Annotated in this window: 56 protein-coding genes and 2 pseudogenes (2 of these 58 running past the window's edge); 36 read left to right on the top strand and 22 right to left on the bottom strand. The window is 65.9% G+C overall.

The window, feature by feature from the left end; translation table 11 throughout:
* Positions 1–141, top strand: the final stretch of a protein-coding gene (gene hxlB, locus GLO27_RS17010; protein ID WP_167255874.1) for a 6-phospho-3-hexuloisomerase. 438 nt of this gene lie to the left of the window's left edge; only the last 141 of its 579 coding nucleotides appear in the window; its start codon lies off the left edge, out of view; it ends in the stop codon at positions 139–141.
* 28 nt (positions 142–169) lie between these two features.
* Positions 170–793, top strand: a complete 624-nt coding sequence (gene hxlA, locus GLO27_RS17005) for a 3-hexulose-6-phosphate synthase (protein WP_167256230.1) — start codon at positions 170–172, stop codon at positions 791–793.
* Between the two features lie 270 nt (positions 794–1,063).
* Here hxlA and GLO27_RS17000 read toward each other — a convergent pair whose 3' ends face one another.
* The 6 genes from GLO27_RS17000 to GLO27_RS16975 form a co-directional block, all read right to left on the bottom strand.
* The gene (locus tag GLO27_RS17000) at positions 1,064–2,107 is read right to left on the bottom strand and encodes an NAD(P)-dependent alcohol dehydrogenase (RefSeq protein WP_167255872.1); all 1,044 of its coding nucleotides are present in this window, start codon (positions 2,105–2,107) and stop codon (positions 1,064–1,066) included.
* A gap of 124 nt (positions 2,108–2,231) precedes the next feature.
* Positions 2,232–2,888, bottom strand: a complete 657-nt coding sequence (locus GLO27_RS16995; RefSeq protein WP_167255870.1) for a TetR family transcriptional regulator — start codon at positions 2,886–2,888, stop codon at positions 2,232–2,234.
* Between the two features lie 617 nt (positions 2,889–3,505).
* Positions 3,506–4,585, bottom strand: coding sequence for an FAD-dependent oxidoreductase (locus GLO27_RS16990; protein ID WP_167255868.1), 1,080 nt, complete (start codon positions 4,583–4,585; stop codon positions 3,506–3,508).
* Positions 4,586–4,776: 191 nt separating this feature from the next.
* Positions 4,777–5,079: an antibiotic biosynthesis monooxygenase gene (locus GLO27_RS16985; RefSeq protein WP_167255866.1), complete on the bottom strand. Its 303-nt coding sequence runs from the start codon at positions 5,077–5,079 to the stop codon at positions 4,777–4,779.
* Positions 5,076–5,645: a type 1 glutamine amidotransferase domain-containing protein gene (locus tag GLO27_RS16980; protein WP_167255864.1), complete on the bottom strand. Its 570-nt coding sequence runs from the start codon at positions 5,643–5,645 to the stop codon at positions 5,076–5,078. Before GLO27_RS16980 ends, GLO27_RS16985 begins: the two co-directional genes overlap by 4 nt.
* Before the next feature lies 1 nt (position 5,646).
* The gene (locus GLO27_RS16975; RefSeq protein WP_167255862.1) at positions 5,647–6,813 is read right to left on the bottom strand and encodes a glutathione-independent formaldehyde dehydrogenase; all 1,167 of its coding nucleotides are present in this window, start codon (positions 6,811–6,813) and stop codon (positions 5,647–5,649) included.
* A gap of 418 nt (positions 6,814–7,231) precedes the next feature.
* Between GLO27_RS16975 and GLO27_RS16970 the strand changes: the two genes are divergently transcribed.
* Together GLO27_RS16970 and GLO27_RS16965 are read left to right on the top strand one after the other, a co-directional pair.
* Positions 7,232–7,555: a hypothetical protein gene (locus tag GLO27_RS16970; protein ID WP_108320579.1), complete on the top strand. Its 324-nt coding sequence runs from the start codon at positions 7,232–7,234 to the stop codon at positions 7,553–7,555.
* Between the two features lie 762 nt (positions 7,556–8,317).
* Positions 8,318–9,076: a glucose 1-dehydrogenase gene (locus tag GLO27_RS16965; protein ID WP_167255860.1), complete on the top strand. Its 759-nt coding sequence runs from the start codon at positions 8,318–8,320 to the stop codon at positions 9,074–9,076.
* Between the two features lie 85 nt (positions 9,077–9,161).
* Here GLO27_RS16965 and GLO27_RS16960 read toward each other — a convergent pair whose 3' ends face one another.
* On the bottom strand, positions 9,162–9,857 hold the full coding sequence (locus GLO27_RS16960; RefSeq protein ID WP_292777791.1) for an SDR family oxidoreductase: 696 nt from the start codon (positions 9,855–9,857) through the stop codon (positions 9,162–9,164).
* Between the two features lie 7 nt (positions 9,858–9,864).
* Between GLO27_RS16960 and GLO27_RS16955 the strand changes: the two are divergent.
* A pseudogene (locus tag GLO27_RS16955) lies at positions 9,865–10,019 on the top strand (transposase); the annotation flags it as partial.
* A gap of 86 nt (positions 10,020–10,105) precedes the next feature.
* Positions 10,106–10,663: a hypothetical protein gene (locus GLO27_RS16950; protein ID WP_167255856.1), complete on the top strand. Its 558-nt coding sequence runs from the start codon at positions 10,106–10,108 to the stop codon at positions 10,661–10,663.
* A 58-nt stretch (positions 10,664–10,721) separates the two neighbouring features.
* Here GLO27_RS16950 and GLO27_RS16945 read toward each other — a convergent pair whose 3' ends face one another.
* Positions 10,722–11,348: a response regulator transcription factor gene (locus GLO27_RS16945; RefSeq protein ID WP_167255854.1), complete on the bottom strand. Its 627-nt coding sequence runs from the start codon at positions 11,346–11,348 to the stop codon at positions 10,722–10,724.
* Complete coding sequence (locus GLO27_RS16940) at positions 11,345–12,529, bottom strand: sensor histidine kinase (protein WP_167255852.1); 1,185 nt, start codon at positions 12,527–12,529, stop codon at positions 11,345–11,347. The genes GLO27_RS16945 and GLO27_RS16940 overlap by 4 nt, the downstream gene beginning before the upstream one ends.
* 162 nt (positions 12,530–12,691) lie before the next feature.
* On the opposite strand from GLO27_RS16940, the gene GLO27_RS16935 reads away from it, so the two are divergent.
* The 3 genes from GLO27_RS16935 to GLO27_RS16925 are packed head-to-tail and all read left to right on the top strand — an operon-like array spanning position 12,692 to position 14,899.
* A complete protein-coding gene (locus GLO27_RS16935; RefSeq protein WP_167255850.1) occupies positions 12,692–13,762 on the top strand; it encodes an FtsX-like permease family protein in 1,071 nt (356 codons plus the stop codon).
* Positions 13,759–14,451 carry an ABC transporter ATP-binding protein gene (locus tag GLO27_RS16930; protein WP_167255848.1) on the top strand — a complete coding sequence of 231 codons (693 nt, stop codon included), beginning with the start codon at positions 13,759–13,761 and terminating at the stop codon, positions 14,449–14,451. Before GLO27_RS16935 ends, GLO27_RS16930 begins: the two co-directional genes overlap by 4 nt.
* Positions 14,452–14,479: 28 nt before the next feature.
* Positions 14,480–14,899 (top strand): DUF2269 family protein, encoded by a 420-nt coding sequence (locus GLO27_RS16925; protein ID WP_167255846.1) that lies wholly within the window; start codon positions 14,480–14,482, stop codon positions 14,897–14,899.
* Positions 14,900–15,478: 579 nt separating this feature from the next.
* On the opposite strand, the gene mobF is transcribed toward GLO27_RS16925, so the two are convergent.
* From mobF to GLO27_RS16900, 5 genes are all read right to left on the bottom strand, one after another.
* A complete protein-coding gene (gene mobF / locus GLO27_RS16920; protein ID WP_167255844.1) occupies positions 15,479–19,036 on the bottom strand; it encodes a MobF family relaxase in 3,558 nt (1,185 codons plus the stop codon).
* Positions 19,037–19,233: 197 nt separating this feature from the next.
* Positions 19,234–20,250 carry an alpha/beta fold hydrolase gene (locus GLO27_RS16915; RefSeq protein WP_243844850.1) on the bottom strand — a complete coding sequence of 339 codons (1,017 nt, stop codon included), beginning with the start codon at positions 20,248–20,250 and terminating at the stop codon, positions 19,234–19,236.
* A gap of 122 nt (positions 20,251–20,372) precedes the next feature.
* Positions 20,373–21,398, bottom strand: coding sequence for a DUF6545 domain-containing protein (locus GLO27_RS16910; RefSeq protein WP_208323811.1), 1,026 nt, complete (start codon positions 21,396–21,398; stop codon positions 20,373–20,375).
* Entirely contained in the window at positions 21,395–21,859 is a 465-nt protein-coding gene (locus GLO27_RS16905) for a hypothetical protein (RefSeq protein WP_167255842.1), read from the bottom strand. Before GLO27_RS16905 ends, GLO27_RS16910 begins: the two co-directional genes overlap by 4 nt.
* 59 nt (positions 21,860–21,918) lie before the next feature.
* Entirely contained in the window at positions 21,919–22,350 is a 432-nt protein-coding gene (locus tag GLO27_RS16900) for a hypothetical protein (protein ID WP_167255840.1), read from the bottom strand.
* A gap of 337 nt (positions 22,351–22,687) precedes the next feature.
* Between GLO27_RS16900 and GLO27_RS16895 the strand changes: the two genes are divergently transcribed.
* The 18 genes and pseudogenes from GLO27_RS16895 to GLO27_RS16810 all read left to right on the top strand — a co-directional run bounded on the left by GLO27_RS16895 (position 22,688) and on the right by GLO27_RS16810 (position 38,958).
* Complete coding sequence (locus GLO27_RS16895) at positions 22,688–23,773, top strand: ArdC-like ssDNA-binding domain-containing protein (protein ID WP_167255838.1); 1,086 nt, start codon at positions 22,688–22,690, stop codon at positions 23,771–23,773.
* Entirely contained in the window at positions 23,770–24,723 is a 954-nt protein-coding gene (locus tag GLO27_RS16890; RefSeq protein WP_167255836.1) for a bifunctional DNA primase/polymerase, read from the top strand. Before GLO27_RS16895 ends, GLO27_RS16890 begins: the two co-directional genes overlap by 4 nt.
* Positions 24,724–24,752: 29 nt before the next feature.
* The gene (locus GLO27_RS16885) at positions 24,753–25,319 is read left to right on the top strand and encodes a helix-turn-helix domain-containing protein (RefSeq protein ID WP_243844849.1); all 567 of its coding nucleotides are present in this window, start codon (positions 24,753–24,755) and stop codon (positions 25,317–25,319) included.
* Complete coding sequence (locus tag GLO27_RS16880) at positions 25,316–25,684, top strand: hypothetical protein (RefSeq protein ID WP_167255832.1); 369 nt, start codon at positions 25,316–25,318, stop codon at positions 25,682–25,684. Before GLO27_RS16885 ends, GLO27_RS16880 begins: the two co-directional genes overlap by 4 nt.
* A 96-nt stretch (positions 25,685–25,780) precedes the next feature.
* The gene (locus tag GLO27_RS16875; protein WP_167255830.1) at positions 25,781–26,638 is read left to right on the top strand and encodes a hypothetical protein; all 858 of its coding nucleotides are present in this window, start codon (positions 25,781–25,783) and stop codon (positions 26,636–26,638) included.
* Positions 26,635–27,642, top strand: coding sequence for a ParB N-terminal domain-containing protein (locus GLO27_RS16870; protein WP_167255828.1), 1,008 nt, complete (start codon positions 26,635–26,637; stop codon positions 27,640–27,642). Before GLO27_RS16875 ends, GLO27_RS16870 begins: the two co-directional genes overlap by 4 nt.
* A 30-nt stretch (positions 27,643–27,672) precedes the next feature.
* Complete coding sequence (locus tag GLO27_RS16865; protein WP_167255826.1) at positions 27,673–28,356, top strand: hypothetical protein; 684 nt, start codon at positions 27,673–27,675, stop codon at positions 28,354–28,356.
* Between the two features lie 12 nt (positions 28,357–28,368).
* A pseudogene (locus tag GLO27_RS16860) lies at positions 28,369–29,520 on the top strand (M23 family metallopeptidase); the annotation flags it as partial.
* A gap of 29 nt (positions 29,521–29,549) precedes the next feature.
* Positions 29,550–29,816, top strand: coding sequence for a DUF6112 family protein (locus GLO27_RS16855; RefSeq protein WP_167255822.1), 267 nt, complete (start codon positions 29,550–29,552; stop codon positions 29,814–29,816).
* Between the two features lie 113 nt (positions 29,817–29,929).
* Positions 29,930–30,241 carry a DUF6112 family protein gene (locus GLO27_RS16850; protein ID WP_167255821.1) on the top strand — a complete coding sequence of 104 codons (312 nt, stop codon included), beginning with the start codon at positions 29,930–29,932 and terminating at the stop codon, positions 30,239–30,241.
* A 34-nt stretch (positions 30,242–30,275) separates the two neighbouring features.
* On the top strand, positions 30,276–31,631 hold the full coding sequence (locus GLO27_RS16845; RefSeq protein ID WP_167255819.1) for a conjugal transfer protein TrbL: 1,356 nt from the start codon (positions 30,276–30,278) through the stop codon (positions 31,629–31,631).
* A 6-nt stretch (positions 31,632–31,637) separates the two neighbouring features.
* Positions 31,638–33,104: an SCO6880 family protein gene (locus GLO27_RS16840; RefSeq protein ID WP_167255817.1), complete on the top strand. Its 1,467-nt coding sequence runs from the start codon at positions 31,638–31,640 to the stop codon at positions 33,102–33,104.
* Positions 33,105–33,235: 131 nt separating this feature from the next.
* A complete protein-coding gene (locus GLO27_RS16835) occupies positions 33,236–34,009 on the top strand; it encodes a hypothetical protein (protein WP_167255815.1) in 774 nt (257 codons plus the stop codon).
* Positions 34,006–35,490 (top strand): ATP-binding protein, encoded by a 1,485-nt coding sequence (locus GLO27_RS16830; protein ID WP_167255813.1) that lies wholly within the window; start codon positions 34,006–34,008, stop codon positions 35,488–35,490. Before GLO27_RS16835 ends, GLO27_RS16830 begins: the two co-directional genes overlap by 4 nt.
* A gap of 35 nt (positions 35,491–35,525) precedes the next feature.
* Positions 35,526–36,059, top strand: a complete 534-nt coding sequence (locus GLO27_RS16825; RefSeq protein WP_167255811.1) for a hypothetical protein — start codon at positions 35,526–35,528, stop codon at positions 36,057–36,059.
* Positions 36,056–37,915 (top strand): type IV secretory system conjugative DNA transfer family protein, encoded by a 1,860-nt coding sequence (locus tag GLO27_RS16820; protein WP_167255809.1) that lies wholly within the window; start codon positions 36,056–36,058, stop codon positions 37,913–37,915. The genes GLO27_RS16825 and GLO27_RS16820 overlap by 4 nt, the downstream gene beginning before the upstream one ends.
* 2 nt (positions 37,916–37,917) lie before the next feature.
* Entirely contained in the window at positions 37,918–38,373 is a 456-nt protein-coding gene (locus tag GLO27_RS16815; RefSeq protein ID WP_045263447.1) for a single-stranded DNA-binding protein, read from the top strand.
* Between the two features lie 18 nt (positions 38,374–38,391).
* Positions 38,392–38,958 (top strand): hypothetical protein, encoded by a 567-nt coding sequence (locus GLO27_RS16810; protein WP_167255807.1) that lies wholly within the window; start codon positions 38,392–38,394, stop codon positions 38,956–38,958.
* Between the two features lie 14 nt (positions 38,959–38,972).
* On the opposite strand, the gene GLO27_RS16805 is transcribed toward GLO27_RS16810, so the two are convergent.
* The gene (locus tag GLO27_RS16805; protein ID WP_167255805.1) at positions 38,973–39,329 is read right to left on the bottom strand and encodes a sulfate permease; all 357 of its coding nucleotides are present in this window, start codon (positions 39,327–39,329) and stop codon (positions 38,973–38,975) included.
* A gap of 193 nt (positions 39,330–39,522) precedes the next feature.
* On the opposite strand from GLO27_RS16805, the gene GLO27_RS16800 reads away from it, so the two are divergent.
* Entirely contained in the window at positions 39,523–40,506 is a 984-nt protein-coding gene (locus tag GLO27_RS16800; protein ID WP_167255803.1) for a DNA-processing protein DprA, read from the top strand.
* A gap of 3 nt (positions 40,507–40,509) precedes the next feature.
* Here the strand turns inward: GLO27_RS16800 and GLO27_RS16795 are convergent, their stop codons facing one another.
* From GLO27_RS16795 to nrdH, 6 genes are all read right to left on the bottom strand, one after another.
* On the bottom strand, positions 40,510–40,716 hold the full coding sequence (locus tag GLO27_RS16795; protein WP_167255801.1) for a helix-turn-helix domain-containing protein: 207 nt from the start codon (positions 40,714–40,716) through the stop codon (positions 40,510–40,512).
* A gap of 58 nt (positions 40,717–40,774) precedes the next feature.
* Positions 40,775–42,046, bottom strand: coding sequence for a site-specific integrase (locus tag GLO27_RS16790; protein WP_167255799.1), 1,272 nt, complete (start codon positions 42,044–42,046; stop codon positions 40,775–40,777).
* A 363-nt stretch (positions 42,047–42,409) separates the two neighbouring features.
* Complete coding sequence (gene nrdF, locus GLO27_RS16785; RefSeq protein ID WP_017828866.1) at positions 42,410–43,387, bottom strand: class 1b ribonucleoside-diphosphate reductase subunit beta; 978 nt, start codon at positions 43,385–43,387, stop codon at positions 42,410–42,412.
* Between the two features lie 54 nt (positions 43,388–43,441).
* A complete protein-coding gene (nrdE, locus tag GLO27_RS16780) occupies positions 43,442–45,586 on the bottom strand; it encodes a class 1b ribonucleoside-diphosphate reductase subunit alpha (RefSeq protein ID WP_021199955.1) in 2,145 nt (714 codons plus the stop codon).
* Positions 45,583–46,017 carry a class Ib ribonucleoside-diphosphate reductase assembly flavoprotein NrdI gene (gene nrdI / locus GLO27_RS16775; protein ID WP_167255797.1) on the bottom strand — a complete coding sequence of 145 codons (435 nt, stop codon included), beginning with the start codon at positions 46,015–46,017 and terminating at the stop codon, positions 45,583–45,585. Before nrdI ends, nrdE begins: the two co-directional genes overlap by 4 nt.
* A gap of 6 nt (positions 46,018–46,023) precedes the next feature.
* A complete protein-coding gene (gene nrdH / locus GLO27_RS16770; protein WP_017828869.1) occupies positions 46,024–46,257 on the bottom strand; it encodes a glutaredoxin-like protein NrdH in 234 nt (77 codons plus the stop codon).
* Between the two features lie 391 nt (positions 46,258–46,648).
* On the opposite strand from nrdH, the gene GLO27_RS16765 reads away from it, so the two are divergent.
* From GLO27_RS16765 to GLO27_RS16740, 6 genes are all read left to right on the top strand, one after another.
* A complete protein-coding gene (locus GLO27_RS16765; RefSeq protein WP_347878409.1) occupies positions 46,649–47,857 on the top strand; it encodes an MFS transporter in 1,209 nt (402 codons plus the stop codon).
* Entirely contained in the window at positions 47,854–48,774 is a 921-nt protein-coding gene (locus tag GLO27_RS16760; RefSeq protein WP_167255793.1) for a sugar kinase, read from the top strand. The genes GLO27_RS16765 and GLO27_RS16760 overlap by 4 nt, the downstream gene beginning before the upstream one ends.
* A gap of 53 nt (positions 48,775–48,827) precedes the next feature.
* Entirely contained in the window at positions 48,828–49,586 is a 759-nt protein-coding gene (locus GLO27_RS16755; protein WP_167255791.1) for an alpha/beta hydrolase, read from the top strand.
* Positions 49,583–50,740 carry an acyl-CoA dehydrogenase family protein gene (locus tag GLO27_RS16750; RefSeq protein ID WP_167255789.1) on the top strand — a complete coding sequence of 386 codons (1,158 nt, stop codon included), beginning with the start codon at positions 49,583–49,585 and terminating at the stop codon, positions 50,738–50,740. The genes GLO27_RS16755 and GLO27_RS16750 overlap by 4 nt, the downstream gene beginning before the upstream one ends.
* Positions 50,741–50,823: 83 nt before the next feature.
* Complete coding sequence (locus GLO27_RS16745; RefSeq protein WP_021199961.1) at positions 50,824–51,291, top strand: Lrp/AsnC family transcriptional regulator; 468 nt, start codon at positions 50,824–50,826, stop codon at positions 51,289–51,291.
* Positions 51,288–52,682, top strand: coding sequence for an aspartate aminotransferase family protein (locus GLO27_RS16740; protein ID WP_167255787.1), 1,395 nt, complete (start codon positions 51,288–51,290; stop codon positions 52,680–52,682). Before GLO27_RS16745 ends, GLO27_RS16740 begins: the two co-directional genes overlap by 4 nt.
* A 31-nt stretch (positions 52,683–52,713) precedes the next feature.
* Here GLO27_RS16740 and GLO27_RS16735 read toward each other — a convergent pair whose 3' ends face one another.
* Positions 52,714–54,186: a PucR family transcriptional regulator ligand-binding domain-containing protein gene (locus tag GLO27_RS16735; RefSeq protein ID WP_347878408.1), complete on the bottom strand. Its 1,473-nt coding sequence runs from the start codon at positions 54,184–54,186 to the stop codon at positions 52,714–52,716.
* 170 nt (positions 54,187–54,356) lie between these two features.
* Between GLO27_RS16735 and GLO27_RS16730 the strand changes: the two genes are divergently transcribed.
* Positions 54,357–55,841: a CoA-acylating methylmalonate-semialdehyde dehydrogenase gene (locus tag GLO27_RS16730; protein WP_021199964.1), complete on the top strand. Its 1,485-nt coding sequence runs from the start codon at positions 54,357–54,359 to the stop codon at positions 55,839–55,841.
* A 15-nt stretch (positions 55,842–55,856) separates the two neighbouring features.
* On the top strand, positions 55,857–56,255 hold the 5' portion of the coding sequence (locus GLO27_RS16725) for an aspartate aminotransferase family protein (RefSeq protein ID WP_167255783.1). The gene runs 990 nt beyond the window's last position; only the first 399 of its 1,389 coding nucleotides appear in the window; it begins with the start codon at positions 55,857–55,859; its stop codon lies off the right edge, out of view.

Genomic DNA, 56,255 nt, shown 5'->3' with positions numbered 1-56,255 from the left:
GAAGCGGCATCTGAGCAGTATGCCGGCAGTCTCTTCGAGCAATTGGTCGTTGTCCTCGGCGACGCGCTTTTCCACACACTCTGGCGCCGCTCCGGCTTGACCGCTGATGATCTCTGGCCTCGCCACGCAAATCTCGAATGACTCAAACCACTGCACGAAAGGAATCCAAATGAAACTGCAGTTTGCCATGGACACCCTCTCCACCGAGGCCGCCCTCGAACTCGCTGCTGCCGCCGCGCCGCACGTCGACATCCTCGAGCTCGGTACCCCGCTTATCAAGAGTGCTGGCCTTTCGGCGATCACGGCGATCAAGAAGGCCCACCCCGACAAGGTCGTCTTCGCCGACCTCAAGACGATGGATGCCGGCGAGCTCGAGGCTGATATGGCCTTCACTGCGGGTGCCGATCTCGTGACGGTCCTCGGTAGCGCCGGTGACAGCACGATTGCCGGTGCCGTGAAGGCGGCGAAGAAGCACGGTAAGGGCGTTGTCGTCGATCTCATCGGCGTGAGCGACAAGGCGAAGCGTGCGAAAGAGGTCGTTGCACTCGGAGCAGAGTTCGTCGAGATGCACGCGGGCCTCGACGAGCAGGCCGAAGAGGGTTTCGCCTTTGCCACCCTGCTCGAGGACGGCAAAGCTTCGGGCGTGCCGTTCTCAGTCGCAGGCGGCATCAATAGCTCGACGATCGCTTCGGTGCAGGAATCTGGTGCGGAGGTGGCTGTGGCGGGAGGCGCGATCTACGGCGCTCCCGATGTCGGTGCTGCCGCCGCGGAACTCCGTGCAGCCATCGTCTGACGACCTAGGTCTTGCCACCCACACGCACAGAGAGCGAATCAGCCGAAAACCCCGGCCGGAACCCGGTTTCGCACCACCTTTTCGGCAGACGTAATCGCGGCCCGCTCGCAACTCATCGGCTCAAGTTCTCGACAAGTCGAGCGATACAGTGCACGTCCGCGGGAAATCATCAGTTCCGCTTGCGTCAACGATTCCCGATCGTGGTGGCGAGGACGATGCCCCAGCCTGCTGTTCTCTCGTGGGAGGGGCATCGTCCTGGCCGTTCGGCGCTCAGCCCTTCGAGGAGGGTGCTCCCGGGACCAGCACGGCCCGTCCGGGGATCTGACCGGTGGCGAGGCGTTCGAACACTTCGTTGATTTCCGAAAGTGGGTGTCGTTCAATCGCCGATACCAGGCGCCCAGAGCGGGCTAGCGCGAGTACCTCCTCGAGTTCATTCCGGGTACCCCAGTTGCTCGTCATCATCGCTGCTTCGGCGGCGAAGCGGAAGAACGAGAACGGGAAGCTGCCGCCCGCGAGCCCGACGAGCACAAAGACACCGAGCCGGTCCACCGCTCCAGCGCCAAGGGCCATGGTCGTGTCGATTCCGACAAAGTCGAGAACAGCCGCTACCCCGTCCCGGCCGGCGGCAGTGCGAATCTGTTCCGCGGCATCAGCATCTCGGGGGTCGACGGTGACGTCGGCGCCGAGCTCGCGTGCGGTCTGACGCTTCTTCTCGTCGGTGTCGACGACAATCACCTTTGCAGGGGAGAGCAGCTTCAGGAATTGGACTCCGTACTGGCCGAGCCCTCCAGCGCCGATCAAGACCGCGCTAGTGCCGGGCACGAGGTGTGGCAGTGCCTTCTTGACCGCCGAGTAAGGCGTAAGGGCTGCATCGGTGAGAGCGGCTGCTTCTACAGGGTCGAGTCCGTCTGCCGGAAGCAAATGCCGCACGGACGGCACGACCATGTACTCCGCATACCCGCCTGCTGGGCCCATGCCGCCCCACAGGAATGTGTTGCAGAGCTGTTCCTTGCCTCCCAGGCAGAAACGGCAGTGACCGCAGCCCCAGCCGCCGAACACGACGACCGCGTCGCCGACCTCGAACCCGTTGCCTTCTGCGCCGGGACCGAAGGATTCGATCCAGCCTGCATTCTCATGACCCAAGGTGTGGGGGAAAGCGACACCCGGAATCTCGCCGGACTTGACGTGCAGGTCGGAGTGGCAAGCCCCGGATCCGCCGATTCGTATCAGGACCTCCCCAGGCCCAGGTTCTGGAGTCGGGATGTCCTCGATGACGAAATCCGACCTTACTTCGTTCAGTCGTGCTGCTTTCATGATGTGCTTCCTTTTCTGTTCACAGATACGCCATTAGCGGGCCTTGTTGGGGATGGTGGTTTGCGGTCGCCTGGTTGCCCTGCGGTCGCAGGAGGCGACTCGTCGAAGCGCCAGTGTTGTTCGATCAGGGCGTTGAGTTCGCACCTCCCATCGACGTCAGGTTCGCGTGGCGCGGCGGGCTGCCCACCTCGAGGAGACGGCGTGGGGTGGCAATGAGAGGTCCCGACGTGAATTGTGCGAGGGTCCGCACGTAAGCGATCTCCGGATCAGCGCCCGCTGTGACCATGTCCTCGAGGGCGATCCGAATCGAACTCGCCACGGCTGCGGCAGCCGCGCGGGCGGCGACAGAGTCCGCCGCCAACCCGAGCCGGGGCGCCAACACGGGCGCGACCGACAGCTCACCGTCATGTACCCTTCTCATGAACACCGACCACATCTCCGAGTTGCGGAACACGAGCGGAAACAGCTGCAAAGTGCGCTCGGCCGATTCGCCCAGCAAGCTTGCCCGGAACGCCAGGCGCAGCACCTCCGTCAAGGCGATGTCTGGATCCGTTTCGACGATCACCGCGTTGAAACGTCGAATGGACCAGTCGAACACTGGCCCAACCGACTCAGCCTTGACCGGAAAGTACCGATAAAACGTTCGCTGCGAAATGCCGATCTCGCTCGCGATCTCTGTGATCGTCAGGTCGGTGGTGCCGCGGGCGCTGAACAGTGCGCAGCACTGTTCAGATGCGCGAAGGCGCGCGCCCTCTCGCGGCTCGATTTCGCACTCCATCATGGGGGTGATGCTACAGCTGCCTGGCAGAAACTGCCACGGCCTACCTAGGTGCGAAGTCTCCCTCGCTGAAGGTTCCGCTCTGCAGCAGATCTCCAATCACATCCGGCCCTCAGTTCCCGCCGGCATTGCTGCCTTCGTGTCGGGCTGCGCACGCTAAGACCTCACTGCCTCTTCTTCAGCGACGGCCCTACAGGTTCCGCGATCTTCACGATGATGTCTCGCACCGGTGCCTCCGCCGTGCTGAACCCTCCGCGAGGGGCAAGCGTCGGGCTCACCTGGTCGAGTTCTGCGAATGTCACGCCATGCATAGCCGGGACGAGAAGGCTTCGGCGGAGCAAGGCGCTCTATTCATTGCTCCCTGTTCTCCCGTCGGCACGTTGGACCCGATTACCTCCGGTTGGGTGGCCGATCACGTGTGATCGATCTTGAACCCGCCGCGGGCGACACCAGCGGGACCGTGGTTGCAGCTGGTACGCCCGCCCTCGTCGCGGATAAGGGCGTCGGTGCTTCCGCGGGCTGCCTCACCGCCGCACTGCAGGCAGCCACCGACGTGACCCCCAGGTGACGAGTGTGTCGGCCAGAATCGCGGGTCACCCCCCGCGATTGGGAGACACTCTCTAGCTCTGGGCCTCGCCGAGGCGCGCTTCGGGCGTGAGCTCGGCGCGGAGACCGCCGCCGGTCGCAGCCCGGGCAAGAGCGCGACCCAGCGCAGGTGCCTGTTTGAACAGATTGTGACCGGCCACAAAAAGGACAGAGCCTGCCTCCCACACGGCTACGCCGTCCTCACTCCACGGGAGGTCGGTCACCCAGCAGTGAAGGAAGTCGCGCGGCTCTGGGTGGAGACCGGGCAGCGCCCGTATCACGTATTCGCGTGCGCGTTCGTCCAGCGATCGAATCGCCGCCGGGTCGATGAAAGTTCCGTCGTCGCGGACGCCGACGGTCTCGCTGAGTCCGACCGAATAGCTGCTGTTGCCCGGTAGCGGCGTCGCGTAGACGCCGACTTCGCCGAAGACGCCGCTGCTGTCCTGCAGGCACGCGACTCGTTCCGGGGCGGCGGCTTTCACGTCGAAGGTCAACCTGACGTGTGCGGCAAGGCGAACCGGCAGCGACAGGCCGACGCTGCGTGCTAGACGGGCGGTTTCGCGGCCGGCGCACACGATCACCTTGGAGTAAACAGCCCGGTCGGTGATGCTGCGCACCTCGACCGTCCCGTCGGCGCGGGGATCGATGGAGATGACCTCACCGGTGGTGACCGCATCTGCGAGGGCACCCGTGAGTGCCGTGATCGCGGCGCGGGTGCGGATCGCGCCGCCCGACTCGTCGAGCACCGCTGGCCCCGAGTACCCAGCAAGCAGCGGCATCCGCTGGGCGACCTCGGCCGCATCGATCTCGTGCGCTTCCACGCCGCCGACCTGGTCGAGCACCCGCAGCCGCGCCAGTGCGCTGTCTCCGATCGCCAGGACACCGTCTGATGAGACCAGCTCGACGTCGAAGTGTTCGGACCACTCATCCCATACGCCGCGGCTTTCGCGCGCGAAAGCGACGAGTCGCGGGTCGTCGTGGGCATGCCGGAAGATCCGCGACTCGCCTGCGGACTGACCCGTCCCGGGCACACCAGCCTCGTACAAGCGCACCGGTACGCCCTGCTCCCGCAGCGCGTACGCCGTCGACAGACCGACGATCCCGCCCCCGATCACTGCTACCTCGGGTGAACGCGTCGTGGCAACGCCGTCGTCAGTTCCTGTCATCGCGGTTCCCCGATCTGTTGGTGATTAGCGGTAGGACGCAAGGAAAGGGGCCGCTGCCACGACGTCAGCGGGCTGTGCAAGCCCGAAGCCACCGCGCAGCGACCCCCTTCTTTCTGGGCCAGTACTCCCGGTCCGTGGTGTCAGGCGGGGAGTTTGGAGCCCAGGACGTCGAGCTTCTCGATCGTCGGCTCGCTGAACAGTTTGCCCGTCTGCTCGCCGAGAGCGGTCGCAACTGCGCCGGACAGGTGCGCGTCGCGGCCGGCGTCATCGGGGAACACATCGAAGATCCCGAATGAGGACGGGCCGAGACGGATCGCGAACCACGCGGTGGTCGCCTGCTCGTCCTCAACAAGCGCACGGCCGCTGTCAAGGAACTCCTTCACGTCGTCCTCCTTCCCGGGCAACGCCTCGAACCTGACCAGCAATCCCTTGGTGACACTCATGACTTCTCCTCTTTCTCTGTCGTGGTACCGGCGAGTTGGGACACTATCGCTTCGGAGAACGCAGGCAGGTCGTCGGGCGAGCGGCTGGTGATCAGGTTCCCGTCGACCACGACGTCCTGGTCGACAACGTCCGCACCGGCGTTGCGCAGGTCCGTTCGGATGCTCGGGAAGGACGTCAAGGTGCGACCTTCGACCACGCCGGCCTCGATCAACGTCCACGGCCCGTGACAGATCGCGGCAACGGGCTTGCCAGTTTCGACGAACTCGCGGACGAAGGAGACCGCGTCGGGGTCAACCCGGAGTTGGTCGGGGTTCACCGTACCGCCGGGGAGAAGCAGGGCGTCATAGTGGGCCACGGACGCGTCCGAGACCAACCCGTCGACGGTGAAGGTGCCTGCTGCATCCAAATCGTTCTCACGCGCCTGAATCTCACCCTCATGGATCGACAGGACCTCGGTCTTCGCACCGGCCCGTTCCAGTGCATCGCGGGGCTTCTCGAGCTCCACTCGCTCGACCCCGTCGGCGGCGAGGATCGCGACCCTCTTGCGCTTAAGATCTGCTGCCATCTCAGTTTTCCTTCTTTCCGTTTGACATGCCGGGCTTGATGAGGACCTTGGTCCAACCCTTGGACCTGGCGTCGAAGTTCTTGTAGGCATCGGCAGCCTGGTCCAGCGAGATCTCGTGGGAGACGATCCAGGAAGGGGTCGCCTTGCCGGCCGCGATCAAGTCTCGTAGCCGGCGGTTGTACCGCTTGACCGGGGCCTGACCGCTTCCCATGGTCTGCCCCTTGAACCAATGTGTGCCGAAGTCGATGGCCGCCTTGCCCTGCTTGGCCAATTCGCCCTCGGCCCCCGGGTCCTGGGGGACGAACACGCCGACGGTGCCGATCCCTCCGGTGAAGCGGACCGAGTTGATGAGCATGTTCAAGGTGGCGGCGGTGTCCTCGTTGCCCTGCGGATCGTGGGCCTGGTAGCCCACGCATTCGCAACCACGATCAGCTCCGAGCCCCATCGTCTCGTCCAGCACAGCCTGCACGGGGTCGACCTTGGAGTCGTCGATGGCAATCGCACCGATCTGCTCGGCCAGCGCGAGCCGGTCAGGGTGGCGATCGACCACCATCACCTTTGCTGCGCCCTTGATCATCGCGGACAGGGCGGCCATCAATCCGACCGGACCCGCCCCAGCGATCACAACGCTGTCGCCGGGGATCACGCCGGCCATCTCGGTGGCGTGGTAGCCGGTGGGGAAGATGTCAGAGAGCATGACGTAGTCGTTCTCCTTCTCCTCCGCATCCTCGCCCAGGCGCAGCGCGTTGTGGTCACCGAAAGGCACGCGGAGAAGCTCCGCTTGGCCACCGCCATAGGGACCCATGTCGGCGAACCCATAGGCCGCTCCGGCGAATGATGGTTCAGGCTGGGTGGTGAGACAGTAGTTGGTCAGGCCGCGTTCGCAGTTCTTACAGAATCCGCACGAGATGTTGAACGGGAGCACAACCCGGTCTCCGACCCTGACCTTCTCCACGCCACTACCGACTTCGATGACCTCCCCCATGTTCTCGTGACCGAACGTCCGGCCTACTTCGAAGGAAGTCCGCCCCTCGTACATGTGGAGGTCCGAGCCGCAGATGTTCGTCGTCGTCACCCTGACCAGGACATCGGTAGGGCGCTCGATCTTCGCGTCCGGGACGTCCTTCGTGCTGACCTGACGGGGTCCCTCGTACACCACTGCCTTCATGTCCACTCCGATCCGATTGTGTTGCTCGATGTTTCTTTGGCAGGGCCTCGACAACGCTGGCCCTCCGCGAGACAGCAAACGCCCCGCCGAACGACATGTCAAGGGGCTCGCCTTGAGTTGACGTGTAGCGATCGAGCCGGGATAGTGCCCGGGTCCCGCTGCGCGGAACCCTCTCCCCCAGTCTCAGGGCATGGGGTTTTTCGGATCAAAAGAGCCACAGTCGACACCCGACCAGCGCCGTCGATGCCTGGGATGCCGCACTCGCGGATCGCAGCAAGGAGATGCTGAGCCGGCTGCGGGCCGAGGTTGAGCAGATTCAAGCCGAGGCTGACGCCTCGGACGACGAGGCGGACGAGCACACGAAATAGAACATCTGTTCTAAAATCGATAACCTGGCGGTCCGCAAGGAGGATCGGCAGTGGGTACATCGAAGCGATACGCGTCGGCGGTCGATCGCAGGATGGATACGCGCATCCTCGAGCGGATCGCCGCGGAGGCCGGCCCCCTGCAGTCGCTCTCGAGCGCCGAGCTGCGCTTAGACGTAGAACCGGTGACGATCGACCCGCGGCCGAAGCCTGCGAAGGCGTGGGTGCGCTTCGGCGCGACGCCGGCGCTCGTCGACGCGGAGGTCTGCCGGTGGACAGCGGATGCCTGCGCGATCAGGTTCCGCGTGGGCGAGACGGAGATGAAGGCGTGGGTGTGGGCCTCGGCGGTCACGCCGGCCTCTCCTGGAAGGCGCTGAACGTCCCTGTGGACGGTTTCTGCGGCGCCGCCGGCATCCTGGTTGCCTGGCGTCATGGATGACGACGAATGGCCAGGCTTCTCCCTACCTGTGAGCGCTGCCTGGTGCAGCTGCAACCGTCGTGGAACCCGCCGACTCCCCGGGTCTGGCGGTGCCCGAATTGCGGCCTGGTGCGCGTGTTCTAGCCGATCTGGCGCACGAAGAGGATGACTTCATCTGCCGGGATCCTCGACCGCAACTGCTCGATCGCAACGCCGGAGGACGGCGCCTCGAGCTCCACGCGCGTGGACTCGTCGACATCGCGGGGGCGGTGTGCGAGTTCCCGAGCATGTGTTCATTCTCCCGGCACAGCGATGCCCCGGGCCGGGAGAGGTCGGCTCGGGGCATCGTCAGTGTCGGGCCAGTTATCGTGTCGCGCGAACCTCGCAGTCCGATTCGTCCTCTGCAATGAACACACTTTCAACCGTCACGTCCCAGTGCCTGTATCGGCCCGATTCCTCGAGCTCGCGCTCGATCGTGCTCATGAACGAGGTCGTCGCGCTGCCCACGTGGGGCAGGAACGGGCCGTAGTGAACCGCCCTCTCGTCGCCTACCGGGCACTAGGCTCGCGTTCATGGGTACGATCTCATTCGCCTTCTTCGGCATCGACCGCCCCACCTTGGATAGCGACGTCCGCCGGCTCACAGCCGACACCGCGTCGCAGCTCCCGCACTGAACGAGCGACGCCGACCGACGCCGCTCCCCGAGAGAAAGAAGCACACAATGTCAAACTCGCTCGATGGCAAGGTCGCACTCGTCACCGGTGGTGGCGGAGGGATCGGGCGCGAGACCGCGAAGGTCCTCGTCGACCACGGCGCACGGGTCGTCGTCGCCGACCTGTCCGAGGATGCCGGCAACGGGACGCTCGAGTACGTCGACGGCGGAGACGCCGTGGCGTTCGTCCGGGCGGACGTGACCGACCTCGCGTCGATGCAGCACCTGGTCCAGGCCACGGTGGACCGCTACGGCCGACTCGACATCGCGCACAACAACGCCGGCATCGAGATCACCGGCCCCGACCTCGCCGACGTCACGGTGGAGCAGTTCGACAAGGTGATCGCCGTCAACCTCACCGGAGTGTTCATCAGCATGAAGGCCGAGATCCCGCAGATGCTGGCGCAGGGCGGCGGATCCATCATCAACACCGCCTCGTCCCTCGGGCAGGCCGCCATCGCCCACCAGTCCGCCTACGTCACGTCGAAGCACGGCGTCATCGGCCTCACCCGAGCCGCCGCGGTGGAGTACTCCGACAAAGGCATCCGCGTGAACGCAGTGCTGCCCGGGGTGATCCAGACGCCAATGATAGACGCGCTGGAGGAGACCTACCCCGGCTTCAAGGACGCGCTGCTGACGAAGCACCCGATCGGCCGACTCGGCACGCCGCACGACGTCGCCGAGATGGTCGCGTGGCTCGGTTCCGACGCGGCCGCCTTCGCGACCGGCTCGCAGTTCGCCGTCGACGGCGGGTACCTCGCGATTTAGACGAGGTGGCCACGACGGACGGTAGGCACGGTGTCAGCTGGCTCCGTGCCTCCCGTCCGTCACCGGTCGCGCCGCGACCCGCGTGTCAGCCGTTCTTCGCGGCCAGTCGGTCCGTCTCGCTGTCGTTCCGCCACCCGGCGGTCGCGCCGCCGTCGACGCTGTAGTTCTGTCCGGTCACCCAAGAGGACTCGTCGGAGGCCAGGTAGAGCGCCATGTACACGATGTCCTCGCCCGTGCCGGGGCGTTGAATGAGCGCGTTGCCGACCTGCCAGGCCTTGCCCTCCGCGTCCACCGCCTTGTCCGTCGCCGGGGTGCTGACGAAGCCAGGTGAGATCGAGTTCGCGCGGAGGCCGTAGCGGGCGCCCTCCGCAGCGAGCGACTTCGTCATCGCGATGACGCCGCCCTTCGCGGTGGTGTGCGCGACCTGGGCGAGCGGCTCGATCCCGCGCAGCGCGGAGTACGAACCGATGTTGATGAGCGAGCCGCCGCCGTCGCAGAGCAGTGGCCACGCAGCCGTCGTCGTGTGGAAGACGAGGTCGAGCTCGACCGAAATGACGTGCCGCCACAGGTCGAAGCTCATCTGGCTGAAGGGTGCGAAGCCGAAGCCCGCCGCGTTGTTGTACATCACGTCGAGACCACCGAGCTGCTCAGCGCCGTTGCGCACCCAGTCCCCGGCGTCGGTCGGGTCGCCAAGGTCGACGGTGAACCCGGTGACGTCATGGGCGCTTGACCCCTGATCTTGGACACGCTGATTCCAGCACGATGCTGGGGAAGCGAGAATCCAAGGGATGGCTAGGAAGAACTACACGGACGAGTTCCGGCAGCGGGCGGTGGACTTGTATGAGTCCACGCCGGGTTCGACGCTCAAGGGCATCGCCGGGGATCGGATCTCGGGATCTCTCGGGGTGCGCTGAAAGAGTGGGTCGGCAAGTTCGGCTCCGGGGTCACGGTTGCCGCTGCGTCGCCGCCGGGGGCGACGGGGCGACCGGAGTCGCAGGCGGCGAAGGTCCTCCGGTTGGAGCCGACCTCATGAATAAAGCCGATTGGATGACCGCGGCGGGCTCCATCGTCGGCGTCGGAGGCATCGGCTTGGGGTACTGGTGGGCCGACTCTGCCGCAGCGACGTTCATCGCCGGCAGTATCCTCTGGGACGGACTGCGCAACACCCGCGCTGCGATCACCGACCTCATGGACACCCGCGCCACCACGTTCGATGATCACAAACCACATCCCGCGTCCGACGCTGTTCTCGAGTATCTCGAGACACTGCCGTGGGTTCGCGAGGTGGCCGTGCGCGTGCGGGACCAGGGCCAGTTCTTCCACCTGGAGGCATTCATTGTCCCCGTCGACGCCGCGATGCCCAGGTTGGTGGATCTGCGCGCGGCGCAGCAGCGATGTGAAGAGCTGGATTGGAAGCTCATCGACGTTGTCCTCATCCTCACCACGGAGCTGCCGGATCACCTGAGCAACACGAGCGCCGGTAAAGACGAACGGCAGGCTGGTTCCGAGGTCACGTCCGAGCGCACGGTTCGAGCGTCGGGTAGTGCCCTCAAGGGGGCTGCGGCTCGCTGGCTGGCGCTCGGATAGCCGGACGCTACTGCGGGGCTCAACGCGTATCGCTACTCGTCGACGAGGGCGCCGACCGTTACCGCAGGATCCCTTTCTGGCGTGCGGCGGAGACTGCTGCAGTGCGGGAGCTGACATCGAGCTTGGAGAAGATGTGGGCGAGATGGGACTTGACGGTCGTTTCGCTGACAAAGAGTTCATCTGCGACCTCGGTGTTCGATCGGCCTGAGGCGACAAGTTCAAGTACTTCGATTTCCCGGCTGCTGAGAGCGACCTGGGGCGCGCGCATGCGGCTGAGGAGTCGCGAGGCGATGACGGGTGCGAGGGCGCTTTCGCCGGCGGCGGCCGCGCGGACGGCCGCGGTCAGTTCGTGGGGTGGAGCGTCTTTCAGGAGGTAGCCGCTGGCTCCGGCTTCCACGGCGCTGAGGATGTCTGCATCCGAGTCATAGTTCGTCAGGACGAGCACATAAGGGGGCGCGTCGAGTGCTCGAATACGTCGGGTTGCGTCCGCACCCGTGTCCGATTGTTGGGAACCGAACTGCAGGTCCATCAGAACAACGTCTGGGTTCTCGCGTTCCGCCAGCATGACGGCGTCATCTGGTGTGGCCGCTTCGGCGACGACGTCGAAGTCCGGTTCGAGGCTGAAAAGGGCGTTCAGGCCGGCACGGACGATGGGGTGATCGTCGGCGATGACAAGCCGGATCATGCGAACTCCGTCAGAGAGAGGTCTACCGCCAGGGTTGTCCCCTGTCCCGGGGCGGCGTTGATGGTGAGCGTCCCACCAAGCTGTTCGACCCGCTCTGCGGTGGCCTGCAACCCGAACGAATCCGTCTTCTCGACGCTCCCCCTCTCGGGGAGATGAACGTCGAACCCGGTTCCGTTGTCCGTGACCGTGAAGTGAAGTTGGTCGTTCTCGATCGCGATGGTGACAATCGCGGTCGTCGCATGGGCGTGCTGGATGACGTTGGCGATAGCTCCTTGCGTGATTCGTAGCAGAGCGGTTTGCAGGTGCATGGGAAGGGTGACGGTATCGGAGACACGCACCTGCACGTCGAGTCCTTGGTTCGCCCATTGGGTGCGCGCGAGCCGGCGAAGCGCCCCACCGAGGGTTTGGTCGTCGAGCTGTGGCGGGGTGAGCTCGCGGATGAATCGTCGTGCTTCGGCGAGGTTTGCCGCGGCTGTTTCGCGGGCGAGGCGAATGTGTTCGATTCCGGGGCGTCCCGGGTCGGCACGTTCCGTAGCGTGCAGGAGCATCTGGATGCTGGAGAGTCCTTGCGCAAGAGTGTCGTGGATTTCGCGGGCGAGCCGGGCACGTTCTGCGAGAACCCCTGATTCATGTTCGGTCGCGGCGAGCTGTCCCCGAGTGGCGAGCAGCTCTTGGACTAGTGCTTCCCGCTGGAGGGCCTCCCGCGCGAGCGCTTGATAGCCCAACCCGATCAGTAGAGCGACACCGGCGCCGACGAATGGACCGACCACGCCGCCCACGCTCCAACCGCTATGGATGCCCAACGCGCAGATCGCGAGGATCGTCGAGACCAGAATCGCGGCTGACCCCCACCATCGTCCCAAGAGGTGAAGGAAGAGGAAAAACAGCGGGAAGACCAGGTACGCGGCATCCGCGATCAACCACAGCAACCCCAGCCATTCGGCAGTGAGAAGCGCCAACCATCCCAGCGGCAGCAGGCCCCTCGCCTGGGTGCCTCTGGGGAGGAATGTGCCCAACGCGTACGTCGCACCGACGATCAAAGCCAACACGATCACGAGGACGCTGGAATGGGTGGGGTCCAACACGGCACGGGCAATCACGAGCACAGTCAGCGCAAAGAAGAGAACGTGCAGCCCGGTCCGCAGACCCACGAAAACGGGGGTCAACGCGGTGTGCACCATGGGTGGAACTCTACGCCGCTCGCGCAGTGTGAGCATCGTCCGAAAGGACGATTGGCGGCTCCGCATTCCAGTCGCGAAACGCTGTTCGGGCGGCCGATGACCCGCCGTGTGCGGAAGGCGAGAGTGGAGTAGTCGCCGTCCGGTGACAGGAAAGGCAGCCCCATGTTCGTCGCTCTACGCGATCTCCGCTTTGCCCGCGGCCGGTTCATCCTCATCGGCTCCGTCGTCGCTCTTATCACCGTTCTCGTGGGATTCCTCAGCGGGCTGACGGGAGGACTTGCCACGCAGAACGTTTCCGCCATCCTGGCGCTTCCCGCTGACCGCATCGTGTTCTCCTCCCCCACAGTGGGAGACAGCGCAGCCAGCTTCTCCGACTCGACCATCACGGAACAGCAGGCGGCCGATTGGGCGGCGACGAACGATGTCACCGCGGCGCGTCCTATAGGAATCAGCCAGACCCGCGGCGAGACGGCCACCACCCGCGCCGCGATCGCCGTGTTCGGCGTCGAACCGGGATTCGCCGCCACTGCCCCGACCACTGATGGGCAGCTGAGCCTGTCGGACCCTGCCGCGGAAGCCCTCGACGTAGCCATCGGCGATGACGTCACTATCGCCGGTGTCGCCTACACGGTCGAAACGATCGACGGAGACGGGTGGTACAGCCACACTCCTGTCGTGCAGATGACCCTTGAGGACTGGCAAGCCTACTCGGTCGCCACCGGCACCCCCGACGCCTACGCCACAGTCCTCGCCGTTAAAGGAACTCCGGACTGGGACACCGCCGACACGGCGAACAGCACCATCTCGGAGACAACCCTCGGATCGTTGACAGCGCTGAGCGCTTTCCGTTCGGAGATCGGGTCCCTGCTTCTCATGGTCGCCATGCTGTTCGGCATCTCCGGTCTCGTCATCGGGGCCTTCTTCACCGTCTGGACCATGCAACGAAAAGGCGACGTCGCCGTCCTCAAAGCACTCGGAGCCAGCACCCGGTCCCTCATCCGGGACGCACTCGGTCAGGCACTGATCGTGCTCCTCCTCGGGATCGGAATCGGTCTCGGCATCGTCACACTGCTCGGCACCCTCGCCGGCACCGCGCTCCCATTCCTGCTGAGCCCAATCACGACCCTCCTTCCCGGGGGCATCATGATTGCCCTCGGCCTCGCCGGGGCCGCATTCGCGCTTCGATCCGTCACCTCCGCCGACCCCCTCACCGCCCTCGGGAGCAACCGATGATCCGCCTGAACAACATCACCCTCACCTTCCCGGACGGCGATGCCCGGGTAACCGCCGTCGACAACGTCTCCCTCACTGCGCACCCTGGAACTGTCACCGGCATCACCGGACCCAGTGGTTCCGGCAAATCCAGCCTCCTCGCCGTCGCCGCAACCCTCATCCGCCCCGATTCCGGAACGATCCTCATCGACGACGTCGACGTCACCACACTCAGCCTCAACGACGCCACACACCTGCGACGGGACAACATCGGAATCGTCTTCCAGCAGCCGAACCTCATCCCTTCCCTCACCGCCCGAGAACAGCTGAGCGTCATGAACGAGCTCGGCGCTCCCCACAGCCGTCGCAACCGCGCCAGAACGGCTGCTCGCGCCGACGACCTCCTGGACGCGGTCGGCCTCTCAAGCCAAGGCGACAAGCGGCCACACCAACTTTCCGGCGGTCAGCGTCAACGCATCAACATCGCGCGGGCCCTGATGAACGACCCCAGTGTTCTCCTCGTCGATGAGCCCACCAGCGCCCTCGATCAGGACCGAGGTGCGAGCATCATCGACCTCATCCTTCGCCTTACCGACGAGTTGAACACGTCAACCCTGCTCGTCACTCACGACCTCGTGCACCTGCCACGTATGCACGGGGTCGTGCACCTCGTCGATGGTCGACTCGTCGACACCCTCGTCAACGCCTAACCCGCCACCCCAGAAAGAAGGAAACACCATGGATATCCTCTTCAGCATCCTCCACGTCACCTCAGCAGTAGTTGTCGTTGGCCCGATGGCCATCATCCCGATGGCCACGTTGCGATCGCTCCGACACGGAGACAACGAAAGAAGCCTCAAGTCGGGGAAGAGTATCCGTCTCCTCAGCTACCTATCGCTGATCGTCGTGGTCACCGGATTCGGCGTCATGGGTATGGCCGATCCGGAGTACGACCTCTCCATCACCACACCCTGGGTGCTCGCGTCACTGGTCCTCTACGTCGTCGCTCTGCTGGCTACCCTCCTCGTTACGGTGCCCGCACTGCTGCAGGCCGGCCGCGCGACGGCACGGTCCTCGTACACGCGAGCGTCAATCAGCTCCTGCATCGCCACACTCTGCCTCGTCGTCGTAGTCGTTCTCATGGTCTGGAAACCCTGACCGAAGCACCAGGAACCTTGCCCAATGGCGCCCCTGCGTGCCTGTTGATGGACCGCGTCTAGATCTGGACGGCCAGCGTTTAACGGCGTACTCTGCTCGCGGAGCCGCGGTGTCGCTGAGCTGGGGAAGATCCGCGCCGCGTTCTGAGCCTTCCGCCGAGCGAGCTCTGGGACGCGTCGCGGAGCGGAAGGCCTCTAGACCTGGTTGACGACCAAGCTCATGACTCCCGGGCACCAGACCTGATCGCGCCGAAAACGATCGTTTACGGTGGGTCGATCGCCGAACGCCACCAGGTGTGCGACACGCCGAAGGCTGATCCGCCGAAGCCCACTGCCGAAACCAAACCGCGCCGGACACCGGTATTACCTTTTTGGCGCGGTCGCGAGCGACACCACCGCAGACGGTGTCATGCGCTGGGTCCCGACTGCTATATCGAGGGCACCGTGGACGCGACGGCGGCCGATCCAAGCTCGCGCGGGCATGTTTACGACCTCGCCTACGACTGCGTGAACAAGGGTGACGTCTCGAACGCGCAGACGATCAGCCTCGGGATCGAATAGACCAGTCGTAAGAAAGCAACTACAGCGACGGCCCGACCCGCTGCGCTGCGGTGCAGCGCGCCTGTTCCTGTTCAGGCTGGTTGTCCTGGGCGAGGTTCTGTGCCCGGTCGAGAGCGGCACGAGCGCGGGTGACGTCAATCTTCTGCGCCTCCGACTCGGCCGGCGCCCCGAGTGGTGATGATCCGGTGATGCCGTAGCGGTCGCGGTAGGCGGCGATGGTGCGGGCACTGTAGCGCCATGCCCGGACCGCTCGTGGCTGCTTCGGTGGCGTGCCGAGCTTCGTGATCCACTCGTGTTTGTCTGTGAGGGCGGTGTCGAGGAGGGCATCGGCGCGGTTCTCGATGAGCTCACGCCGCTCGGTCAGCGCCCGCCGCATCTCGGACGGCATGAAGCCGGTGGCTTCCGGGATGAGGCCGGCGATCAGGCGCGCGGCGTTGCGAGCGCGGCCGGCGCCTGCTGGGCGGGAGGTCGCTTTCGTTACGCGGTCGTGCAGGACGGCGGCGATGTCGTCGGCGTCGCCGAACCCGCGCGCTCTGACCAGGCGTGACAGCAGGGTGTCGATGTCGTGCTGGTTTGATTCTGCCCGTCGAAGCTCGGCGTTCAGTGCTCCGAATGCGGGTGACGTGATCGCGGCCTCGGCATCGTTGTCGGTGAGGCCCGAGGATCGGATGAGTGCGGCCCAGCGGTCGTGCTGTGCGGCGGCGGCCAGGGTTTCGTACTCGGCGGTGAGCTGGCCGATCGAAGCCCAGGCATCCTGCTCGTCGGCGACGGTCTCGTGCGCGGAGAGCTCGGCACCGACGTGCTGCAGCACCCCGAACAACACCGACCGGGCGGTCGCTTCGGTATCGTCGCCGGGGTGCGGGCCGTCGTGGGCGGGGTCGGGCTTGTCGACGGCGACGTAGGCGATGTTCTCCTCGCGACCGCGGGTCATGGCGACGTAGAACGTCTCCCTGGTCATCGACGCATCCGCGACTACGTGAGAGGAGTCCACGGTGATGCCCTGCGCCCGGTAAGAGGTGACGGCGTAGCCGAGGTCGAGATGTTCGGCCGCGTAATCGGCCGGGACCACCACCGACCCGCCCCACCTGCGCCCTGCCCGTCCGAGGGTGAGGGCGCCATCAGCGCGGACCTCGGCGATCACCCACCTGTCGCCGTTGCGAACCCAAGACCGGCCGGCGCGCAGGCGGCGGTCGTTGCGGCGGGTGACGACGGTATCCCCGGCCGCGGCGCGGGTGCCGTCGTGTAGTTCGACCTCGCGGCGTACGTTCACTGTGCCGTCGAGGATCAGATCGACGCGCGCTCTGTTGTTGAGGGCCTGGACGGATTCGTTGGAGTCGGTCACGAGGACGCTGGCCCGCCCGGCGAGAGTGTCGGCGCGCCAGGCGGCGTAGGCGGCGTCGATCATCTCCTCGGTGTCACCGCCGATCACGCGGCGGTGCTCGGCGTAGGTGTCAATGACCTCGGTGCGCCCGTGCCGCAGACGGAGGGAGGCGGTCTTCTCCCATGGGTTGACGAATCTGTGCACGTCGACCAGCTCTGGAGCGTCGTCGCGATCATGAACGAGCAGGGAGAACGCGCCGCCTGCGTCGACGGGCTGGAGTTGCGAGTGATCGCCGACTAGCAGCACCTTTGCCCCGGCTTCCGCGGCCAGGGCTGCGATGCGGTCGAGGGAGAGCGTACCCGCCAGCGACGCCTCATCGACGATAGCGAGCTGACCCCTGCGGAAGGTCTCGCCGGTGCGGTCGTGGGTGTCGAGCCACTTGGCCGTGTTCTCGGTCTGGATGCCGAGGTCATCGGCCAGTACCTGCGCAGCGACCGCGGACGGTGCGAGTCCGATCACGCTGCCGCGCCCATGTTCGTGCTCCCACGCCCGCCGCAACGCCGACATCGCCGTCGTCTTCCCCGCCCCCGCCGGACCGACCAGCACGTCGACCACCCGCCCGGAGACGGCGATCTTCGTCAACGCGGACGCCTGGTCGTCACCGAGTATCCGCCCCTTGCTGTCGGGCCGCGTCGTGATCCGTTCGACGGTCGTCAGCGGGACAGTCGGGGCGGTGATGGTGCGGGCGCGCGCGAGGAGGCTGTCCTCGGCCGCCAGGAGTACCTCGGACGTGAACAGCGCGGAGTGCTTCGGTCGGAACACGCTCGTGCCATCCGGCCGGCGGAACGCAGCCGGGCTCGACGCAAGCTCGGGCGGGGTCAGGCGCAGCGACACGGCCTCGGCGGCATCGACGACCAGGCCAACGACGGCTTCTCGATCCTCGGTCGATGCGAACCGGTAGCCCATCGTCTGCCGCGCCGCCTCCGCGGTGAGGTTCCAGCGATGCCAGGTGGAGCGCTTCTCACCGACCGCGGTCACCACGTCCCGCCCGAGCGAGGAGATCACATCCAACGGTACGTCGTCGGCGCGCAGCAGTAGCGGCTTCTCGTTCACCGTCACGGTGCGCGCCCACGCGGTCGCTTCCGACCCGAGTGCCCGCCCGGCGCGCTCCCACCAGGATGCGGTGAGGTCGGCCAGCGACCGCACCTCCTTCTCGGGCCGGGTGGACAGCGTAGCCTGGGCGCGAAGCTTCATGATCGTCGTCGGCGACGGCCGCCGCCCGCGCGCCTCGACGTACTGGCCGATGAGGCGATCCGTCTCGGCGTCGATGTGCCGGGCACGGGTGGAGAACTCCTTGACCAGGACCTCCGGCACCGCGGTGATCGCCCATGCCGGGTTCCGGTCGCGGCCCCTGTCACGCGCCTCCCACGAGACCCCGAGCATCCGTGTCAGGTGATCAGCGAACACCGCCTCGTGCAGTTCGGAGAGGGCGACGACGGCGGTATGGATCGGCCGCCCATCCAACGACCGCCACTTGTTGTCGAGGACGGTCTGCACCTTGTTGCTGATAACGACATGCGTGTGCAAGTGCGGATCACCCGCCCTCGAGTCGTAGTGATCGAACGCCGTAGCACTCAGACCGCGGACGTCGACCTGAGCAACCGCACCGTCACGACCGGTTGCACCGGTCCGGGTGGCTGCAACCTCCCGCTCCATGAATGCAACCACCTCCGCAACCGCCGCATGATGCGCGCCCGCGATCAACGCCTGCGTCCCCGCATCCGCGACCGCCCACAGCACGCTGGCGGACTTCGGGATCGAGAACGTGAAGTCGAACCCCGCCACCGCCCGCCGTGTCCCTCGCTCCGTCTGCTCGGCCTCGATAGCGACGGCGGCTTCAGCGCGTGATGCCGGCCCGAGGGCTGGATCGAGTGCCGCGGTGTGTGCCTCAATCCGCTCGGCCACGCTCTGATATTCGGGGTACGCACGCCCGAGCGGTTCGCCGGTGATGGGGTCGCGGCCCATGCCTACCAGGAGCTGGAGCTGAGCTTCGGAGACCTGATCGCCCACGCCGATCCTCCCGCCACCGAGCACTGCCACCCCGGCCCCAAGCCAGCGACCCGGCGGGGTACCCTCAGCGTTGTAATAGCGCGTCAACGGGGTAGAGAGCGACCTGTCGCCATCGCCGGCCGCGACGGTGCGCAGCAGGTACTTGTACCCGTCGCCCGCGCTCATCACACGCATCGACACCGTCATACGTCCGCTCCTCTCCACCTACTCACGAGGTGAGCAGCAGCCCGCCGAAAGCGTGCTCACCCTCGATCTGCAAGAGGCGTGGCAGCTGATCAGTGCGCTAGCTCGAGGCGCCCCGAGATCCGCGCAGGATCACCGTGTATGTGCGGCGCTGCCCGTGTAATGCCGTGCGAACTAGTAGCAACAGAGATCGCCGTGCTTCAATCGACGACCACTGTCGATAGCCAGGCGCTGACGCTCGAACGCCAGCGCTCAGGGTCAGAATTCCATGCCATGGAATGGCCCGCCGCGAACGCAACTAGTTCGACGAAGCCAGGACGTCGATCGCGGAGGGCTTCGGACACCGCAGGGGGGACCGAATCGTCTCGGTTGCCGTGCAGAATCAAAGTCGGCACGGTGAGATCTCGGGCTCGCTCGATCCAGTCCATCTCCCGAAGCGAAATGGCCCCCGGCAGCCCGGCTACGCGAGCGAGCGGATCAAGCGTCAACCAGGGCAACGAGAGACGGCCCGCCACAGCCGGCAGTCCGCTTCGTACACAATTGGCTTCGATCACCTCGATCCAACTGAGCACTGGAGAATCCAGTACCAGCGCGGCAATCACCCCCGCAGACCGCATCCGATCCGCAACGCGCAGAGCAATGGCAGCGCCCAACGACCATCCGAAGAGAACGATCCGCTCAGCGCCCTGTTTGACGGCATACTCGACAGCAGCCTCGACATCGTCGGCCTCCGAGTAGCCCAGCGTTGAGCGACCCTTCTCAACGCTCGGCCCCTCACCGTCATTGCGGAAGCTGACGACGAGCGACGTCCAGCCAAGCTCAGCAGTCACCTGCACACCGCGTAGCGTTCCTCGTCGGCGCCCGCCCATGCCATGGACGTGAATTGCCCATGTCGCCGCGCGGTGCTCGCCGTCGGCGAGCCATGCCGGGGCCGGACCCGCGGGCGTAGTGATGAAGACCTCCCGCACGCTGAGGCCCGCTGCCGCGGGGCCATCGAAGTAGATCCCGCTCCACGAAAAGGATGCCCCCAGAGATGGGAGGCGACCGGACGCGGCATGCGTCACGACCCGAGCGATCTGGCCAGGCCCTCGATCGATCACCTCGTCGGAGACTTGCACCCACTCCCCCGTTTCGAACCACAGGCTGAATATGCCTGGCGCGGCCGTGGAGCGAGTGCGGTCGAGAATGAGCAAACGCCGATCCCCGTCAGTCTCCATATCTCGAAGTCTCAGGTCGAAGGTTCGAGACCCGACCGCCGACGTTAGCTTCCGAGCGAGGACCCAGCCGAGGCTCATCGCACCCGCACAGAGGAGCACAACGCTCGCTGCAACGATGCGCCTCATGTTCGGTCTCGTTCGTCAAGAGAGCGCGGCGCAACGACCGCGGGCTTTCCGTTGGCACCTGCGCCGCTGCTTCCGAGGAGGTGGCGTTCCGCCTGCTCGAGTAGCGTCTCTTCTGCGTTAGTGACCTCGAACGCAGTACGCGGGTCGATCATCGCGTCTCTGATCTCGACGATCTCACGGTGGAGGCGGCTTTCATGGTCTTCGATTTGCGCTGTCGAAGACTGCGCCTTGCTGAGACCTGGCCGCACTCGCACAGCCCGATGCCACAGTGAGTCGAGTCGCTGCAACATCTCGGCCGTTCGCGCGCGACGAGCCCGCTCCTGCAAGTTGCGGACCATCGGCTGCACGGCGAAGCCCGCACACAGGAAAAGAAAGGCGAGGAGAGACAGCGGCCCGTACGCGGCGCCGACGGAGCGCATGAATTGAAGATTGCCGGTGACGTGCGCCAGATCCATGGTGATCACGGCGACACTGAGCGCGATACCTGAGCTCGAGCCCATGAGAAGTAGCAAAGCGGGAACCAGCTGCGCCCCTTTGCCGATGCGGAACTGCCTCATCGCCAGTGTGAGCATCGCACCCAAGATGATCCCGCAATAGGTGAACACAATGATCGAGTACGCCGCGACCCACGGCTGCGCACCGAGGTCGCGCATGAAGGTCACCGTCGTCGCCCCGCGATCGATGAGGAAAAACGCCATTGTTGTTCCGACGAGTGCGTTGAACAATGCGGGGCGACCGACCGCTGCGCGCACCAGCCGCGGACGGTACTCGCCAGCCTTCATCGCCGCTCGTCCGAGGAAGAAGAGCCCGATGATCAGAAGGCCATCCGAAAGCAGCATCGCGTGATTCGTCGATCCCAGCAAACCATCGACGGCGACGTAGACGGCGTCGACGTTGAGTGTCATGGCGACAGCGATCGTGAGGGCAGCGTAAGTAATACTGCGGTCCGTCCGCCGGCGTCGAAAAATGAGCAGGCTCGCCACGAGCACCCATAAGAGCGTCGCGATGAGCGTCTGGATCATCCGAAGATCTCCGAATAACGAGACTCCGCGAAAACAGACCCCCGAATACCCGCCGCGAGCCGGTCTGCCAGTGACTCGGCGGCAATCTCGGTCTCGGTGTCGAAATCCTGGCGTCTGAGTAGACGCGTTCTGGTGTGCGGTGGGATGTCTGGCAGGAGAGCGTCCGTGACGGAACATTCGTCCCCGTCGCAGTGTCCGAGCAGTATGTGAGCGAACTCATGGAGCACGAACTGTTGTTGATGCAGGACCGAGTCGCTGTGCGCATGAAGGATCACGTCCTCTGCTCCGGTCGTCAGCCATATTGCGCAGACGCCATCATTGTCGCCCAGCGCACTCAGCTCGACGACGCGGAGGCGTCGTCGACGACGCTGCCTCACGGCGCCCAGCAAGTCCTCGAACGTGAAGACGCTACCCAGGGCGAGTTCCGTCACGGCCGTCGTGACGGCCTGATCAAGGTCCACGGTGTGCTCACTCTCTTCGAGGGCATCTACCGGCGTCTACTCCACTTCGGGGGACGTCGTCACTGCTCGACTGTGTTTGCCATTTCCTCATCAAGGAACTTGCTAATGGCTTGGAGCGCTCTCGGCGAGATGTCTCCAAGCGTGCGCGCTGCGTAGGTCTTGACCTTCGCAGCGCGCATGGAGCGCACGAGGTCAAGCTGCGCGCTAACTCTTGCCGGGACCGCGGCCCCATTCGCACCCAAAAGGAACTCGGCGTCAACGTTAAAGAATGCAGCCAGCCCCTCGAACACCTCCGGATCTTGCACGTATCGGTGGCCGTTCACCATGTAGGTCCAGCGCGATCTCGACAGATTGGTGCCGCGGTCACCCAAGTAGGCGGCGATCTGGGAGTACGTCGGTTCAGCACCAGACTCGGCGATCGCGACGTCAAGCAGCAGCCGCAGGCGTTTCGCGAGATCCGCTGCCGCATCCTTGCTCTCGTCTTCGGTCATGGTGGCTGACCTCCTTTGTGCATGCTCAATCTACCCGTTGAGCATGACCAAATCAACAGTTGCGCATGCCCACCGTCGATGTTAGAACTGAAGCCCCAGACCGTTTGAGCATGCTCAACGCTCGTGATGTGGCGCGACTGCACTCCTGCTCAAAGGGAGGCGAACCATGCCCAGAACCATGACGATGACGGCGCCCTATTCCATGCTCGTGCGCGACGAGCGTGCGCGAGCCGTGCGGCCGCATCCCTCATCGTTCTCTCGCGGGCGCCCGCGCCCACCTCTCTGGTGTGGCGCCGCGCCTCTCCCGGTCGTGGCGTCCCAGAGAGGAGGCCATCCGATGGTCGCGACCGAAGTTCGCCGGGCAGCGCGCGAAGCCAAGCTTGACGAGGTCCACGAGAAGCTGGTGGATGCCGTTGATCGACTTGTGTCTGGGGACGACTGGGCGAAGGCGCTCACCTTCGCGGCCCGTTTCCGCAGCCGCTCTTTCAACAACACCTTGCTGATCTGGATCCAGCACTCTCTGGCGCACGAAGCAGGACTCGTAGCGGAGCCGACGCCGTCGTACGTCGCCGGGTACAAGCAGTGGCAGCATCTGGGGCGCCAGGTGGAGAAGGGCCAGCCCGGCTATCAGATCCTCGCCCCCGTCACAGGGCGTTTCGCGTCACCCAATCCATCCGATCCGGCATCGTGGCGACGACTCAATCGCTTCGAGAAACCCCGTCCCGGTGAGATTGTGCGCTCGAAGATGATCGGTGTTCGCCCCGCGTACGTGTGGGATGCCTCCCAGACTTCCGGCGACGCGCTTCCGACCACACCGGCGCCGGCTCTGCTGAAAGACGAGGCTCCGTCGGGGCTGTGGAATGGCATCGCACGGCAGATCGAAGCGGCCGGTTTCACCGTTCTCGGCGTCGCGCACGAGGGCATGATCTACGGCGCGAATGGCGTCACCGACTATACCCAGAAGACCGTGACCGTCCGAGAAAACATGGATCCCGCGGCCCGCGTGAAGACTCTCGCTCATGAACTCGCTCATGTGCTCATGCACGGCCCTGATCAGGATGTGGCGAGACAGCATCGTGGTATCGGCGAGGTGGAGGCCGAGTCGGTCGCGCTCATGATCGGTGCCGCCCACGGCATGGACACCAGCGGCTACACGATTCCGTACGTGTCGACCTGGGCTGCGCAGGTCGATGGGCAGGAGCCAGCCGAGATCGTGCGCGCTACAGGTGAACGGGTCCGCGCCGCTGCGATGAAGATTCTGGACCAGCTCGACACCGAGATGCTCGGCGACGGTACCCCGCCAGGACTTGAACGATCGTCGACGCGGATCGTTGTGCCCACCTCGAACCGCGCGAGTCGTGCACTGGCGACCTCAACGAACGCAGAGCGTGCGGCTCTGACCGAATCGCGGACGCTGCGATGAACACCGCCGCGTTCATACGGACACTCGACGGCTCGGGCCGTGGGCTCTCGACCGCTGAGAGCGCGCTCGCTTACGCAGCTCACGGCATCCCCGTGTTCCCGTGCGCGGCGGGCGGGAAGCGCCCCGCGGTGGCTGGAGGATTTCACGCCGCCAGCACCAACCACGTGCTCGTGCGTCGATGGTGGACGGCGATACCCAGCGCGAACATCGGCATCCCGACCGGCGCCGCATCGGGCCTCGTCGTCGTTGACGTTGATGTGCACGGCTTCGTCGATGGTTACGAGACGCTGGATCGCGCGCGGGCTGAAGGTCTCGTGGATGGCTGGACTGCTGCAGTGAGAACCCCGTCGGACGGTCTGCATCTGTACTACCCCGCGGCGAGCGGGTCGGAGGAGCGGTCCTGGCAGTGCGCACGAGCGGGCATCGACTTCCGCGGCGACGGCGGTTACATCATCGTTCCGCCGTCAAGTCGAGTGATCGACGGGCGTCCGCGGCGGTATGAGGTCCTTCGGCTCGCCAGTGAAAGCGTGCATGGGTTCAACGCGGAGCGACTTCGCGACTTCCTCGATCCTCCCCGTAGGGCCGATCAGGCCCGCGGTGGCGATCAGGCCCGCGGTGGCGATCAGGCCCGCGGTGGCGATTCGGCGATCCGATCGGGCGATGTGCAGCGTCTCGCCGAGTGGGTCGCTCGGAGGCAGGAAGGCGAACGTAACCACGGGGTCTTCTGGGCGGCTTGCCGGATGGCGGAGCATAGTGTCTCTCCGTTCGAAGCGCTCGATGCACTCACGGCGGCCGGTGCGCAGGCCGGGCTCACTGAGCGCGAGGTGACGACGACCGTCCGCTCTGCCTACCGAAGTGTTCAGGGCGCACCGGCCAGGCCGTTAGCTCCTGCGTCGTCGGCGCCACCTCACAGGCCATCAAGCGGCATAGAGCCACGGGCACTGGCATGAGGAACATCAGGGGGCGACGAGTGGCTGTCATGACAGCCGTCGCGGGCACGGTGTTCATCGCCGCCGGAGCGTTCTGGCTGTCATTCACCTCGCTCGTGGACCTTGCTGCGCGCTCAGGAATCGGCGACGGGCAGGCGTGGGCATGGCCGCTCATCGTCGACGGGGTCATCGTCGTCTCGACTGTCGCCGTCGTCGCCCTCGCCGATTCACGAGCCGCCTGGTATCCATGGACGCTCCTCGCGGGCGCTGCGGCAGTATCAGTGACCGCAAACTCGCTTCATGCCGTCGTCGCCGCCGATTCAGACATGCCCGGCTTCCTCGCCGCGGCCGTCGCGGCCGTGCCACCGGTGGTCTTGCTTGCGATCACTCATCTGACGGTGCTTTTGATCCGCGCGCCAGAAACCGTAGTTCCGAGCGAGTCGGTCTCGCCGCAGGAGCGCGCAACGGCATTTCGGGCGGAGGGATGGTCGAACAAGCGGATCGCCCGCGAGCTTGACGTTCACCCGTCGACGGTGGGCCGCTGGTTCGCCAGCGCACCTATCGAGCAGGAACGGACGGACGCCGCATCCGCCACATCCGAGGAGGCATCGGCATGAGCGAAATCGAGAATGAAACGCCGCGCAACGTTGATCGAGAAGACGACGGACTCGCGACAGCCCCCGAGGCCGTCGAAGCGACAAGCGTGCGCAGTCGCCGTCGGTGGGCGGTGGTGAACCCGGCGTCGCACCCCGGCCGTGGCGTCGAGTGGGTGCGCCCAACGGATCTGATGGCGCGCAGCGGTTCCCGTGTGGCCGGAGCGGGGATCAACTTCCAAGCCGAGCTTCATCGACGCACTCGCGATGCCGCGACGACCAGCATCCGCGGCATCGCGGAGCGAGCCCGACGACTCCCACCCGTCTCCGCGTTCGGACACGGCTCCTCTCGACGCGGGACAGAGCGCGGCGTGGTCGGCGCCGCCTGAACCACACACTCGAGACAACCTGATGGGAACCCACCGGCATCCAGGACCCCCGTTGGGGAGCGGGCGCGCACCTGCATGTCAGGAGGTGTCTTCGCCATGACCCATCACAGTTCACCGCTGCAATCGCGCGAGGATTACAGAACGAGCGAAGGGCTGCGCGCCCTGCTCAATCGCCTGCATCACGCGGGTGCCCGCGCCTGGGCGCACGACCGCGTTGCCGCTGATCTCGCCGTGTTCTCGGCCGAGAAGTACGGCGCCTTGGCACGTAAGCACGGCCTCGACCCCTGGGAGGCAGCGTCGGCAGCATTCGACGTCATGCGAACCCGCTCCGCACGAGAAGCAGACGATCCGTGGGCCGTCGTCACTCGCGGTGTTCAGATCACCTGCATCGCCGAGGAGCGCGGGCAAGGCTTGTTGTGTGCGACTCACCAAGCTCGCCGACCTCATGTCTCCGCTTTCCATGATCCGGAACGGTTTGCCGATCGGGAGACTCCGCTGGCCGATTACCATCCGGCGTTCCACGTCCAAGACGACTATCCGAGTGCTCAAGACGACGACGCCTACTATGCACCCGAGGACGTCGACACTGCCCACCGTGCGGTCGAACTGTCGATCGTCCTCTTCACGACCTTGGGATGGCCGGAGAGCACTGCGCGCGCAGCGATCGAGTACGTCTGCGCCGCGGTCGCACGGGCCGGGTCTCGACAGAGCGCCTGCGAGCTGCTCCGCCGCGACAAGCACGCCCGAGCGCTGCTCGATCTGCCTGCCGACTCGTGGTCGGCACTGCTGCGTGTGCTGCTCGGGCATCCACATCCTGCATACCGGTCAACCAGCGCCGGTCGCGGCATCCTGTTCCGTCTGCTCGTCGGCGACACGCTGCCCGCGTTGCTCAGTGATGACGACCTGGTGATGACGATCGCGATGTCCACGCCCACGCACGGGGGCAGGCGATGAGCACCGACAACGGGCACATCGAACTGGAACGGTCGGTCGACTCGATTCGGGTCGGGCTACGCCACCGAACGGAGCTCGGCGACCTCGCCTCGCTTGCCGCGTCAATCGAGCGGGAAGGCCTGCTGCAACCGATAACCGTCACGCCAGAAGGGATCCTCGTCTGCGGTGCACGGCGACTGGCCGCGATCAAGCAACTCGGGTGGCTGCACGTCAAAGTGTGGGTGCGTTCGGGCATCTCGGGAGACCTTGGGTACCTGCTTGCTGAGCAAGACGACAATGTGCTCCACAAGCCGCTCACTCAACTGGAGAACGCGACTCTGTACCGAGAGATCAAGACGCTGATGGCAGAGGATGCCGCTCGCCGCCAGGAAGCGTCGCGCTTCAGCAGGGTGAACCAGCCCGGAGATCACGGTGCCGCCAATCTTGCGGCACCGTCAGAGGCTGTGGGCGACACACGCGAGCAGGCCGCTGCGATGATCCCAGATGGCCCCTCCCACACCACGCTCGAGAAGATCAACTACCTGCAGCACCTCGTCGACGATGAGACCCAGCCCGAGTCCGTGCGCGAGGGCGTCGCAGCCGAGCTGGAGCTCATCGGATCCGGGTCAGCCGTGCACCCGAGCTACGAACGGGCACGCCAACTCGTCGCTGCGGCGCAGCCCGGCGGGAGTGGGGATAACGTGGCGAAACTCGCTAAGGAAGCCCTGGCTCGCATCAAAGGCAAGCGGATGCCCAAGCGACGCCCGTCGCCAAGCCCTGCTGCCCGTACGGACGGCGATGACCCGTGGCCCGTGCGCGCGTTCGTCGTGACGTGGACTGAGCTCGACGGCTGGTGGCGGCACTTCACCGTCGACGACCTGGCTCATCAGCTCAGCGACGCCGAGGTCGACCTCTTCCTCCACGTCGTTGATGCCACGGTCGACGTCGCTAAGCAGCTCCGAGCATTTCGAAACGACGCCGACTCAGACACCGAGACGACAGCGCGGAGCCTTCGCGCGATCTGAGCAGGGGTCAGGGCTGCGCACCTGCCCGGCATGAAGCACCAGATAGCTCGCCGTTCGCGCCGCACCTTGGTCGCACTGATCGCCGTCGCGGTGATGGCCGTCCTCGTCGTCGCTGTCGGCACCTACGGACTCATCTCCGGATCACCCGAGCCGGAGGACTCGCCGGAGCCGACCTCGTCGAGCGCCGCGCCGACCACCGAGCATTCTCGTCGACCTGCCACGACGGCACCGCGACTTCCGACGATCCTGCCCACTCGAGATGCAGAGACGTTCGCGGGCAGCGTCGCGACGGCGCTGTTCACGTGGGACACCGGCGTCGGTTTCGTTCCGCTCGACTACACCGACGTCATCCTCGACGTCGCCGATCCCACCCCTGCCGAACAGCCAGGGCTCGCGGCCGACATCGCCACCTACCTGCCGACGCAGAACGCGTGGGTGCAGCTGGGTCAGTACGCGACGACGCAACGTCTGGAGGTCACGTCAATGTACGTGCCGGATGCCTGGTCCGAGGCGCTCTCGCAGGCACGGCCCGGACAACTCCCCGAAGGCGCGACCGCGTACACGATCGAGGGCATCCGTCACCGCGCTGGCACGTGGAACGGCGATTCGATCGCTGCTCAGCAAGAGGTGGCGCTCACGGTGTTCATCGCTTGCCCGCCCGGTGACAGTTGCTACGTTCTGCGGCTGTCCGAGCTGAACAATCCGCTCCGATAGGACGGCCGACTCATGCTGAAGAAGCTCGCGATCACACTCATCGGGCTTGTGATCCTCGCGCCGACGCTAGGACTGGTCGCGGTCGGTCTGGTTGCAAACCCCGCCGTCATTGCTTGCCTCGCCTCGACGGGTCTCACCGTCGGCCCCATTCCGGATTCGCTTGTGGTGACGACGGCGAACGGAGATACTTTCACACTCAATCGGCAGCAGCTCACTCACGCGGCCACGATCATCTCTGTTGGGTCGCGGATCGATAGCGTCACCCGCGATGGCGTCCAGATCGCGCTCATGGCTGCGCTCACCGAGTCAACGCTGCGGCAGCTCGCGAACACGAGCACCTACCCGGAGTCCGGTGACTATCCGAACGATGGAAACGGATCCGATCACGATTCGCTCGGTCTGTTCCAAATGCGCCCGCAATCCGGATGGGGATCGGTCGCCGAGTTGATGGATCCGGAATATCAGGCTGAGGCGTTCTTCGGCGGATCGACGGGACCGAACTATCCCTCGCCGCGTGGCCTGCTCGATATCCCCGACTGGCAGAGCTTGAGCAAGGGCGAAGCCGCGCAAGCGGTTGAAGTATCCGGATACCCCGACCGGTACAACAACTACGAGCCGGTCGCCGAAAAGATCCTCACCACTCTCACTAGCGCCACCTCGCAACTTGCCGGGAGCATTCCTGCGCCGACCGAGAGCGTTGCGGAGTCGGCCCGCGTCGTGTTTCCATTGCCGGAGGGCACCTGGGTACTCACGGGCAACTTCGGCCCGCGAGTCGACCCGTTTACCGGAGAGGGCGCCTTCCACTCCGGCACCGACCTCGCTGCGCCAGATGGAACGCCGATCCTCGCGGCCGCGGACGGAGTCGTCACAGTCGCCCAGCTCTCTGGCAGGTACGGCGGGCTCATTGTGATCGAGCACCGCATCGACGGCGCCACCGTCGCGACCGCGTACGCGCACATGTGGCAGAACGGCATCCACGCCATCGTCGGCGAGCAGGTCATTGCGGGTCAACACATCGGCGACGTCGGCTCCTCCGGGCGCTCGACCGGCGCGCACCTGCACTTCGAAGTCCGTCCAGGTGGCACGAACGCCGAAGCTGTCGACGCCGCAAAGTGGCTCAATGACCACGGCGCTGCAGATCTCCCAGAGCCCGCCGCGGGCGCCGGGTGCTCGGCGATGGGAGGGGGTCAGTGATGAACGTGTTCCCCGACTTCAGTGGTCTCGGCGGTATCGGTGACCTCAAAGTCGCCATCGGTGCTGCGCTCACGATCATCCTGATCGTCGCGGTGCTCACGATCATCATCTCCGCGATCGTCTGGGCGATCGTTACGTCCACCGGCAACCCCGCGCTTGCGGCGAAAGCGCGCGCCGGGGTCTTCGTCGCGCTTGGTGCAGCGGTGCTCGCTGGCGGGGGCGTGTCCTGGGTGAACTGGCTCATCAGCGTCGGCGAACAGCTCTGACCTCATCGCCCCGCGTGCGACTCGGCATGCGACTGGTGGTGAGGAGCTGCGCACCTGGCTCTCGACCATCTTTCGCCTACCGCCCGTGGCGGTGTTCATGCCGAGGAGCCACCGTGTTCGAACTCATCGCGACCGTCGCCACCGCCCTGCCGATGGACATCGACATCACTCCGAACGACTCCGGTCTACCCGGGATCGCGCAGCTACGAACGATCGTCGGCGCCGTGATGACGGTCGGGCTCGTCCTGTCCGTGCTCGCGCTGATCGTGGCCGCGATCGTCTGGGGATTCGGGTCGAACTCGTCGAACCCGCACCTCGCCTCACGAGGCAAGCTCGGCGTGCTCATCTCCTGTGGTGCTGCGGTCATCTGTGGCGCGTCCGTGACTTTGATCAACTTCTTCTGGAACGTCGGACAGCAGGTCTGAGGCCACTCGGTCGCAACCCGTTGGGAACCCCGCGATGAGTGTCTGCGATATCCCCGTCATCTCAACCGTGTGCGATGCCGTCGGCGAAGGCGCGGCTTCGCTGGTATCTGCCCCGTTCGATTGGCTCGCCGCCACAATGGGACAAGCTGCCGCATGGCTCATCGAAGCTATGTGGACGGTCTTCGACAGCACCACTCTTGTCGACGTCCAATCCTCCGGCTACCTCGACGTCTACAACCTGCTCTTCGGCATCGGCGTCTTCATCGTCCTGCTGTTCTTCTGCTTCCAGCTGGTCCTGGGACTCATCCGACGCGAACCCGCTGCGCTTTCCCGCGCCGCGCTCGGAGCTGCCAAAGCAGTACTCGGTTCCTTCGTTGTCGTCACGCTCACCGCGACCGGGCTGGAGATCGTCGACCAACTCTGCGTCGGCATCGTCCAGGCCGCAGGGGAAACAACCGCGACCATGGGCGACAAGATCGCGCTCCTGACCGCAGGCCTCACGACGATCAACATCGCGGCTCCCGGCGTCGGCGCGATCATCACGATCTTCCTCTCAGGACTCATGATCTGCGCGGTCGCCATCGTGTGGTTCTCGCTCCTGATTCGCAAAGCCCTGCTATTGGTGGCCATCGTGCTCGCGCCCATCGCGTTCGCGGGCGCGGCGTGGGACGTCACCCGCGGATGGATCGGGAAATGGGCGGCGTTCGTCGTCGCGCTGATCATCTCGAAGCTCGTGCTCGTCGTCGTGTTCCTCATCGCGATTACCCAGGTGTCCACCCCGATCGAGGCAGACCTCGCGTCCGTGACCGAGCCAATCTCGGGCATCGTACTGCTGTTCATCGCAGCCTTCGCGCCATACATGGTCTACCGGTTCATCTCGTTCTTCGGCTTTGACCTCTACCACGCGATGGGAAGCGAGCAGGAGGCGAAGAACGCTATCAACCGGCCCGTCCCGGTGCCGTCGAAGCCGCAGGGCGATGGGGTCAAGAAAGTCCTCGACGGCGGGTCCGGTGGCGGTCCAAGCACCACTCCCCCCGCGCGCACTGCACCGAGCGCGACGGCGTCGGCTGGCGCCACCCCCAGCGGAACTGCGGCTGGCACGAGTGCGGGCGCTGGAGCTGGTGCCGGAGCTGGTGCCGCGGCCGGGCCCGCTGCAGCCGTCGTCATTGGCGCCGAAGTCGTCGAGGGCGCTGCTACTGCTGGACCGAAGATCGGCCAGGGCATCGGTGGCACCTCCGAGACAGTTGCGGCGAGCGCGGGAGACCGGGGGACTCCGGCACCCGCAGCATCCGCGACCCCTGGGTCGCCTTCCACACCGCAGCCGTCGGCCCCGCGCGCAGATCCCGCTCCGCCCAGTCGGCCGCGACCGCAGCCTCCCCGGAAGGAATGACGCATCATGCCGAATGATCTCGACGACCGACGAGCCGGAGACCTCGTCCCGGTGAAGTTCTCTCGATTGACGCGACGGGGTGTCCTCTTGGGCCTGTCGCTCTCACAGCTGATCGCCCTCGGAATCGGCATCGGCACGCTCGTGTGGGCGTTCTACGCAGGAGGTGGCATCCTCATTGCCTTCTCCGCTCCGGTCTGGGCCGCCGCTGCCTCGGTGGCATGGATCCGTATCGCCGGGCGCGCGATCGTCGAGTGGATCCCCGTCGTCTTCTGGTGGTTGTGGAAGACCACGGGCGGGCAGCTGCTCTATCGTCGACGCGTCGTGAAGCCGCGCTCTGCCGGATCGCTCGCGCTTCCTGGCGACATGTCGCGATTGCGTGAGTACGATGATTCCGCCACCGGTGCCGGGATGGTCCATGACCCGACCGCCGCAACGCTCACGGCGATCGTTTCGGTCTCGCACCCTGCTTTCGTGCTCCTCGACCCTGGTGAGCAGGAACGTCGAGTCAGTTCTTGGGGACGTGTGCTCGCGACCGTGTGCCGGTCCGGTCGAATCTCGATGCTGCAGGTGCTGGAGCGCACCCTGCCCGACTCCGGGACGGGCCTCGCCGAATGGTGGGCCTCGCATGGCACAGCGGATGCATTGTGGGCGTCGACCACGTATGCCGAGCTGATCGAACGGGCCGGGCCTGCCGGAGAACGCCACGCCACCACGCTGTCTCTGTCGCTCGACATGCAGGCGGCGTCGCGGCAGATCCGCACGGCCGGTGGCGGCATCCGCGGTGCCGCTGCCGTGCTTCGCCAAGAGATGTCCACGCTGGTGGCAGCGCTGCGCTCCGCCGACCTCTCGCCGTCTTCATGGCTCTCGTGCGGGGGGATCGCGGTGATCCTGCGCTCCGCATACGACCCCGCAGTCGCAGCGACACTCGAACGCCACGGTGAGCTCGGGCAATCGCTCGCGACCGCGGGACCGGTGGCTGTGAACGAGTCGTGGTCGAGGCTTCGCACTGACTCGGCGTTCCACGCGGTGTTGTGGATCTCGGAATGGCCGCGGTCGATGGTCTACCCGGGCTTCCTCGCGCCGCTGCTGCTGTCGACGGGGATCCAACGGTCGTTCTCGCTGCTGTGCACGCCGATGCGCTCTGATCAGGCGGCACGCGACATCCGGAAGAAGAAGACCGAGTACATCTCGGACGCAGCCCAACGCCAGCGGATCGGCCAGATCGAGGATGCAGCGCAGACGGCGGAGTTCCAGGACGTATTGCAACAGGAAGCCGATCTCACCGCCGGACACGGCGTGCTCCGCTACACGGGGCTCATCTCGGTCTCAGCGCGGACCGCGGACGAGCTCGACGCCGCGGTTGCCGCAATCGAACAGGCCGCGATTCAGGCTTCCTGCGAGACGCGGCTCCTCGTCGGCCAGCAGGCGCAGGCGTTCACCGCGGCGGCGCTGCCCCTCTGCCGCGTTGTGTGACCTCACGCGATGGAGGGAACCAAGGCGCCCGACTCCTCAGCAAGTCGTCGGGTTGGGTATTCGCCTCGTCCGATATGGCGGGATCGCTGGCGCACCTAACCATGGAGTCGCTTACTACCCGGGAGGTCACCGTGCCCACGTTCTATGATCCCGGCGCTGATGCCGGTGAAGCAGCCGAGGCGCTGCGCGGGCTCGCGCATGCGACGCGCACGTGCGAGAACCCGCAAGACGTCTACGGCGTACTCGGCGATGTCCTTTCCGGCGTGCGCTCACTGCGACAAATCCTCGATCAGCTCGCAGCCGCCCATTTCAACTTCCGCTCTCGCGCATTCGATGGCCGCGGCGACCACGCGGCCGGATCGAAGGACGCGCTGGCTGCTGCCGATGACCTTCACCAAGCCGCGACTCTTGTCGACCAAGCCGAAGATCGACTCAACGCCGCAGTATCCGCGGCAAGTCGTGTCGCCTGGCACGATGTCCCTGCGCCCGACAAGACGGCAGTGCAGCGGTGGGTCAGTGTCGTCTTCCTGCAAGGCGAAGAAGCTGACGAGGTGCTCGACATGATCGACGCCGGCGGTGCCGCCGCGGGATTGAACCATTTGAAGAGCTGGGACTTCGGCGACGAGACCACCAGTGCCGCGATGGAGAACGGTTACGTCTACGGCGTGCCGCCGAGCGGTCCGCTCGAGCGCGAGGCGCGCGACGGTGACTACCACCTTGCGTACAGCCACAGCTTCGACCACGTCGCTCTTTACCGACTCCACCATGTCGAGTCGATTGACCTGCTGCCGGAAGACTCTCACGGGCTCGACGCCCGCGCTGCAACGCCACGTCAGCAACGGTCCTCGTGGTTCGAACCTGCCAGCATTACGGCCCTCAAGCAGCAACGGGGTCTGGGACTGTGAACCGGGATGATGCCGAGCGACTCCACACCTCGGTACTGATCTCTCCGGCTTCTGAGAAACGTCGCCTGCGAAAGAAGCGTCGACTAGCCGCTGCGAAAATGCAGACTGATCAGCAGCACGCTGAACGCCAGGAAGCCCGGAAGAAGTACGACGCCGAACTGACCGAACGGCGGGCCACCAAGTATCTCCCTGCCGCCGGTGAGGCTGGTTCCGCGCGGCTCCGATCGCCGGGAAAGTTCCGCTTGCCCCGGCATCAAGACACGTCAGCGACCCTCGCCGGTGCCTATCCTTTTCTTGCCGAACATGGGCTCGGACCCGACGGAGTCTTCGTCGGCCAGGATTTGTACTCCGGTGGATCCTTCGTCTACGACCCGTGGGTGCTGTACGCCCGTGGCGTCATCACCGCTCCGAACGTCGTTCTCGCGGGCATTGTCGGATCTGGCAAGTCCAGCCTGGCCAAGAGCCTCTACACAAGGTCACTTCCGTTCGGACGCCGCGTCTACGTGCCGGGCGATCCGAAGGGCGAGCACACGGCTGTCGCCGAGGCAGTGGGCGGAAGAGCCATCGTGCTCGGGCACGGGCTCGCCGCGCGACTCAATCCGCTCGACGAGGGATACCGGCCCGTAGGCATGAGCGACGTGAGCTGGGCGTCCACGGTTGCTTCCCGTCGCCGGGACTTGATCGGAGCGCTCGCGGAGACGGTGCTCACTCGACAGCTCACGCCGCTGGAACACACTGCGATCGATACCGCGCTGACCGAGGTCATGCGCAGCAACGGCATCCCGGTCCTGCCGATGATTGTCGAACACATCCTCAATCCGACCTCGCATGCCGACCCCGACGGACGGCTCGCCGAGGACGGGCGACTTGTCGGTCACGCTCTCCGACGCCTGGTCGCCGGTGACCTCGCCGGGCTATTCGACGGCCCTTCGACCGTGGCCTTCGATCCGACCCTGCCGATGATCTCCCTCGATCTGTCGCGAGTGACGGAGAACTCGACGCTGACCTCGGTACTCATGACCTGCTCCTCCGCATGGATGGAGTCCGCCCTGCTCGATCCCAGCGGAGGCCAGCGCTGGTGCATCTACGACGAAGCCTGGCGCCTCATGTCCCACCCGGCGCTGCTACGGCGCATGGACGCACACTGGCGACTCGCACGCCACTACGGGATCGCGAACATGCTGATCTTCCACAAACTGACCGACTTGGAGAACGTCGGCGATCAAGGCTCGGCGATGCGCGCCCTCGCAAACAGCTTGTTGGCCAATGCCGAGACGAGGATCATTTACCGGCAGGAATCCGACCAGCTCGGCAGCACCGCGAGAGCACTCGGGCTCACGGGCACAGAGCAGAAGCTGCTTCCGGGCCTCGGGGTCGGCCAAGGACTGTGGCGCATCAAGGACCGATCCTTCGTGTGCCAGCACCAGCTCCATCCAGCCGAGCTGGAACTCTTCGATACAACCGGGCGCATGACCGGCTGACCCGACGCGAGGAGCCGCTCGCGCACCTGCGTGGCATGAGCAATCGCAGCACAGGAGGATTCCTGTCCGAAGCGTTCGTCAATTTTCCACTCGCCAGCATCCGCGTCGACGAAGGCGGTGTGATGCGCGTCACTCATGACGGACGCGACTTCCCGCCTCTGCGCGCAGGCTTCGAATGGAGTCGGGCGCAGTTCGGTGAACTACTCGATGCGCTCTCTGACCACCGCACTCGCACCATCCGCGTCGAAGTACGAGAGCACGACGGTTCCATCTTCACCGACATCATCCACGCCACAAGACACGAGCACACAGACGTCGATTCCCCGGCGCCTGGTGCAACGCGGCGAGCGCGGCATCGTCCGATGCGCCAGCTCTTCGAGGTCCGCGGATCCGGGTTCGTCCCCGGTGAGGACGTCGCCGTTGCACTCTCGATCTCCGGCGCGGAGGGCTCGGCCAATGGGACCGCTCGTGCCGTCATCGATCTGAGCCAGCTGGTTGACCACCGGTCGGAGGTCGTCCTCATCGGCCGGGTCTCGGGCGTCATCATCTCGGAGTTCGTCTCGTCATGAGTACCCCGCATTCGCCAGGCCGGGGCCTCGGAGACGAATTCACCAACGCCCTGATAATCGGGCTCGTCGCGTTGTTCGGCGTCGCCGCGGTCTTTCGTGGCGCCGGGTCCGTGGCTGCCGCGCTCGCTGGAATCGAGCAACCGCGAGTCGGGATCAGTGGCGGCTTCAGTGTCTTGTTCGACCCTACCGATCCCGCCGCGGCGCTCGAGGCGCCGGGGCTCAATGCGGTCCTCTTCTGGGCCGTCGCAGCGCTCATGCTCGTGCTAACCGCCGCTGCATTCGGGTCGGCCTGGGTGATGCTACGACGCCACTCGAACGACATAAATGCTGACCCGCGTCGGCTGCAGGGCACCGCCAGCGTGCACGAGCTCGCGTCCAGCGCATCCACCAAGGCGCTCCTCAGCCGTGCTGGCGCGCTGCGCCCGTCCCTTGACCATCCCAGGCCCGAGGATGTCGGCTATCTGCTCGGGCAATCGCATGGTAAGCAGATCTGGGCGAGCATTGAGGACTCTATCCTGCTGATCGGGCCACCTCGATCTGGCAAGGGTCTGCACATCGTGATCCCGGCGATCCTCGATGCGCCCGGAGCGGTCGTCACGACGTCAACCAGACCCGACAACCTCACCGTGACTCTCAAAGCGCGCCAGCGGATCGGTCCTGTCGCGGTCTTCGACCCCCAGCACCTGGCCGCAGGCATCCCCGCCGGGCTGAGATGGTCACCCATCCGCGGTTGCGACGATCCGCTCACTGCGATGATCCGCGCCACCGGCCTCGCCGCTGCGACCGAGCTTTCTTCCGGCGGTGTTGAAGGCGGAGGGTTCTGGGAAGGCAAGACACGCATCGCCCTCCAGTCGCTCCTGCACGCCGCGGCACTCGATCAGCGAAGCCCGACTGAACTGTTCCGCTGGACCCTCGACCCTGCCGCGGCAGCCGAGGCCGTCGCGATTCTGACGGGCTCGCCGAGAGCCGCGACGGGATGGGCCGAATCGCTGGAGGCGATGCTCGACGCCGATCCGCGCACGCGTGACAGCATCTGGCAGGGCGTATCCCTCGCTCTTGCCGCGCTCGCCGATCCCAGAGTGCTGGATGCCGTCAGCCCGTCCGAAGACGAATATTTCGATCCCGAGCAGTTCATCCTCAACCACGGCACGCTCTACCTGCTCGCGACCGGAGCTGGCGCCGGAAACAGCGCCGCGCTCGTCGCTGCATTCGTCGAAGACCTCGTCGAGACCGCACGTCGGATGGCTGCGCGCTCGCCTGGCGCACGCCTTGATCCACCGCTCCTGCTCGCACTCGACGAGATCGGGAACCTCGCGCCCCTGCCGTCACTTCCCACACTCATGGCTGAAGGCGGCGGCACGGGCATCACAACGATGCCCGTGCTTCAGTCGCTCGCTCAAGCGAGAGACAAGTGGTCGGACAACCAAGCTGCTGCGATCTGGGACGCCAGCATCGCGAAGATCATCCTCGGCGGCGCATCCAATTCACGCGACCTCCAGGACCTCTCCACGTTGATCGGCGAGCGGGACGAGTTCACCGACTCCGTGACCCTCAGCGACTACGGCTCACGCTCCAACCAGCGCTCCGTCCGCCGTGTCCCGATCCTGCCGCCCGACCGCGTCCGCACCCTCCCGTTCGGCACCGGCGCCGTCTTGCTCCGATCGGCTCCACCGATCATCACAGACCTGCATCCATGGCCGAAGCGCGCTGACGGCGAGAAGCTCCGACTCGATCGCGCGGCCGTGGAAGCACTCATGGAGGGCCCCACGACGAATCAGACCGCTCCGGGGAGGAACGCGCACCTACCTGATGCAGTGGCCGAACAAACCCGGCCACCTGACCAGATAGGGAGTTGATCATGTCGATCCACACGCAAGAGTCCGTCTCGGGCTTCGTCGCCTCAGAGCCGCAACTGACGAACTCCACCAGCGGGAACCCGCGCCTCTACTTCCGCTTCGGACAGGAGCACTTTCGTCGCGAAGAGGACGGTACCTTCACACAGTTGGAGACGAGCTACCACCACCTCGTCATGTTCGGACGCTCGGCCGAACGCACATCCGCGAAGTTCGCGAAGGGCGACAACTTCCTCGCCGAGGGATACCAGCGGCCTGTGAGCTACGAGCGCGAAGGCCAGACAGTCGAAAGCGAAGAGTTCGTCGCGAAGCGCATTGGTCATGACACCGCACGCACCCGGTACGACGTCGACCGTTCACCTCGAGGTGCCGACCGGAACCGCGCGGCCAGCGAGCCTAGTCGTGCGTTTGACCCCCGAGCGCAGCCAGCCGTGAGCAACGCCCCTTCCCTCGGTCGCTGATCCAACGGGAACGTAACCATGAACGACGACAACGCCCTCAACGAGGGCCCCGAGAGCAAGCACGCTGAGCCGTTTGAGCCCGATCTCGTTGCGGAGCCACCGCACCCGATCAACTGGAACCTGCTCACCTCGCACGACCTTAAGCAAGAACTCCTCGAGCTCAACCGCTGGGTGAACTGGCTCCGGCTGGAGTACGGTATCCCGGCGGCAGTGATTCCGCCGCTTTGGCACCGCCATCCAGAGCTGATCTGGGAGCTGTCAGCGCTCCACCTGCACTGGCTCTGCGCCTACGACGCCGAACAAGACGGATCGGCACCGCTGGGCTGGCATCGCGACTTCGCGGATGCTCGCCAGCGTTTACGCGATTGGGTCACGGTCAGTGGCACGCGCCTCGATCGGGACCGTCCGACGCGGCAGACTGTCTGGCCGGGGGAAGACCGCACCGTCGACATCGTCGAGCATGTCATCGCTGACCGAGACGCCGACTTCGTCGAGTTCGTCATCGAACAGGTCCAAGCGCGCCAGGCCGCAGAGGATGCGTTCTTCGCCACCATCGACGAACGCACGGGCGCGATCCCTGACTGAGATCGGTCGGGCGTTCAGGCCGCGACAAGCTCGACGGCTGCGTGCGCCCGCTCGGACACGCGCCTCGCGACGGCCTCGCGACGCCGAGCACGGAGCAGGAGCACCACGGCGACGGGTCCCGCCGCGATGAACTTCATCGCGTTCCACAGGCACAGCAGGATGATGAGGTTCAGCCACCCTGGGGCGCCGTCACTGATCGCCGCGGAACACAGGCTGGCCGCGATCAAGTAAGGCACTGCGAGGAACATCGCAAGAACGCCCCACTTGAGTCCGCAGCGACGTCGGATGCGGCCAAGAACGATGTTCGTCGGTGCGCACCGCTGCAGGACAGCATGGATGAAGATGCTGACCGTCCAGATCGAACGAATCATGATGGGCCTCTCGTCACACGTCGTTCTCCGTCGAGGAAGCAGCATGTGTGTCGAGTGCCCGTGGAGGGCCGCCCCGAAGGGCCTGCAGAGTTGTGAACCTGCTTCGCCTTCCAGGGTACGCCTGCTCTTCAGGAACCAAAAGGGCTGATCCTGCTCACCTTCCTATCGAGATCTCAACGCCCAGGAGGCTGTCATGCCCACGCTCTCGCACCTCGCCAAGGATGAGCGGACTGCCCGTATGGTGCTCGCGCTGATCGACGCTCCCAACGACACCGTGACCGGTGGTCTCCTCATGAGAGTCGGCGCGGTCGAGCTGATCTCCCTCATCGAGCGTGACTCGTCGGTCGCGGGTCTGGATCGGGTGGAGGCCGCGGTATGGCGACATCGCTTGCGATTGACTGCGAACCCTGATCACGTCGCATCGCGCATGGGCTCAGGAGGCGACTACCGGGTGCTGATCCCCGAGGATTCCGAATGGCCAACCGCCCTCAACGATCTCGGGGCACGGACCCCGTACGCGCTTTGGACGCGGGGACGTACTGAACTCCTCACCGCACCGCTCGCCCAGCGCACTACGCTGACGGGTGCACGGGCGGCAACTGGCTATGGTGTTCACGTCGCCGAGGAACTCTCCGGAGACCTCGCGGAGAGCGACAGAGCCCTCGTCGCCGGTGGTGCTTACGGAATCGAGGGATCAGCACACCGCGCGGCACTCATGCACGGAGACAACACAATCGCGGTTCTCGCTTCTGGCCTCGACCGCGCGTACCCCGTCGGTCACGCAGACCTGATCGAGAGCATCGCACACCGGGGGCTTGTGTTCACTGAGGCGCCACCTGCATCCGCTCCCACACGGCAGCGGTTTCTCGATCGTTCACGCATCCTCGCCGCGCTGTCGGGAGCGACCGTCATCGTTGAAGCGGGATTCCGCTCGGACACATTGCAGACGGCGAGAGAGGCTTCAGTCCTCGGACGGTTCGTCGGCGCCGTTCCGGGACCGGTGACGAGCGCTGCCAGCGCCGGTACGAACCGTCTCCTTCAAGACGGTCGTGCCCGTGTCGTCACCTGCGGGTCCGATGTCTTGCGAATGCTCGGGGATGACACGAGCGCCCCCGGGCGGAATGCGATCCGCCCCGGGGCACCTCATGTCGTCTCGCCGAACACTCGAGTGTTGTAGCGGTCACCCCGCCGTCGGGATCTCTACGACGAGACTCCGCCGCAGCTCGTCCGGGTCGACGCGGATGAGTCGTCCGACCCGGTATCCCCGGACAGTGCCGTCGGAGATTCGACGCCGGATCGTCTTGACCGAGACACCCAAGCTCTCAGCCGCGATCGCCAGGGAGACCAATCCGGTGTCGTGCTCCTCGGAGCGAGTTCGAACAGTCATGGCGCTACCTCCCCGTGAGTGGACTCGTCTCACTTCACAGGTGGCCGCGGCTGTCCGCTTAGGTCTCCTCATCCTCCTCTATCGCGCGGGCGATGTTCTCGACGACTCGGTCGCTCATTCGATTCGCCAGCTCGCGATCACGGACCATGGTGGCGTGTTGGTACCGCAGCACGATTCGAATATCCGCGTGCCCGCCCCGACGCATCAGCTCAGCGAGCGTCGCACCTTCCTGAGCAAAGATTGTCAGGCCCGTGTGTCGCAGGTCGTGAAAGCGGAAACGATGCGGCAAGCCGTCGACGCCGTCTCGCGCGTCGGCCCAGACGTACCCCCAGCGAGTGTTCGAGAGCGGCATCCTGCCCCTGACGCTCGCCGGAACGACCGGCGCTTTGGCTTCGGCGGCGACATTGTCAGCCAGGTGTTGCTTGAGTCGAGCGGTCATGAGCTTTGGGATGGTGAGCGACCGTTTGCCTGCATCGCTCTTGGTGTCGGTGTAGTCACCAGTGTTGGCGTTCAGCTGACGACGCACATGCAAGATTGCGCTGCCGTCATCGTGCCACTCGATGTCGCGTCGTTGGAGTCCCAGGCACTCCCCGCGACGCAGCTGGCACCAGGCGGCAAGCGGCACCATGATCGCCCACTGCTCGGGAACCGCCCTGTAGAGCGCTTCGACCTGCCTGGGCGCCACGACATCCTCACCTTCGTCGTGGTCAGAATCGTGACGCACCGACTCCTGACGCGGAATGGAGACGCTCGGTGCCGCAGGGATGATCCCGTCACGGGCCGCTTGGCGCAAGATCATCATGAGCACGACCAGCACCGGCCGCGTGATCCCGTTGAATTTCGACTTTGGATTCAATGGCGCAGGGATCCGGTCGAGTCGCTGCGTCATTGCTCGGATGCGGTTCACGTCGATCTCCCTCACCGGAGTGTCGCCGAACTCCGGAATGAGGTAACCGCTGACCTTGCTCTGATACGAGCGGACGGTTGCGATTGCCCGAATCTTGCCGCTGCGATTGCGCTCTGTCTTGATCATCTGCACCCATCGCTCCGAGTACTCCTCGAACCCCATCGACCGCGCTTTCTGAGCAGCGGCTTCGGCGCGATTCTGTGCCGCTACGGCCGCTGGCGGGTTCCACTGGCCGAGCGAGATCTTCGCGTGCACGGCGGCAAGCCATGTCCGCGCGTCCGTCTTCGTGAGGAACGTAAGCGCTTTGTCGCCCTCGGTCCGAGCCGTGTACGTCTCTCCGTCGGGTCCGGGATAGCGCGCTTGCCAGCGGCCAGAGGGGAGCTTGCGCAGGCTGCCCCACGACTCTCGCTTCGATGCACTCATCGTGCCCTCCCGTGGACTCGGACGGACGAGCGTGGACGGTCGTGCCACTCCGTGCCACTCGACGCCCACGAGACCCAGGATCCGCATATTTCCGCAGATCGTGAGGAATTCCGTAGGTCACCTGTGGCACGAAGTGGCACGCCCCCAGCCGCTCGCCAACCCGAAATTTCGGGTGCCGGACTCTCTCGCCTCCATAAGGGAGGTGTGCTCGTGCCACCGGCGTGCCCCACCGAACGGGTATTTCTGGTCATGTCTGTCCTCCTCTGTCATTTCGAAGAGGGCACGAAAGAGGCCCGAACCCGCGAGATTTCGCGGATCCGGGCCTCTGACCAGCTGTTTCGCGGGAACCTCAGAGAGAAGCTCTCAGAAGTCCCAGTCGTCGTCTTCGGTGGCCTCGGCCTTGCCGATGACGTACGACGAGCCCGACCCCGAGAAGAAGTCGTGGTTCTCGTCGGCGTTCGGCGAGAGTGCCGACAGGATCGCCGGGTTCACGTTCGTGACGCTGGAGGGGAACATCGCCTCGTAGCCCAGGTTCATGAGGGCCTTGTTGGCGTTGTAGTGCAGGAACTTCTTCACGTCTTCGGTCAGACCGACACCGTCGTAGAGGTCCTGCGTGTACTGCACCTCGTTGTCGTAGAGCTCGTACATGAGCGAGAACGTGTAGTCCTTGAGCTCATCGCGGCGCTCCTGGGTCTCGTTCTCGAGGCCCTTCTGGAACTTGTAGCCGATGTAGTACCCGTGCACGGCCTCGTCGCGGATGATGAGGCGGATCAGGTCGGCCGTGTTCGTCAGCTTCGCCTTCGAGGACCAATAGATCGGCAGGTAGAAGCCCGAGTAGAAGAGGAACGACTCCAGAAGGGTGGAGGCCACCTTGCGCTTGAGCGGGTCGTCGCCCTGGTAGTAGTCCATGATGATCTGAGCCTTCTTCTGAAGGTTCGGGTTCTCGGTGGACCAGCGGAACGCCTCGTCGATCTCCTTCGTCGACGCGAGGGTCGAGAAGATCGAGGAGTAGCTCTTCGCGTGCACCGACTCCATGAACGCGATGTTCGTGTATACGGCCTCTTCGTGAGGGGTGATCGCGTCGGGGATCAGCGACACCGCGCCCACGGTGCCCTGGATCGTGTCGAGCAACGTGAGACCGGTGAACACCCGCATGGTGAGCAGCTGCTCGTCGGGGGTGAGCGTGTTCCACGACTGCACGTCGTTCGACAGCGGCACCTTCTCGGGCAGCCAGAAGTTGTTCACCAGACGGTTCCAGACCTCGAGGTCCTTGTCGTCCTGGATGCGGTTCCAGTTGATCGCCTGCACGCTGGAGACCAGCTTGAGTCTTTCGGGAGTCATTTCTTCGTCGTTTCTCGGGTTTCAGCCGCGTTCTCGGGTCGACAGTTTGTCAGGTCAGAGCATGCACGAGACGCACTCGGCCATGTCGGTGCCCTCGAGCGCCAGCTGACGCAGACGGATGTAGTAGATCGTCTTGATGCCCTTGCGCCATGCGTAGATCTGCGCCTTGTTGATGTCACGCGTGGTGGCGGTGTCCTTGAAGAACAGGGTCAGAGACAGACCCTGGTCGACGTGCTGCGTGGCGGCCGCGTAGGTGTCGATGACCTTCTCGTAGCCGATCTCGTACGCGTCCTGGTAGTACTCCAGGTTGTCGTTCGTCATGAACGCCGCCGGGTAGTAGACGCGACCGAGCTTGCCTTCCTTGCGGATCTCGATCTTCGACGCGATCGGGTGGATCGACGACGTGGAGTTGTTGATGTACGAGATCGAGCCGGTCGGCGGGACGGCCTGAAGGTTCTGGTTGTAGATGCCGTGCTTCTGGATCGACGCCTTCAGCTCGGCCCAGTCGTCCTGGGTCGGGATGTGCTTGCCGGCGAAGAGCTCCTTGACCTTCTCGGTCGCGGGAACCCACGCCTGGTCGATGTACTTGTCGAAGAACTCCCCCGACGCATACTTCGAGTCCTCGAACCCGTCGAACGTCGTGCCGCGCTCGATCGCGAGGTTGTTGGACGCCCGCAGGGCGTGGAACAGCACCGTGTAGAAGTAGATGTTCGTGAAGTCGATGCCCTCTTCGGAGCCGTAGTACACATGCTCGCGGGCAAGGTATCCGTGCAGGTTCATCTGGCCGAGGCCGATCGCGTGCGAGCGGTCGTTGCCGTCCTCGATCGACCGCACCGAGCCGATGTGGCTCTGGTCGCTCACCGCGGTGAGGGCGCGGATCGCCGTCTCGACGGTCTGCCCCAGGTCATCGGCATCCATCGACAGCGCGATGTTCATCGAGCCGAGGTTGCAGGAGATGTCCTTGCCGATGTTGTCGTACGACAGGTCGTCGTTGTACGTGGTCGGCGTGTTCACCTGCAGGATCTCGCTGCAGAGGTTGGACATGTTGATCCGACCCTTGATCGGGTTGGCCTTGTTCACCGTGTCTTCGAACATGACGTACGGGTAGCCGGACTCGAACTGGATCTCGGCGACGGTCTGGAAGAACTCGCGCGCGTTGATCTTGGTCTTCTTGATGCGCGGGTCGTCGACCATCTCGCGGTACTTCTCGGTGACCGAGATGTCGCCGAACGGAACGCCGTAGACCTTCTCGACGTCGTACGGCGAGAACAGGTACATGTCCTCGTCGTTCTTGGCGAGTTCGAACGTGATGTCCGGAACCACGACGCCCAGCGACAGCGTCTTGATGCGGATCTTCTCATCGGCGTTCTCGCGCTTGGTGTCGAGGAAGCGCATGATGTCGGGGTGGTGGGCGTTGAGGTACACCGCACCGGCGCCCTGACGCGCACCGAGCTGGTTGGCGTAGCTGAAGCTGTCTTCGAGGAGCTTCATCACGGGGATGATGCCGGAGGACTGGTTCTCGATCTGCTTGATCGGCGCACCCGACTCGCGGATGTTCGACAGCAGCAGGGCGACGCCGCCGCCGCGCTTGGAGAGCTGCAGGGCCGAGTTGATGCCGCGGGCGATCGACTCCATGTTGTCTTCGATGCGCAGCAGGAAGCAGCTGACGAGTTCGCCGCGCTGCGCCTTGCCGGCGTTGAGGAATGTCGGGGTGGCCGGCTGGAAGCGACCGGAGATGATCTCCTCGACGAGCGCGACCGCGAGCTTCTCATCGCCGTCGGCGAGGCCGAGGGCGGTCATCACGACGCGGTCCTCGAAGCGCTCGAGGTAGCGCTTGCCGTCGAACGTCTTCAGCGTGTAGCTCGTGTAGTACTTGAACGCGCCGAGGAACGTCTCGAAACGGAACTTCTTGCCGTACGCGAGGTCGTTGAGCTTCTGGATGAACTCCATCGAGTACTTCTCGATGACGGCGCCTTCGTAGTACTCCTTCTCCACGAGGTAGTCCAGACGCTCCTTGAGCGAGTGGAAGAACACCGTGTTCTGGTTCACGTGCTGCAGGAAGTACTCCCGCGCGGCGCGCTTGTCGGCGTCGAACTGGATCTTCCCGTTCGCGTCGTACAGGTTGAGCATCGCGTTGAGGGCGTGATAGTCGAGACCCTCGTAAGAGGGGTTCGCCTTGAATGCCACTGTCTCGGTCACTGAAGCTGCCACCGTCGTTCCAATCCGTCGCTCACGCGATCCACATCGTCTTGTGTGCCGAAGATCTCGAGCCGATACAAGTGAGGCACGTTGCACTTGCGGCTGATGATGTCACCGGCGAGGCAGAAGGCGTCGCCGAAGTTGGTGTTGCCCGCGGAGATCACGCCGCGGATGTGGCGCCGGTTGCGCTCATCGTTGAGGAACCGGATCACCTGTTTCGGAACGGCGCCCTTCTCGACGCCGCGCCCCGCTCCCCCGCCGTAGGTGGGGGTGACCAGCACGAAGGGCTCGTCGATGACGAGGTCTTCTTCGTGTCGGTGGAGGGGGATGCGTCGGGACGGGAATCCGAGCTTCTCGATGAACCGCGCGGTGTTACCCGAGACGCTCGAGAAGTAGATCAGGAGCGGCGCTGCGGTCGCGACGGCGCTCATGCGGCGTCACGCCAGACGGGAGGCGAGTTCGTCGATCTTGTCGGGACGGAAACCCGACCAGTGACCCTCGTCGGTGACGACGACGGGTGCCTGCATGTAGCCGAGCGCCTTGACCTGCTCGAGCGCCGTCGGGTCTTCCGACAGGTCGAGGATCTCGTACTCGATGCCCTTGGCATCGAGGGCACGGTAGGTGGCGTTGCACTGAACGCAGGAAGGCTTTGTGTAGACCGTGATCGACATCTTTTTCGTAACCCCTCAAATCTCTGGCCCGCTTCTCATCAGGCTGTTTCCCGGTAGACCCCCTGCCGGGACTTCAATACTACATATGGGGACCGACATTGGGGGTGACCACAAGGGGTAGTAGTTACATCCGTGTAGTTATCCACCGTTCTCTACAGATACAACACAGGTTCTCCACCGTTTCTTCCACAGGCCGAGCCCTCGTCCGGAGGCACTCGAACCGCGTGAAATCGCGGCTGGGAAGCCCCTGTGAGCGATCCATCCACAGGGGGGACGTTACGACGCCCCACCGACATTCGGATTCCTGTGGAAATCGACCTTCGGCGTGTCGCGGGCGTGTCGCGGATCGACCTCTTCGGCGGCCGACCCCGCGGCCCGGTACCGTGGTCTGGTGGCGGGATATCGGGATCTTCTTCGCACGCCGGGAGTGGCGCGCATGATCGCTGCTCAGCTGACCGCGCGCTTCCCCAACGGAATGATGTCGCTGGCGATCCTGCTGCACGTCGAGCAGCAGACCGGGTCGTACGGATCGGCAGGCCTGGTCCTCGCCGCGACCAGTGTGGGCCAGGCGATCGCCGGTCCCATCACCAGCCGCTGGAGGGGCGTCTGGGGCATGCGACGCGTGCTCACGCTCACACTGTCGGTGTGCGTCGTGGCGGTGCTGTGCCTCGCACTGCTGCCGCTCGAGGTACCGGGCTACATGGCTCTCGGCATGGTCGCCGGACTCTCCACCCCGCCCGTCCAGGCCGCGGTGCGCACCATCTACCCGAAGCTCGTCAACTCCTCGAACCTCACGCCGCTATTCTCCCTCGACGCGTCGCTGCAGGAGATCATCTGGGTGCTGGCCCCCGTCGTGATCACGCTCGTCTCGACCCAGATCGGCACGCCGGAGGGCCTGCTGCTGGTGGCGATCATCCTCGTCGGCGGCGGCGCCTGGTTCATCCTCTCCCCAGAGGTCGGACGGGTCCGCATCCCCCGGAGCCGCAACGCTCTGGGCAAGGTCGTGCTCAAGCCGCCCGTACTGCTAGCGACCGTGATCGGCTTCCTCCTGATCGGAGCCTGTGCGGCTGTGGAGGTGGGAGTCGTCGCGACGTTCGAGCACGGAAGCCTCGCGGCCGGTCTCGTGCTCGCCGTGTTCTCGGCGGGAAGCCTCGCCGGCGGTCTGGCCTTCGGTCACATCCCCATCGGGCCGTGGGCCATGGCGCGCCGTCTGCTGATCGTCACGATCGGCCTCGGCCTGACGATGGTCATGCTCAACGTGTTCTGGCTCGGCGGCACCCTGATCCTCGCCGGCATCGGCATCGCTCCGGCTCTCGCCGTGCTCTTCGCGATCACCTCGGCCAGCGTGAAGTTCAGCGAGACCGCTGAGGCCTTCGGCTGGGCCGGCACCGGTCAGCTCATCGGCGCCGCCGCCGGATCCGCGGTCGCCGGCTTCCTCGTCGATGTCGGCGACTGGCGCGGCGCCTACCTCGCCGCCACGATCTTCGCCGCGGTGGGACTGCTCGTGGCCGTCGTCTTCGTCCGTTCCTTCCCCGATCTGCGTCACCGCGACGCGAGCCCGCATCCCGACACCGAACCCTTGGCGGTCACCCCCTCATGAGCTCCCCCATCTCTTCGACCTCTGCCCCCGAGATCGTCTGCATCGGCGAGACGATGGCGTTGATCACTCCGACGGATGCCCCGCTCGCCGACGCCGCGCAGGCGTCGATCGGCCTGGCCGGCGCCGAGTCCAATGTGGCCGCCGGCGTCGCCTCCTCCGGACACCGCGTCGCCTGGGCGTCGCGCCTGGGCGCCGACCCGCTCGGCGACAGGGTCGCGTCCGAGCTCGAGCGGCGGGGTGTGGAGTTGTGGGTCGAGCGCGACGATGCCGCGCCCACCGGAGTGATGTTCAAGGACCCGGGCGCCGAATCCTCCTCCGTCTACTACTACCGTCGGGGATCCGCTGCCTCCCGCATGGAGCCGGGGTTCCTGACCGCGCGGCGTCTCGACGGGGTGCGGATCGTGCACACCACCGGGATCACCCCCGCGCTGTCCGCGTCGTGCCGCGAGACGGTCGACCAGCTCTTCTCCGACGCCCGCACCGCGGGAGCCCTCGTGTCGTTCGACGTGAACGACCGGCGTCCGCTGTGGAGCAGGGAGGATGCCGCAGAGACGCTCGCCCGCCTGGCCGACACCGCGGACATCTCCTTCGTCGGCCGAGACGAGGCCGAGCGCATCTGGGGTACCGCGACACCCGCCGAGATCCGCACCTTCCTCCCGAACTGCGCGCTGCTGGTCGTCAAGGACGGCGATGTCGGCGCCACCGCCTTCCATGGCGACGACGAGCCGATCTTCGTGCCCGCTCCCGTGGTCGACGTCGTCGAGCCGGTCGGCGCGGGAGATGCGTTCGCATCCGGCTTCCTGGCGGCGACCCTCGACGGAGCCGACCTCGCCGCGCGCCTCTCCGCCGGCCACGCGGCCGCGGAGCGCGTGCTGACGATCGCCGCCGACCTCCCACCGCTGGTGCCGCTCGCCTGACGCGGCTCGGGTGATCCCGGCCGCCTGAACACCACCGGTCGTAGGCTGGTGCCATGCCCGCCCCGCTCACCCTGCCCCGTATCTCGTGGGGCTCCCCGTCGGCATCCCGTCGCGCCCTCCTCGTCCACGGTCTCGGTTCCTCAGGAGCACTGATGTGGCGTCTCGGAGACGCTCTCGCCGCAGCGGGATGGCACGCGACCGCCGTCGACCTGCGGGGTCACGGCGATGCACCGCGCGCTCTCGACTACTCGGTGGCCGCGTACGGTGCCGATCTCGCCGCCACCCTCCCGGACGGCGGCGGCGCGTGGGACGCGGTCATCGGCCATTCGCTCGGCGGCGCATCCAGCACGGTCGCGGCGGCATCGACCCCGGAATGGACTCGACGGCTGGTGCTGATCGACCCCGCGATCCAGGTGGGCGGGCGCGATGCGGCGATCGTGCGACGGAGCCAGGAGCGCGCATTCGCCGACACTCGCCTCGAAGTGGTGCAGGCGGAGCATCCGCACTGGCATCCGCAGGATCAGGAGCTCAAGGTCGACGCGGTGCTGCGTGCGAGCGCGTGGGCGGTGGAGCAGACCAGTACCCAGAATCAGCCCTGGGACGTACGGGCAGAGGCTGCGCGTCTGACCGTGCCCACGCATGTGATCGGCGCCGACCCCGCGGTCTACAGCATCTTCACGGGAGAACTCGCCGACGAGGTCCTCGCGGCGAACCCCCTGATCACCCTCTCCGTCGTCGAGGGTGCAGGACACTCCCTGCACCGCGACCGCCCGGAGGAATCCGTCCGTCAGCTTCTGGAGGCTCTGGCATGACATTCGACCCTGCGACGCTCCTGCCCGACGACCTTCTCGAGCGCATCCGCGAGCGCGCACCGATCCACGACCGCGAGAACACCTTCCCCCAGCAGGACCTCGACGAGTTGCGCGCGGCCGGCTACCTGTCGATCCTGGTGCCGAAGGAGCGCGGAGGGGCGGGGCTCGGACTCGCCGAGGCCGCGATCCTGCAGCAGCGTCTCGCCGGTGCCGCGCCGGCGACGGCGCTGGCCATCAACATGCATCTCGTGTGGACCGGCGTGGCGAAGGTCTTCTCCGACAGAGGCGTCCCCGGCCTCGAGTTCGTGCAGGACGGCGCTGCGGCAGGCGAGGTCTTCGCCTTCGGCATCAGCGAGGGCGGCAACGACCTGGTGCTGTTCGGCAGCGACACCGCGGCCGTGCCCGACGGCGACGGCGGCTACGCGTTCACCGGGACCAAGATCTTCACCTCCCTCGCTCCGGTCTGGACGCGGCTGGGGCTGCACGGCCTCGACACCACCAGCCCCGATGGGCCGAAGCTCGTGTTCGCCTTCGTGGAGCGGACGCACGCCGTCACGACGTCCGACGACTGGGACACCCTCGGCATGCGGGGCACGCAGAGCCGCACCACCCGGCTGAACGGCGCCGTGGCCGATGCCGCGCACGTGGTGCGGCGCATCGACCCCGGGCCCAGCCCCGATCCGATCGTGTTCGGCATCTTCTCGGTGTTCGAGATCCTGCTCGCCTCCGTCTACACCGGCATCGCCCGGCGAGCGCTCGAGCTCGCCGTGACGACGGCGCAGAAGCGGCACTCGAAGAAGACCGGCCTCGCCTACAGCCAGGACCCCGACATCCGCTGGCGCATCGCCGACATGGCCATCGCCTACGACGCCCTGCCGCCGCAGATCGCCTCCCTCGCCCGTGATGTGGACGACCGCGTCGATCACGGCGCGCGCTGGTTCCCGCAGCTCTCCGGCGTCAAGCACCGGGCGATCACGATGGCCAAGCACGTCGTCGACGAGGCGATGCTCGTTGCCGGTGGCGGGTCGTACTTCTCGGCCAACGAGCTGTCGCGTCTCTACCGCGACGTGCTGGCCGGGGCGTTCCACCCCTCCGACCCCGAATCCGCGCACTCGACGGCGGCGAACGCCTGGCTGGGTCCGCTCGAGAGCTGAATTTCCTGCCGATTCCGCTGGACGAATCGCCAGATTCTGCGAAATCGGTTGCCGAGCGCATTGCGGAGTGCGAAGATCGCACCATGAGTCCGGCGAAGAAGCACCCTTCCCTCGATGCGGTCTCGAAGACGATCGTCGAGCTGCTCCAAGAGGACGGCCGTCGTTCGTATTCGGAGATCGGCCGCACCGTCGGGATGAGCGAAGCCGCGGTGCGCCAGAGGGTGCAGCGGCTCACCGAGTCGGGTGTGATGCAGATCGTCGCCGTCACCGACCCGATGCAGCTGGGCTTCCACCGCCAGGCCATGATCGGCGTCCGCGTGTCCGGCGACGCGCGCCGTGTCGCCGAGGCCATCGCCGCGATCGAGTCCGTCGACTACGTGGTCATCACGGTCGGATCGTTCGACGTCCTCGCCGAGGTCGTCTGCGAGGACGACGACGACCTGCTCGCGCTGATCAACGACGTCATCCGCCCGATCGATGGCGTCCTCTCCACCGAAACCTTCATCTACGCCAAGCTGCAGAAGCAGCTCTACAACTGGGGGACCAGATGAGCACCGCACGCACCATCCCTTCCGAGTCCGCACTGCAGACGATGGCGAAGGACCATCTCTGGATGCACTTCACCCGGCAGTCGACGATGGCGGAGTCGGGTGTGCCCATCATCGTCAAGGGAGACGGGCATCGTATCTGGGATGCCAAGGGCAAGGAGTACTTCGACGGCCTGGCCGGACTCTTCGTCGTGAACGCCGGCCACGGTCGGCGTCGGCTGGCCGAGGCCGCGGCGGCGCAGGCCTCCGAGCTGGCTTTCTTCCCCCTCTGGTCGTATGCGCACCCGGCAGCGATCGAGCTGGCCGACCGTCTCGCCGACGAGGCTCCGGGCGACCTCAACAAGGTCTTCTTCTCCACCGGGGGCGGCGAGGCGGTCGAGACCGCATTCAAGCTCGCGAAGCACTACTGGAAGCTGCAGGGCAAGCCCGCCAAGCACAAGGTGATCTCCCGCGCCGTCGCGTATCACGGCACCCCGCAGGGCGCGCTGGCGATCACGGGCATCCCGGCGATGAAGTCGATGTTCGAGCCCGTCACCCCCGGCGGCTTCCGCGTGCCCAACACCAACTTCTACCGCGCGGCCGAGATGGGTGGACCCGCCGACGACCTCGAGGCGTTCGGACGCTGGGCGGCCGACCGCATCGAGGAGATGATCCTCTTCGAAGGCGCTGACACCGTGGCCGCCGTGTTCCTCGAGCCGGTGCAGAACTCCGGCGGATGCTTCCCGCCCCCTCCCGGCTACTTCGCCCGCGTCCGCGAGATCTGCGACCGCCACGACGTGCTGCTCGTCTCGGACGAGGTCATCTGCGCCTTCGGCCGCCTCGGTCACACCTTCGCCTGCACGGGCCTGGGCTACGTGCCCGACATGATCACGTGCGCCAAGGGCATGACGAGCGGCTACTCCCCCATCGGCGCGACCATCGTCAGCGACCGTATCTACGAGCCCTTCTCGAAGGGCGATCTGTCCTTCCCGCACGGCTACACGTTCGGCGGACACCCGGTGTCGGCCGCTGTCGCTCTGGAGAACCTGGCGATCTTCGATGAGGAGGGGCTGAACGCGCACGTGCGCGAGAATTCCCCGCTGTTCCGCACCGAGCTCGAGAAGCTGCTCGACCTGCCGCTGGTGGGCGACGTGCGGGGCGACGGCTACTTCTTCGGCATCGAGCTCGTGAAGGACAAGTCGACCAAGGAGACCTTCGACGACGACGAGTCCGAGCGGCTGCTGCGCGGCTTCCTCTCCCCCGCCCTGTTCGAGGCCGGTCTGTATTGCCGCGCCGACGACCGCGGCGACCCCGTGATCCAGCTCGCGCCGCCGCTCACCGTCGGGCCTTCGGAATTCCGCGAGATCGAGCAGATCCTGCGCGACGTGCTGATACGCGCGCAGTCGGTGCTCTGACCCTCGCGCGCACCGATCGGGCGGATACGGGTCAGGCCACCGGCACCGCGCTCCGCTTCGCCAGCAGCGCGAGGTGGAGCGCGGCGAGCGTCTCCCCGTCGTCGAGGTCGACGTCGAGCAGATCACCGATCAGGGTGAGCCGCTGGTAGAAGACGGATCTCGAGAGGTGGCTCGCGGCCGCCGCCGCGGAGCGATTTCCGGGGTGGGTGACGAGCGCCGCGAGCACGTCGAGCAGGTCTCCGCGCCGGTCGCGGTCGTACGCCACGACCGGGGCGAGCATCCGCTCGCTGTGCGCGAGCAGGCGCTGATCGTCACGCAACGAGGCGACGAAGCGCTCGAGCGGACGGTCGTCGACGCGTCGCACGCGCGGGCCGGATTCGGAGCGGTCGCTCGCCGCGAGGTCTCTCGCCGCGCGCAATGAGGCGAGCAGCCCCAGGACATCTTCGGCGGGAGGGCCGACGAAGACCGTGCGCGCGGGCCCGGCGATGCGCACGGCGAGAGCATCGGTGAGCAGCGCGGACTCGGGGAGCGATAGCAGGGCGACGTCATCCTCTCCCACGCGGGCGGCGACCACGGCGGCCCCGGCCTGCCGAGCCCGGTAGGCGAGCTCGGCCGCCGACTCCGCCCCGCGGGCGACGAAGCCGTGGCAATGCCGACCCGAAAGAGCGAACCCGCCCGAAGCCAGACGGGCGGCGATGTCGGCCGGGTTCGCGAACCGCGCGCCGAGCAGATCGTCGATGATGCCCCGCTGCGCGAGCAGCGACCACTCGGTGTCGCCCCCGTCCGCCAGGCAGCCGAAGGCCAGTGCCGTCGCCCCCTGTTCGAGCACCGTGTGCCGGCCCGCCGGGTGCACGGGGCCCGGAAGGGCGAGCAGGGTTCCCCACCGCACCCCCCGCGCCTGCACCGGGATGCGATCGGCCGCGTCGAGCTGTCCGAGCGCCTGCGCGACCGGCATCCGCAGGGTCTCGAGCGCGATCACCTCGTGCGCGAGGTTCTCCAACACGACGGGCGCGCCGAGCGCTCTCGCGGTCTCGGCGACGACGACGTCGGCCGGAGCGCCCTGCAGGCTCAGCGCAGTGAAGAGCTCGTGCAGGCGCTGGCGTTCGTGCAGCGCATCCGTCTGAGCGGCGATGAGCGATCTGTGCACCGACTCCGTCACCGCGACGAACTTGATCTCGCTGGTCAGGGCGATCAGGGCGAGACCGACGTCCCGGCACACCTCGGTCACGGCATCGGGGATCTGCGATTGGCCGGACCCGAGCTCCACGACGATGCCCGCGATCCCCGCACGGTGCAGGGCTCTCGCGAAGTCGCGCAGCTCGTCCGGAGCCGTCGGCCATCCCGCCCCGGTGCTGAGCAGCAGCTCGCCGCCGTCGAGCAGTCGGGCGACTCCTGCGCTGTCGGAGACATGCACCCAGCGCACGTCGGCATCGAGAGCGGCGCCGCCCACGACCACGTCCAGTGCGCCCGCCTGCAGCACCGGATCGGCGAGAACGTCGGCCACCGTGAGCACACCCCCTGCCCGACTCGGACGATCTGTCCGATGCGGGCTCAAGTCCTGACGTTCTGACACCACTCGACGCTCTTCCGCTCTGTGATCATTGAGGAACATCAGCGTATCGAACGTTCAGTCAGAGTGTTCGAATCCGTATTCTTCAGCCTCGGAGGAACATCGTGGACATCGTCCGTCACGTCATCAACGGAGTGGAGGCCGCAGAAGCGGCCCGCACCGGCCAGGTCTTCGACCCCGCCACCGGCCAGGTGTCGAAGCAGGTCGCATTCGCCTCGACCGCCGAGGTCGACTCCGCCATCGCCGCGGCGGCGGCCGCGCTCCCCGCCTGGCGCGAGACGAGCCTGATCAAGCGCGCCGACGTCTTCTTCCGCTTGCGGCAGCTGCTCAAGGAGCGCACACCCGAACTCGCCGCGATCGTCACCTCCGAGCACGGCAAGGTGCTCTCGGACGCTGCCGGCGAGGTGTCGCGCGGCATCGAGAACGTCGAGTTCGCGGCGGGACTCGTGCATCTGCTCAAGGGTGAACGCAGCGAGCAGGTGTCGCGCGGTGTCGACGTGCACTCGGTCAAGCAGCCGGTCGGTGTCGTCGCGGCGATCACACCGTTCAACTTCCCGGTCATGGTGCCGTTGTGGATGGTCGCCTCGGCGATCGCCTGCGGGAACACGGTCGTCCTCAAGCCGAGCGAGAAGGATCCGTCGGCTTCCGTGTGGCTCGCGAAGCTCTTCGCCGAGGCCGGGCTGCCGGACGGCGTGCTCAACGTGGTCCACGGCGACAAGGAGGCCGTCGACGCGATCCTGGAGTCGCCCCGGGTCGATGCCGTGAGCTTCGTCGGCTCGACCCCCATCGCCCGCTCGATCTACCAGCGCGCCTCGGCCGCCGGCAAGCGGGTGCAGGCGCTCGGCGGCGCGAAGAACCACATGGTCGTCATGCCCGATGCCGACATCGACGCGGCTGCCGACGCAGCGGTCTCCGCCGCCTACGGCTCCGCCGGCGAGCGCTGCATGGCCGTCTCGGTGCTGGTCGCCGTCGGCGACATCGCCGATGACCTCGTCACCGCGATCGCCGATCGCATCGGCGGCCTCACGATCGGTGCCGGCACGGATGCCGCGAGCGAGATGGGTCCGCTCATCACCCGCGAGCACCGCGACAAGGTCGCCTCGTACGTGACGGGCGCCGAGGGCGAGGGCGCGAAGGTCGTCGTCGACGGCACGCAGAAGCAGTTCGACTCGGAGGGCTTCTTCCTGGGCGTCAGCTTGATCGACGAGGTCGCGCCCGGCATGAAGGTCTACGACGACGAGATCTTCGGCCCGGTGCTGTCGGTCGTGCGCGTCGAGACCTACGCCGAGGCGGTCGAGCTGGTCAACGCCAACGCCTACGGCAACGGCACCGCGATCTTCACGCGCGACGGCGGCACGGCCCGGCAGTACGAGTTCGACATCGAGGTCGGCATGGTCGGCGTCAACGTGCCGATCCCGGTGCCGATCGGCGCCTACTCGTTCGGCGGATGGAAGGACTCGCTGTTCGGAGACTCCCACATCTACGGTCCCGAGTCGGTGCACTTCTACACACGCTCCAAGGTCGTCACCACCCGGTGGCCCGACCACACGCCCTCCCAGGTCGACCTGGGCTTCCCGAGCAACCACTGACGAGGAGCGACCACGATGATTAACTTCACCGACCGCCACGGCGTCTCGCACCCGCTCCCCGCGCCCGAGGCCGAAGCGCAGGTGCGTGCGGACGACCGCGGCCACGTGTTCCATTCCTGGAGCGCGCAGGGCCTGATCGATCCGCTTCCCGTCGCCGCGGGCGAGGGCTCGACGTTCTGGGACTACCAGGGCAACGCGTACCTCGACTTCTCGAGCCAGCTCGTGAACCTGAACCTGGGGCACCAGCATCCCGACCTGGTTGCGGCGATCCAACAGCAGGCCGGGCGTCTCGCGACGATCCAGCCCGCGATCGCCAACGACGTGCGCGGGGAACTCGCGCGTCTGATCGCCGAGGTCGCGCCGGAAGGTCTTGAGAAGGTGTTCTTCACCAACGGCGGCGCCGAGGCCAACGAG

It is taken from the genome of Microbacterium sp. Be9 (genome assembly GCF_011754135.1).
Lineage (GTDB): Bacteria > Actinomycetota > Actinomycetes > Actinomycetales > Microbacteriaceae > Microbacterium > Microbacterium maritypicum_A.
The sequence above is the reverse complement of the archived record's forward strand: the minus strand, read 5'-3'. Positions and strand labels throughout refer to the sequence as shown.

Excerpts from the sequence above, each read along its gene's own strand:
- hxlA (WP_167256230.1), top strand. The coding sequence starts at position 170 with ATGAAACTGCAGTTTGCCATGGACACCCTCTCCACCGAGGCCGCCCTC.
- GLO27_RS17000 (WP_167255872.1), bottom strand. The coding sequence starts at position 2,107 with ATGAAAGCAGCACGACTGAACGAAGTAAGGTCGGATTTCGTCATCGAG.
- GLO27_RS16995 (WP_167255870.1), bottom strand. The coding sequence starts at position 2,888 with ATGATGGAGTGCGAAATCGAGCCGCGAGAGGGCGCGCGCCTTCGCGCA.
- GLO27_RS16985 (WP_167255866.1), bottom strand. The coding sequence starts at position 5,079 with ATGAGTGTCACCAAGGGATTGCTGGTCAGGTTCGAGGCGTTGCCCGGG.
- GLO27_RS16980 (WP_167255864.1), bottom strand. The coding sequence starts at position 5,645 with ATGGCAGCAGATCTTAAGCGCAAGAGGGTCGCGATCCTCGCCGCCGAC.
- GLO27_RS16975 (WP_167255862.1), bottom strand. The coding sequence starts at position 6,813 with ATGAAGGCAGTGGTGTACGAGGGACCCCGTCAGGTCAGCACGAAGGAC.
- GLO27_RS16965 (WP_167255860.1), top strand. The coding sequence starts at position 8,318 with ATGTCAAACTCGCTCGATGGCAAGGTCGCACTCGTCACCGGTGGTGGC.
- GLO27_RS16950 (WP_167255856.1), top strand. The coding sequence starts at position 10,106 with ATGAATAAAGCCGATTGGATGACCGCGGCGGGCTCCATCGTCGGCGTC.
- GLO27_RS16945 (WP_167255854.1), bottom strand. The coding sequence starts at position 11,348 with ATGATCCGGCTTGTCATCGCCGACGATCACCCCATCGTCCGTGCCGGC.
- GLO27_RS16940 (WP_167255852.1), bottom strand. The coding sequence starts at position 12,529 with ATGGTGCACACCGCGTTGACCCCCGTTTTCGTGGGTCTGCGGACCGGG.
- GLO27_RS16935 (WP_167255850.1), top strand. The coding sequence starts at position 12,692 with ATGTTCGTCGCTCTACGCGATCTCCGCTTTGCCCGCGGCCGGTTCATC.
- GLO27_RS16930 (WP_167255848.1), top strand. The coding sequence starts at position 13,759 with ATGATCCGCCTGAACAACATCACCCTCACCTTCCCGGACGGCGATGCC.
- GLO27_RS16925 (WP_167255846.1), top strand. The coding sequence starts at position 14,480 with ATGGATATCCTCTTCAGCATCCTCCACGTCACCTCAGCAGTAGTTGTC.
- mobF (WP_167255844.1), bottom strand. The coding sequence starts at position 19,036 with ATGACGGTGTCGATGCGTGTGATGAGCGCGGGCGACGGGTACAAGTAC.
- GLO27_RS16915 (WP_243844850.1), bottom strand. The coding sequence starts at position 20,250 with ATGGAGACTGACGGGGATCGGCGTTTGCTCATTCTCGACCGCACTCGC.
- GLO27_RS16910 (WP_208323811.1), bottom strand. The coding sequence starts at position 21,398 with ATGATCCAGACGCTCATCGCGACGCTCTTATGGGTGCTCGTGGCGAGC.
- GLO27_RS16900 (WP_167255840.1), bottom strand. The coding sequence starts at position 22,350 with ATGACCGAAGACGAGAGCAAGGATGCGGCAGCGGATCTCGCGAAACGC.
- GLO27_RS16895 (WP_167255838.1), top strand. The coding sequence starts at position 22,688 with ATGGTCGCGACCGAAGTTCGCCGGGCAGCGCGCGAAGCCAAGCTTGAC.
- GLO27_RS16890 (WP_167255836.1), top strand. The coding sequence starts at position 23,770 with ATGAACACCGCCGCGTTCATACGGACACTCGACGGCTCGGGCCGTGGG.
- GLO27_RS16885 (WP_243844849.1), top strand. The coding sequence starts at position 24,753 with ATGACAGCCGTCGCGGGCACGGTGTTCATCGCCGCCGGAGCGTTCTGG.
- GLO27_RS16880 (WP_167255832.1), top strand. The coding sequence starts at position 25,316 with ATGAGCGAAATCGAGAATGAAACGCCGCGCAACGTTGATCGAGAAGAC.
- GLO27_RS16875 (WP_167255830.1), top strand. The coding sequence starts at position 25,781 with ATGACCCATCACAGTTCACCGCTGCAATCGCGCGAGGATTACAGAACG.
- GLO27_RS16870 (WP_167255828.1), top strand. The coding sequence starts at position 26,635 with ATGAGCACCGACAACGGGCACATCGAACTGGAACGGTCGGTCGACTCG.
- GLO27_RS16865 (WP_167255826.1), top strand. The coding sequence starts at position 27,673 with ATGAAGCACCAGATAGCTCGCCGTTCGCGCCGCACCTTGGTCGCACTG.
- GLO27_RS16855 (WP_167255822.1), top strand. The coding sequence starts at position 29,550 with ATGAACGTGTTCCCCGACTTCAGTGGTCTCGGCGGTATCGGTGACCTC.
- GLO27_RS16845 (WP_167255819.1), top strand. The coding sequence starts at position 30,276 with ATGAGTGTCTGCGATATCCCCGTCATCTCAACCGTGTGCGATGCCGTC.
- GLO27_RS16840 (WP_167255817.1), top strand. The coding sequence starts at position 31,638 with ATGCCGAATGATCTCGACGACCGACGAGCCGGAGACCTCGTCCCGGTG.
- GLO27_RS16825 (WP_167255811.1), top strand. The coding sequence starts at position 35,526 with ATGAGCAATCGCAGCACAGGAGGATTCCTGTCCGAAGCGTTCGTCAAT.
- GLO27_RS16820 (WP_167255809.1), top strand. The coding sequence starts at position 36,056 with ATGAGTACCCCGCATTCGCCAGGCCGGGGCCTCGGAGACGAATTCACC.
- GLO27_RS16815 (WP_045263447.1), top strand. The coding sequence starts at position 37,918 with ATGTCGATCCACACGCAAGAGTCCGTCTCGGGCTTCGTCGCCTCAGAG.
- GLO27_RS16810 (WP_167255807.1), top strand. The coding sequence starts at position 38,392 with ATGAACGACGACAACGCCCTCAACGAGGGCCCCGAGAGCAAGCACGCT.
- GLO27_RS16805 (WP_167255805.1), bottom strand. The coding sequence starts at position 39,329 with ATGATTCGTTCGATCTGGACGGTCAGCATCTTCATCCATGCTGTCCTG.
- GLO27_RS16800 (WP_167255803.1), top strand. The coding sequence starts at position 39,523 with ATGCCCACGCTCTCGCACCTCGCCAAGGATGAGCGGACTGCCCGTATG.
- GLO27_RS16795 (WP_167255801.1), bottom strand. The coding sequence starts at position 40,716 with ATGACTGTTCGAACTCGCTCCGAGGAGCACGACACCGGATTGGTCTCC.
- GLO27_RS16790 (WP_167255799.1), bottom strand. The coding sequence starts at position 42,046 with ATGAGTGCATCGAAGCGAGAGTCGTGGGGCAGCCTGCGCAAGCTCCCC.
- nrdF (WP_017828866.1), bottom strand. The coding sequence starts at position 43,387 with ATGACTCCCGAAAGACTCAAGCTGGTCTCCAGCGTGCAGGCGATCAAC.
- nrdI (WP_167255797.1), bottom strand. The coding sequence starts at position 46,017 with ATGAGCGCCGTCGCGACCGCAGCGCCGCTCCTGATCTACTTCTCGAGC.
- nrdH (WP_017828869.1), bottom strand. The coding sequence starts at position 46,257 with ATGTCGATCACGGTCTACACAAAGCCTTCCTGCGTTCAGTGCAACGCC.
- GLO27_RS16760 (WP_167255793.1), top strand. The coding sequence starts at position 47,854 with ATGAGCTCCCCCATCTCTTCGACCTCTGCCCCCGAGATCGTCTGCATC.
- GLO27_RS16755 (WP_167255791.1), top strand. The coding sequence starts at position 48,828 with ATGCCCGCCCCGCTCACCCTGCCCCGTATCTCGTGGGGCTCCCCGTCG.
- GLO27_RS16750 (WP_167255789.1), top strand. The coding sequence starts at position 49,583 with ATGACATTCGACCCTGCGACGCTCCTGCCCGACGACCTTCTCGAGCGC.
- GLO27_RS16745 (WP_021199961.1), top strand. The coding sequence starts at position 50,824 with ATGAGTCCGGCGAAGAAGCACCCTTCCCTCGATGCGGTCTCGAAGACG.
- GLO27_RS16740 (WP_167255787.1), top strand. The coding sequence starts at position 51,288 with ATGAGCACCGCACGCACCATCCCTTCCGAGTCCGCACTGCAGACGATG.